The sequence below is a fragment of the Mesorhizobium tianshanense genome, from assembly GCF_007830515.1.
Lineage (GTDB): Bacteria > Pseudomonadota > Alphaproteobacteria > Rhizobiales > Rhizobiaceae > Mesorhizobium > Mesorhizobium tianshanense.
Genome location: NZ_VLKT01000054.1, coordinates 1 through 45,568, shown reverse-complemented (window position 1 = coordinate 45,568; position 45,568 = coordinate 1). Strand labels below are relative to the sequence as shown.

Annotated in this window: 40 protein-coding genes, 1 tRNA gene and 3 pseudogenes; 32 read left to right on the top strand and 12 right to left on the bottom strand. The window is 62.1% G+C overall.

Annotated features, from left to right (window positions below; genetic code table 11):
- The 10 genes and pseudogenes from IQ26_RS31155 to IQ26_RS31115 all read left to right on the top strand — a co-directional run.
- Nucleotides 1–329, top strand: a 329-nt coding sequence (locus IQ26_RS31155) for a transposase (protein WP_145722228.1), incomplete at its 5' end; no start/stop codon positions are given.
- 218 nt (nucleotides 330–547) lie between these two features.
- Nucleotides 548–3,634 carry a formate dehydrogenase-N subunit alpha gene (gene fdnG / locus IQ26_RS31150; RefSeq protein ID WP_145722227.1) on the top strand — a complete coding sequence of 1,029 codons (3,087 nt, stop codon included), beginning with the start codon at nucleotides 548–550 and terminating at the stop codon, nucleotides 3,632–3,634.
- A gap of 11 nt (nucleotides 3,635–3,645) precedes the next feature.
- Nucleotides 3,646–4,596, top strand: coding sequence for a formate dehydrogenase subunit beta (fdxH, locus tag IQ26_RS31145; protein WP_145722226.1), 951 nt, complete (start codon nucleotides 3,646–3,648; stop codon nucleotides 4,594–4,596).
- Nucleotides 4,583–5,278, top strand: a complete 696-nt coding sequence (locus IQ26_RS31140; RefSeq protein ID WP_145722225.1) for a formate dehydrogenase subunit gamma — start codon at nucleotides 4,583–4,585, stop codon at nucleotides 5,276–5,278. Before fdxH ends, IQ26_RS31140 begins: the two co-directional genes overlap by 14 nt.
- 154 nt (nucleotides 5,279–5,432) lie before the next feature.
- Nucleotides 5,433–6,350 (top strand): formate dehydrogenase accessory protein FdhE, encoded by a 918-nt coding sequence (gene fdhE, locus IQ26_RS31135; RefSeq protein ID WP_145722224.1) that lies wholly within the window; start codon nucleotides 5,433–5,435, stop codon nucleotides 6,348–6,350.
- A 7-nt stretch (nucleotides 6,351–6,357) separates the two neighbouring features.
- On the top strand, nucleotides 6,358–7,776 hold the full coding sequence (selA, locus tag IQ26_RS31130; RefSeq protein ID WP_145722223.1) for an L-seryl-tRNA(Sec) selenium transferase: 1,419 nt from the start codon (nucleotides 6,358–6,360) through the stop codon (nucleotides 7,774–7,776).
- Complete coding sequence (locus IQ26_RS31125) at nucleotides 7,763–8,569, top strand: tetratricopeptide repeat protein (protein ID WP_145722222.1); 807 nt, start codon at nucleotides 7,763–7,765, stop codon at nucleotides 8,567–8,569. The genes selA and IQ26_RS31125 overlap by 14 nt, the downstream gene beginning before the upstream one ends.
- A pseudogene (gene selB, locus IQ26_RS31120) lies at nucleotides 8,566–10,398 on the top strand (selenocysteine-specific translation elongation factor); the annotation flags it as partial. The gene IQ26_RS31125 and the pseudogene selB, both read left to right, overlap by 4 nt.
- Nucleotides 10,399–10,524: 126 nt before the next feature.
- A tRNA-Sec gene (locus IQ26_RS39275) sits at nucleotides 10,525–10,620 on the top strand.
- 16 nt (nucleotides 10,621–10,636) lie between these two features.
- The gene (locus IQ26_RS31115; RefSeq protein ID WP_145722220.1) at nucleotides 10,637–11,086 is read left to right on the top strand and encodes a hypothetical protein; all 450 of its coding nucleotides are present in this window, start codon (nucleotides 10,637–10,639) and stop codon (nucleotides 11,084–11,086) included.
- A gap of 43 nt (nucleotides 11,087–11,129) precedes the next feature.
- On the opposite strand, the gene IQ26_RS31110 is transcribed toward IQ26_RS31115, so the two are convergent.
- The 6 genes from IQ26_RS31110 to IQ26_RS31085 all read right to left on the bottom strand — a co-directional run bounded on the left by IQ26_RS31110 (nucleotide 11,130) and on the right by IQ26_RS31085 (nucleotide 16,810).
- Entirely contained in the window at nucleotides 11,130–12,272 is a 1,143-nt protein-coding gene (locus tag IQ26_RS31110) for a hypothetical protein (protein WP_145722219.1), read from the bottom strand.
- 77 nt (nucleotides 12,273–12,349) lie between these two features.
- Nucleotides 12,350–12,874 carry a prepilin peptidase gene (locus tag IQ26_RS31105; protein ID WP_145722218.1) on the bottom strand — a complete coding sequence of 175 codons (525 nt, stop codon included), beginning with the start codon at nucleotides 12,872–12,874 and terminating at the stop codon, nucleotides 12,350–12,352.
- A 9-nt stretch (nucleotides 12,875–12,883) separates the two neighbouring features.
- On the bottom strand, nucleotides 12,884–13,429 hold the full coding sequence (locus IQ26_RS31100; protein WP_162458123.1) for a tetratricopeptide repeat protein: 546 nt from the start codon (nucleotides 13,427–13,429) through the stop codon (nucleotides 12,884–12,886).
- Nucleotides 13,430–13,482: 53 nt separating this feature from the next.
- Nucleotides 13,483–14,433 carry a type II secretion system F family protein gene (locus IQ26_RS31095; RefSeq protein WP_145722216.1) on the bottom strand — a complete coding sequence of 317 codons (951 nt, stop codon included), beginning with the start codon at nucleotides 14,431–14,433 and terminating at the stop codon, nucleotides 13,483–13,485.
- A gap of 17 nt (nucleotides 14,434–14,450) precedes the next feature.
- Nucleotides 14,451–15,386 carry a type II secretion system F family protein gene (locus tag IQ26_RS31090; RefSeq protein ID WP_240547316.1) on the bottom strand — a complete coding sequence of 312 codons (936 nt, stop codon included), beginning with the start codon at nucleotides 15,384–15,386 and terminating at the stop codon, nucleotides 14,451–14,453.
- Nucleotides 15,387–15,421: 35 nt separating this feature from the next.
- Nucleotides 15,422–16,810 carry a TadA family conjugal transfer-associated ATPase gene (locus IQ26_RS31085; protein ID WP_145722214.1) on the bottom strand — a complete coding sequence of 463 codons (1,389 nt, stop codon included), beginning with the start codon at nucleotides 16,808–16,810 and terminating at the stop codon, nucleotides 15,422–15,424.
- Nucleotides 16,811–17,336: 526 nt separating this feature from the next.
- On the opposite strand from IQ26_RS31085, the gene IQ26_RS31080 reads away from it, so the two are divergent.
- The 10 genes from IQ26_RS31080 to IQ26_RS31035 all read left to right on the top strand — a co-directional run bounded on the left by IQ26_RS31080 (nucleotide 17,337) and on the right by IQ26_RS31035 (nucleotide 25,561).
- Nucleotides 17,337–17,555, top strand: coding sequence for a Flp family type IVb pilin (locus IQ26_RS31080; RefSeq protein WP_145722213.1), 219 nt, complete (start codon nucleotides 17,337–17,339; stop codon nucleotides 17,553–17,555).
- A 95-nt stretch (nucleotides 17,556–17,650) separates the two neighbouring features.
- Nucleotides 17,651–18,691 (top strand): Flp pilus assembly protein CpaB, encoded by a 1,041-nt coding sequence (gene cpaB / locus IQ26_RS31075; RefSeq protein WP_145722212.1) that lies wholly within the window; start codon nucleotides 17,651–17,653, stop codon nucleotides 18,689–18,691.
- A gap of 65 nt (nucleotides 18,692–18,756) precedes the next feature.
- Nucleotides 18,757–20,202 (top strand): type II and III secretion system protein family protein, encoded by a 1,446-nt coding sequence (locus tag IQ26_RS31070; protein WP_145722211.1) that lies wholly within the window; start codon nucleotides 18,757–18,759, stop codon nucleotides 20,200–20,202.
- Nucleotides 20,189–20,473 carry a hypothetical protein gene (locus IQ26_RS31065; protein WP_145722210.1) on the top strand — a complete coding sequence of 95 codons (285 nt, stop codon included), beginning with the start codon at nucleotides 20,189–20,191 and terminating at the stop codon, nucleotides 20,471–20,473. The genes IQ26_RS31070 and IQ26_RS31065 overlap by 14 nt, the downstream gene beginning before the upstream one ends.
- Nucleotides 20,474–20,542: 69 nt before the next feature.
- Complete coding sequence (locus IQ26_RS31060; RefSeq protein WP_145722209.1) at nucleotides 20,543–22,075, top strand: TadE/TadG family type IV pilus assembly protein; 1,533 nt, start codon at nucleotides 20,543–20,545, stop codon at nucleotides 22,073–22,075.
- A 5-nt stretch (nucleotides 22,076–22,080) separates the two neighbouring features.
- A complete protein-coding gene (locus IQ26_RS31055) occupies nucleotides 22,081–22,608 on the top strand; it encodes a TadE/TadG family type IV pilus assembly protein (RefSeq protein WP_240547315.1) in 528 nt (175 codons plus the stop codon).
- Between the two features lie 2 nt (nucleotides 22,609–22,610).
- A complete protein-coding gene (locus tag IQ26_RS31050; RefSeq protein ID WP_145722207.1) occupies nucleotides 22,611–23,246 on the top strand; it encodes a TadE/TadG family type IV pilus assembly protein in 636 nt (211 codons plus the stop codon).
- Nucleotides 23,243–24,406 (top strand): CpaE/TadZ family protein, encoded by a 1,164-nt coding sequence (locus tag IQ26_RS31045; RefSeq protein ID WP_145722206.1) that lies wholly within the window; start codon nucleotides 23,243–23,245, stop codon nucleotides 24,404–24,406. The genes IQ26_RS31050 and IQ26_RS31045 overlap by 4 nt, the downstream gene beginning before the upstream one ends.
- Nucleotides 24,390–24,980, top strand: a complete 591-nt coding sequence (locus tag IQ26_RS31040) for a L,D-transpeptidase (protein ID WP_145722205.1) — start codon at nucleotides 24,390–24,392, stop codon at nucleotides 24,978–24,980. Before IQ26_RS31045 ends, IQ26_RS31040 begins: the two co-directional genes overlap by 17 nt.
- Nucleotides 24,977–25,561, top strand: coding sequence for a hypothetical protein (locus IQ26_RS31035; protein WP_145722204.1), 585 nt, complete (start codon nucleotides 24,977–24,979; stop codon nucleotides 25,559–25,561). The genes IQ26_RS31040 and IQ26_RS31035 overlap by 4 nt, the downstream gene beginning before the upstream one ends.
- Before the next feature lie 346 nt (nucleotides 25,562–25,907).
- Here the strand turns inward: IQ26_RS31035 and IQ26_RS31030 are convergent, their stop codons facing one another.
- The 4 genes and pseudogenes from IQ26_RS31030 to IQ26_RS31010 form a co-directional block, all read right to left on the bottom strand.
- Nucleotides 25,908–26,444, bottom strand: a complete 537-nt coding sequence (locus IQ26_RS31030) for a hypothetical protein (RefSeq protein ID WP_145722203.1) — start codon at nucleotides 26,442–26,444, stop codon at nucleotides 25,908–25,910.
- A 623-nt stretch (nucleotides 26,445–27,067) separates the two neighbouring features.
- Nucleotides 27,068–27,256, bottom strand: a pseudogene (locus tag IQ26_RS31020) (cytochrome P460 family protein); the annotation flags it as partial.
- Between the two features lie 29 nt (nucleotides 27,257–27,285).
- On the bottom strand, nucleotides 27,286–28,347 hold the full coding sequence (locus tag IQ26_RS31015) for an alpha/beta fold hydrolase (RefSeq protein WP_145722202.1): 1,062 nt from the start codon (nucleotides 28,345–28,347) through the stop codon (nucleotides 27,286–27,288).
- 72 nt (nucleotides 28,348–28,419) lie between these two features.
- Entirely contained in the window at nucleotides 28,420–28,836 is a 417-nt protein-coding gene (locus tag IQ26_RS31010) for an organic hydroperoxide resistance protein (RefSeq protein ID WP_145722201.1), read from the bottom strand.
- 401 nt (nucleotides 28,837–29,237) lie between these two features.
- Here IQ26_RS31010 and IQ26_RS31005 point away from each other — a divergent pair, with 401 nt between their 5' ends.
- Nucleotides 29,238–32,099: an ATP-binding protein gene (locus tag IQ26_RS31005; protein ID WP_145722200.1), complete on the top strand. Its 2,862-nt coding sequence runs from the start codon at nucleotides 29,238–29,240 to the stop codon at nucleotides 32,097–32,099.
- A 495-nt stretch (nucleotides 32,100–32,594) separates the two neighbouring features.
- Here IQ26_RS31005 and IQ26_RS31000 read toward each other — a convergent pair whose 3' ends face one another.
- Nucleotides 32,595–33,488 carry a GntR family transcriptional regulator gene (locus IQ26_RS31000; RefSeq protein ID WP_145722199.1) on the bottom strand — a complete coding sequence of 298 codons (894 nt, stop codon included), beginning with the start codon at nucleotides 33,486–33,488 and terminating at the stop codon, nucleotides 32,595–32,597.
- Between the two features lie 108 nt (nucleotides 33,489–33,596).
- Between IQ26_RS31000 and IQ26_RS30995 the strand changes: the two genes are divergently transcribed.
- Both IQ26_RS30995 and IQ26_RS30990 read left to right on the top strand, forming a co-directional pair.
- Nucleotides 33,597–34,742 (top strand): C45 family autoproteolytic acyltransferase/hydrolase, encoded by a 1,146-nt coding sequence (locus IQ26_RS30995; protein WP_145722198.1) that lies wholly within the window; start codon nucleotides 33,597–33,599, stop codon nucleotides 34,740–34,742.
- 49 nt (nucleotides 34,743–34,791) lie between these two features.
- On the top strand, nucleotides 34,792–36,339 hold the full coding sequence (locus IQ26_RS30990; RefSeq protein ID WP_145722197.1) for an ABC transporter substrate-binding protein: 1,548 nt from the start codon (nucleotides 34,792–34,794) through the stop codon (nucleotides 36,337–36,339).
- 17 nt (nucleotides 36,340–36,356) lie between these two features.
- Here the strand turns inward: IQ26_RS30990 and IQ26_RS30985 are convergent, their stop codons facing one another.
- The gene (locus IQ26_RS30985; RefSeq protein ID WP_145722196.1) at nucleotides 36,357–37,013 is read right to left on the bottom strand and encodes a GntR family transcriptional regulator; all 657 of its coding nucleotides are present in this window, start codon (nucleotides 37,011–37,013) and stop codon (nucleotides 36,357–36,359) included.
- A gap of 200 nt (nucleotides 37,014–37,213) precedes the next feature.
- Here IQ26_RS30985 and IQ26_RS30980 point away from each other — a divergent pair, with 200 nt between their 5' ends.
- From IQ26_RS30980 to IQ26_RS40050, 9 genes and pseudogenes are all read left to right on the top strand, one after another.
- Complete coding sequence (locus tag IQ26_RS30980) at nucleotides 37,214–38,083, top strand: alpha/beta hydrolase family protein (RefSeq protein ID WP_145722195.1); 870 nt, start codon at nucleotides 37,214–37,216, stop codon at nucleotides 38,081–38,083.
- A gap of 70 nt (nucleotides 38,084–38,153) precedes the next feature.
- A complete protein-coding gene (locus IQ26_RS30975; RefSeq protein ID WP_145722194.1) occupies nucleotides 38,154–39,707 on the top strand; it encodes an ABC transporter substrate-binding protein in 1,554 nt (517 codons plus the stop codon).
- Nucleotides 39,708–39,741: 34 nt separating this feature from the next.
- The gene (locus IQ26_RS30970; protein ID WP_145722193.1) at nucleotides 39,742–40,686 is read left to right on the top strand and encodes an ABC transporter permease; all 945 of its coding nucleotides are present in this window, start codon (nucleotides 39,742–39,744) and stop codon (nucleotides 40,684–40,686) included.
- Nucleotides 40,683–41,498, top strand: coding sequence for an ABC transporter permease (locus IQ26_RS30965; protein WP_145722192.1), 816 nt, complete (start codon nucleotides 40,683–40,685; stop codon nucleotides 41,496–41,498). Before IQ26_RS30970 ends, IQ26_RS30965 begins: the two co-directional genes overlap by 4 nt.
- The gene (locus IQ26_RS30960) at nucleotides 41,498–43,225 is read left to right on the top strand and encodes an ABC transporter ATP-binding protein (RefSeq protein WP_145722191.1); all 1,728 of its coding nucleotides are present in this window, start codon (nucleotides 41,498–41,500) and stop codon (nucleotides 43,223–43,225) included. The genes IQ26_RS30965 and IQ26_RS30960 overlap by 1 nt, the downstream gene beginning before the upstream one ends.
- Nucleotides 43,222–43,464, top strand: a pseudogene (locus tag IQ26_RS41665) (polysaccharide deacetylase family protein); the annotation flags it as partial. The gene IQ26_RS30960 and the pseudogene IQ26_RS41665, both read left to right, overlap by 4 nt.
- Before the next feature lie 43 nt (nucleotides 43,465–43,507).
- Complete coding sequence (locus IQ26_RS40055) at nucleotides 43,508–44,053, top strand: polysaccharide deacetylase family protein (RefSeq protein ID WP_240547314.1); 546 nt, start codon at nucleotides 43,508–43,510, stop codon at nucleotides 44,051–44,053.
- Nucleotides 44,050–44,841 (top strand): polysaccharide deacetylase family protein, encoded by a 792-nt coding sequence (locus IQ26_RS30950; RefSeq protein WP_145722190.1) that lies wholly within the window; start codon nucleotides 44,050–44,052, stop codon nucleotides 44,839–44,841. The genes IQ26_RS40055 and IQ26_RS30950 overlap by 4 nt, the downstream gene beginning before the upstream one ends.
- A gap of 526 nt (nucleotides 44,842–45,367) precedes the next feature.
- On the top strand, nucleotides 45,368–45,568 hold a 201-nt coding region (locus IQ26_RS40050; protein ID WP_240547313.1), incomplete at its 3' end, for a septum formation initiator family protein.

Below are 45,568 nucleotides of genomic sequence, written 5' to 3'. Positions count from 1 at the left end.
CGCCGGGCAACATCGCCGACATCACCATGGCCATTCCCTTGATCGGCATGGTGGCCAAGCCCAAAAGGCTACTGGCCGACAAAGCCTATGATGCCGACAGTCTGCGCAATTGGCTGAAGCGGGCCAAGATCAAGGCGGTCATTCCATCAACTGCCGCACGGCGCACGCCCTATCCGCTCGATCACAAGGCATATCGCCGACGAAACCTCATCGAGCGCATGTTCTGCAAGCTCAAGAACTGGCGCCGCATCGCAACACGATACGATCGCCATGCACAGAACTACCTCTCAGCCCTCGCTCTCGCCGCAATCATTTCAGCCTGGATCTGAATGAGTCCTCAACCTAGGCAAGCGTCAATCGCACCCTCTCATCCTAAAACATGAGTAAATATATCAACTATAATTCAGCATGAAATGCAGGGCAGTCGGACGACCCCGGGGGAACGCACACTTTACTTTGTTTGACATTGTCCTGTTTTGGATCAAAATGCATTCGTACCCTTGGTTCGGGATGCCCTTCGGAGCATCCGCTTCGGGAGGACGTTCAAATGAACATCGAACTGTCACGGCGCGCGTTCCTGCAGACGGCAGGCGCGGGTCTCGCCGGTACTACGCTTGGAGCCCTCGGCTTCGGCGATATAGAAGCCGCACATGCTGCGGCGATACGATCCTTCAAGCTCGCCAACACCACCGAGACACGCAACACCTGCCCATATTGCTCGGTGGCGTGCGGTGTTATCCTCTATTCAAAGGGCGATCTCAGGAAGGGCGAACAGGCCGAAATCACTCATATCGAGGGCGATACCGACCATCCGACCAACCGCGGCACCTTGTGCCCCAAGGGCTCGGCCCTGCTCGGCTTCGTCAAGGCCCCGACCCGCTTGCAGCAGCCGATGATCCGCAAGCCCGGGGCGGACAAGTTCGAGCCGACAACGTGGGAAGACGCGTTCGACCGCATCGCCCGCCTGATGAAGGACGATCGCGACCAGAACTTCGTCGCGACGAACAATGACGGCGTGACGGTCAACCGATGGATAACCACCGGCTTCCTCGCCGCTTCGGCGACGACCAATGAAACCGCGTTCGAGACCTACAAGGTGGTCCGCAGCACGGGCATGCTGGTGTTCGATAATCAGGCGCGTGTCTGACACGGCCCGACGGTGGCGAGTCTCGCCCCAACATTCGGCCGCGGAGCAATGACGAATTCCTGGACCGACATCAGGAACACCGATCTTGTCGTGATCATGGGCGGCAATGCCGCCGAAGCCCACCCTTGCGGCTTCAAATGGGTCACCGAGGCGAAGGCCAACCGTGGCGCCAAGCTCATCGTGGTCGACCCGCGCTACACGCGCTCGGCTTCGGTGTCGGATCTCTATGCACCGATCCGTCAAGGCACGGACATCGCGTTCCTGCTCGGTCTGATCAACTATTGCATCGAAAACGACAACGTGCAGCGGGAGTATGTGAAGGCGTTCACCAACGCCGCCTATGTCGTCAAGGCGGGCTTCACCTACCAGGATGGCCTGTTTTCCGGCTACGACGAGGCGAAGCGCGACTACGAAAAGTCAAGCTGGGACTACGAGATCGGCGAGGACGGTTTCGCCGTCGTCGACGATACGCTGGCAAATCCTCGCTGCGTCTGGAACCTGCTGAAGAACCATGTCGCGGTCTACACGCCGGAAATGGTCGAGCGCATCTGCGGCACGCCGAAGGACAAGTTCCTGAAGGTGGCCGAGATGGTGGCGGAGTGCTCGTCGCCGACCAAGGCGATGACCTCGATGTACGCGCTCGGCTGGACGCAGCACTCCAAGGGCTCGCAAAACATCCGCGCCATGGCGATGCTGCAGCTCATTCTCGGCAATATCGGCATTCGCGGCGGCGGCATGAACGCGCTGCGCGGCCATTCCAACATCCAGGGGCTGACCGATATCGGGCTGATGTCGAACCTGATCCCGGGCTATCTGACGCTGCCCAACGAGAAGGAACCGGACCTCACCGCCTATATGTCGACGCGCGGCTTCAAGCCGCTCAGGCCGAACCAGATGAGCTACTGGCAGAACTACAGGAAGTTCTTCGTCAGTTTCCAGAAGGCCATGTACGGCTCGGCGGCAACGGCGGAAAACGACTTCGCCTACGACTACCTGCCGAAGCTCGACGTGCCGGGTTACGACGTGCTGCGCGCCTTCGAGATGATGCACCAGGGCAAGATGAACCTGTATCTCTGCCAAGGCTTCAACCCGTTGCAGTCGTTCCCCAACAAACAGAAGATCACGGCCGCGCTCTCCAAGCTCAAGCTCCTGGTCGTCATGGATCCATTGGCTACCGAGACGGCGCGATTCTGGGAGAACCACGGCGCGCACAATGACGTCGATCCGTCGACGATTCAGACCGAAGTGATCGAACTGCCGTCGACGTGCTTTGCCGAAGACGATGGCTCGCTCACCAATTCGGGGCGCTGGCTGCAGTGGCACTGGGCCGGCGGCACACCGCCGGGCGAGGCCAAGCGCGACACCTGGATCATGGCGCAGATACATCTTCGCCTGAAGGAACTCTATCGCAAGGAAGGCGGCGCCTTCCCCGATCCGATCGTCAATCTCCATTGGCCTTATGCCGATCCGGGCGATCCGAAGGCCGAGGAGATTGCCCAGGAGATCAACGGCCGGGCGCTCGCGACGGTGACGGACACGGCCGATCCGACCAAGGTGCTTGCCGAGGCCGGGAAACTCTTGCCGGGCTTCGCCGCGCTGCGCGACGACGGCTCCACATCCTGCGGCTGCTGGATCTATTCCGGCTGCTTCAACGAGAAGGGCAACAACATGGCCCGCCGGGACACTGACGATCCCGACGAGACGGGCGCCTACCTGAAATGGGCTTTCTCATGGCCTGCCAATCGCCGCATCCTCTACAATAGGGCTTCGGCCGACCTGAACGGAAAAGCCTGGGATCCCGACCGCAAGCTGATCGAATGGGACGGTGCGAAATGGTCGGGTTATGACGTCCCGGACATCGCGCCGACAGCGAAGCCCGGCGAAGTCGGCCCCTTCATCATGAATCCGGAAGGCGTGTCGCGCCTCTTCACCCGGGGCATGATGCGGGACGGACCGTTCCCGGCGCATTACGAGCCGTTCGAATCGCCCATCGTCAATCCGGTCGCGCCCAACGTTCGGGGCAACCCGGCAGCGCGGGTATTCGAAGGAGATTTCAGGCAGTTCGCCGAGCCGGCCTCGGCGGAGTTCCCCTATGCGGCGACCTCCTACCGCCTGACCGAGCATTTCCACTTCTGGACCAAGCACGTCGTCGTCAACGCCGTGATGCAGCCGGAGTTCTTCGTGGAGATATCGGAACAGCTCGCGGCCGAAAAGGGTATCGCCAAGGGCGGTTGGGTGCGCGTTTGGTCCAAGCGCGGCTCGGTCACGGCGAAGGCGGTGGTAACCAAGCGGATCAAGCCGCTGACCTGTGACGGCAAGACCGTCCACATCGTCGGCATTCCGCTGCACTGGGGCTTCACCGGAGCGGCAAAGAAGGGCTTCGGCCCGAACATGCTGACGCCCTATGTCGGCGACGCCAACATCGAGACGCCCGAATACAAGGCGTTTCTGGTCAATATCGAGCCCGTTTCCGGGCCGGTGGCATAGGGAGGCGGCAGATGTTTCCTCCAATTGCCAATCCTTCGGTAACGGACGTGACGCCCCGCTTCTCGGAGAAGGACCTCGTCCGCCGTTCCGCCTCGACGGTGCCCGCGCCGGCCGAGCGCCTGACGGAGGTCGCCAAGCTCATAGACGTCTCGAAATGCATCGGCTGCAAGGCCTGCCAGACAGCCTGCATCGAGTGGAACGACACCCATCCGGCGGTCGGCGTCAACGCCGGCGTCTACGAGAATCCCCCCGACCTGACGCCGGACATGTTCACGCTTATGCGCTTCAGCGAGTGGGACAACCCGGAGACGAACAACCTCGAGTGGCTGATCCGCAAGGATGGCTGCATGCACTGCGAAGATCCGGGCTGCCTCAAGGCCTGTCCGGCACCCGGCGCTATCGTTCAATATTCCAACGGCATCGTCGATTTCGTCCATGAGAACTGCATCGGCTGCGGCTACTGTATCAAGGGGTGCCCCTTCGACATCCCGCGCATTTCCCGCGTCGACCATACGGCTTACAAATGCACGCTCTGCTCGGACCGCGTCGCCGTCGGCCAGGGCCCAGCCTGCGCCAAGGCCTGTCCGACCCAGGCGATCGTCTTCGGGACCAAGGAAGAGATGAAGCAGCATACCGAGGGCCGCATCACCGACCTGAAGGCGCGCGGCTATGCCAATGCCGGCCTCTACGATCCGCCAGGCGTCGGTGGAACGCACGTGATGTACGTGCTGCATCACGCCGATCAGCCCGAGCTCTATTCCGGCCTGCCGAAGGAGCCGAGGATCAGTCCTCTCGTGGAAGCGTGGAAGGGCATCACCAAATATGCCGGCCTGACCGTGCTTGGCGTCGCGGCCGGCGTCGGCCTGCTCCACCATCTGGTCATGGGGCCGAACCGGGTTTCGGACACGGATGAGGAGAATGCCGAACGGCTAGTGCGGAATGACGGCCATGACAGCGCATGATGTCGAACCCGATAGAGTAGTTCATCCGGGCAAGCCCGTCACGGTGGACCGGTACACTGTGGGCGCGCGGATCAACCACTGGATCACGGCGGCGAGCTTGATCCTGCTTGCCCTGTCCGGCCTCGCGCTGTTTCACCCGAGCCTGTTCTTTCTGTCAGGACTGTTCGGTGGTGGCCAGTTCACGCGCTTCATACATCCGTGGATCGGCGTCGTTCTCTTCTTCAGCTTCTTCGGGCTTTTCATCCGGTTCTGGAAGGCGAACCTGTGGAAGCGCGAAGACGGGGCCTGGCTCACGCGCTTTCGCGACGTGCTGGCCAATCACGAGGAGAACGCGCCGGAAGTCGGCAAGTACAACGCTGGCCAGAAGTTCGTATTCTGGGCAATGTCGATCCTGATCGTTATCCTGATATCGAGTGGTCTGGTCGTCTGGGATCAGTATTTCTCCGCCTACACGACGGTCGGTCAACAGCGGGTGGCGCTCCTCATTCATGCCATCGCGGCCGTTGCGATAATCGGCGTCTGGATCATCCACTTCTATTCGGCCTTCTGGGTGCGAGGTACGATTCCCGCCATGACACGCGGTTCGGTGACGGGCGGCTGGGCCTGGCGGCATCATCGCAAATGGTTGCGGGAACTTGTTACGAAACCGGGCGGAAGATCGGGATCGAAGCCCGCCGAATGAGCGGGCGCTAATGCATGTCGCCCAAAAGTGCGCAGCGGTTTTGGGACAACGACATACATGAAAATACGAATTTAAAGCGCGTCGCATGAGCCCCTTCAGACACGACGCGCTTTAGTCAGCCAACCACGTGGCCCGTGTGGTTCGTGAGGTGAATATGCCAAGGCAGATCGCTCCGTCGGATATCGACCCCACCGCCATCGGTGAAGTCTCGGCGCCGCCTTTCGTCCGTCTGCCCGATCCGACGCGTCTGTTCGTTCGGCGCGCCCAGAGACTGAACGCACTGGCCGAAATCCATGAACTCGGTCCTTATCTCCGCTTCCTCGCTGCTCTCGCCGATGTCCAGCACGGCATACAGGACGGCCTGCCCGATCCGGACCTGCCGGAAACGGAGGCGCGCGAACGGGCGCACGCCTTCGCGATGCCTCCGCTCGCTCGTGACAGGTTCGCCTCCGAGGCGCTCGTCGAGACGCTTGACCGCCTGATATTGGCGGCTTCGGCCATCGAGAAGCCTCGGGCCGCGGCGGATGCGCTCGACCGGCTGAAGCTGGCCGCGCCTCCGGTGCGCGATGCCATGGTGCACAACGTGCTCGCCGATGCGGTCGCGGCTGACGCATTGGCCGAGCATGTTTATGTCGCGGCGGCGCTGCAGCTTCATTTCGCGCGCCTTGCCGCTTGCCTCGACGCCTCGACGCTGGTCCCGGTAGGTGACGGCGCATGCCCCGTCTGCGGTGGGCCGCCAGTGTCCTCGATGATCGTCGGCTGGCATGGCTCCCACGGGGCAAGGTTCTGCGCATGCTCGCTCTGCGGGACATTCTGGAACTATGTGCGCATCAAATGCACCCTGTGCGGCTCGACCAAGGGGATAGGCTATCTGGAAGTCGAAGGGGGACCCGGCACTGTAAAGGCCGAGACCTGCGATTCATGCGGCTGCTATGTGAAGATCCTGCATCAGCACAAGGACCCTGCCCTCGATCCGGTTGCCGACGACGTGGCGACGCTCGGCTTGGACCTGCTCGTGCGCGAGAGCGGCTACCGCCGCGGATCATTCAACCCATTCCTTGTCGGCTACTGAGGACGCGATGACCGCTTTGCCCGCACGTCGCCTGCGTGATCTTCCATCGGTCGATCAGGTATTGAAGACGCCGCTTGGATCCACGGCGATCCAGCGCTTTGGCCGGCAAGTCGCGACGGCGGCTGTCCGCGCGGCACTTGCCGCAGCGCGGGAGGCCTGCCGCAGCGGAGCTGCGGTGCCGCAGCCCAGCGATGTCGCCGCCGACGCGGTTGAACAACTCAAGATGGAAGAGCGCCCTTCCCTGCGCACCGTCTTCAACCTGACCGGCACTGTGCTGCACACCAATCTCGGCCGGGCGCCACTCGCCGAGGAGGCGATCGAGGCGGTACGCGCTGCGATGCGCGAAGCGGTCGCCCTCGAATTCGATCTCGACACGGGCAAGCGCGGCGAGCGGGACGATCATCTGCGTTCGCTCGTTTGCGAACTGACGGGTGCGGAAGACGCAACTGTGGTCAACAACAATGCGGCGGCTGTCCTTCTTGTCCTCAACACGCTGGCGCTCGGCCGCGAGGCGATCGTCTCGCGCGGCGAGTTGATCGAGATCGGCGGCTCGTTCAGGATGCCCGAGATCATGGCCCGCGCCGGCGCCAATGTGGTCGAGGTCGGAACCACCAACCGCACGCATCCGAAGGACTATGTCGCGGCGATCGGCCAGGAGACCGGGCTGGTCCTCAAGGTGCACACCTCGAACTACCGCGTCGAGGGGTTCACGGCTGAGGTGGGCGCGCGCGAGCTGGCGTCCATTGCCAAGGCACAGAGCGTGCCCCTTGTCCACGACCTCGGCTCCGGCACACTTTTCGATCTTGCCGCCTACGGCCTCAAGCATGAGCCAACCGTTCGCGAGGCGATCGCCGACGGTGCGGATCTGGTCACCTTCTCCGGCGACAAGCTGCTCGGCGGCCCCCAGGCCGGCTTCATCGTCGGCAGCAAAGCTCTGCTCGCCGCGATCGGCCGCAATCCAATGAAGCGGGCGCTCCGGGTCGACAAGCTTCGGCTCGCCGCGCTCGAAGCGACGTTGAGGCTCTACCGCGACCCCGATCGCCTGGCTGCGCGGCTGCCGACGCTGAGGCTGCTGGCGCGCCCCTCGGCCGAGATCGCAGCCCAGGCGGAGCGCCTAGCGCCCGTGGCTGCCGATGCTCTGGGTGAGGCTTTCGTGGTGGAGACGGTGGAATGCCGCAGTCAGGTCGGGTCGGGCGCCCTGCCGCTTGAGACGATATCCAGCGCAGGCCTTGTCGTGCGGGTAAAGTCCGGCGGCGGGAAGGCGCTGGAAGCGCTTGCGGCGGCACTGCGCGGGCTGCGCGTTCCGGTGATCGGGCGCATCGAGAACCGGGCGCTTGTGCTTGACCTGCGCTGTCTCGAAGACGAAGCGGGCTTCCGTGCAAACCTCGCCGGCTTCGATCCGGGAGGGACCGATGCGCTGGTTTGAGAGCCTCGCGCGCCGGCCGGCCGAAGTGCCCCGGCCGGCCGACGTGCCGATCGCCGAACGCCTGGCAGAGGCCTTGGAAGCGGCCAGGCGCGGTGACTATGCGGCGGCCTTGGGCATATGGGAGCCGCTGGCTCATGCTGGGGTCGCGCGTGCGCAGAACAATATCGGCGCCTGCTTCGCAGAAGGGCTTGGCGTCGAGCGGGACCGCGACCTCGCATTCCGCTGGCTGGCGCTCTCCGCCGAAGCCGGCGACGCGGTGGGGCAGCGGAACCTGGCGTCGCTCTATTTCCGCGGCGAGGGCGTCGCGCAGGACTACGACCGCGCAGCCGAGCTCTATCGGGCGGCTGCGGAGCAGGGCGACGGACCGGCGCAGGACATGCTGAGCTGGATGCTGCTCGAAGGCGATATGGTCGAGCCCGACCCCGCCGAAGCGCGGCGCTGGGCGACTGCCGCCGCCGAGCAGGGAATAGCGTCGGCCATGACGCGGATCGGCATGCTTCATCACAATGCGCTCGGCGTGCCGCGCGATCCCACTGAGGCGGTTCGCTGGTGGCGCAGCGCCGCCTTGCGTGGGGATGCGGACGGGCAGGCCATGCTCGGCGCCGCCTGCCATCTGGGTGCGGGTGTGGCGACCGACGCGGTCGAGGCATATGCCTGGCTCCTGCGCGCGAACGCAGCAGGCAGCGCGCTCGCCGAACGGTATCTGCCGGCCGCGCGTGCCCGCCTCACCCCTGACGAGACCGTCGAGGCCGAACGTCGTACCGCGGCATCATTGACAGGGGGCGGATCATGATCGTCGGCACGGCGGGTCATGTCGACCACGGCAAGACCGCGCTGGTGCGCGCGCTGACCGGCGTCGACACCGACCGCCTGCAGGAGGAAAAGACGCGGGGCATGACCATCGACCTCGGCTTTGCCTACCTGCCGGCACCGAGCGGGGACGTCATCGGCTTCATCGATGTCCCGGGGCACGAACGCTTCGTGCATACGATGCTCGCCGGCGCCAGCGGCATCGATTTCGTGCTGTTGGTCATTGCCGCCGACGACGGCGTCATGCCGCAGACGCGGGAGCATCTCGCAATCATCGATCTACTCGGCATCAAGCACGGCGCCGTCGTGCTCACCAAATCCGACTTGATGGCCCCCGCACGATCCGCCGCCGTTCAGGCGGATATCCGCGCCGCGTTCGCCGATACGGCACTTGCCGAAGCAGACATAATCCCCACCTCGGTCGTCAGCGGTGACGGTATCGACGATCTGCGGCATTTCTTGTTCGAGGAGGCGTCGCGCTTTGCCGGCCGCGCGTCCTCTGGACGATTCAGATTGGCGGTCGACCGATGCTTCACGCTGCACGGTACCGGCACTGTCGTGACCGGCACGGTTCTTTCAGGTTCGGTCGGTATCGGCGACCAAATTGTCGTCAGCCCGTCGGGCCTGCCGGCGCGCGTCCGCTCCGTCCACGCCCAGAACCGGCCGGCTGAGCGTGGACGGGCGGGAGACCGCTGCGCGCTCAACCTGGCCGGTGAAGGCGTCGGCAAGGAGGCAATCCGGCGCGGCGACGTCATAATCGACCCGGAACTTCACGCGCCGACGGACCGGGTCGACGCAAGGCTGCGCGTCTTGCCAGGAGAGCCCAAGCCGATCGGCCAGTGGTTCCCGGTACGCCTCCACCACGCCGCGGCCGAGGTTGGGGCAAGGGTCGTGCTTCTCAGTGACGAGCCGGTCAGGCCCGGCGGTGTCGCCAACGTTCAATTGGTGCTGGACAGTCCTATCGCGGCTGCCGCGGGCGACGCCTATGTGGTGCGCGATACCTCGGCCCAGCGGACCATCGGCGGCGGACGTCTAATCGATCTGAGGGCGCCGAGCCGGAGGCGCCGCACGCCGGAACGGCTTGTCCAGCTCGAAGCATCTGCCGTCCTGGACCCCGAGGCGGCTGTCACTGCACTGCTCGACGCGCCGCCCCATTTCCTTGACCTTGGCGCTTTCGCGCGCGACCGGGCGCTCGGCAGCGACGAAACGCAGAGACTGGTCGACAGCCTCGGACTGGTCTGCATTCCCGTCAGGAAAACGCTGTTCGTTCTCTCGCAGGCGCGCTGGATGCAATTCAGACTCGGCCTGGCCGCGAACTTGAAGACCTTTCACGCGGACAATCCGGATCTGCCGGGCATCGGCATGGAGAGATTGCGCCTTCAGCTCGACCCGCGACTTCCGGCGCCGATGTTTGCGGCCGCTCTGCGAACCCTGGCGCGCGCCGGCAAGCTCGCCCTTGACGGCGCCTGGGTGCGGCTGCCCGGCCATGAGGTCCATCTGACACCGCAGGACGAGGCGCTATGGCTGCAAATCGAGCGACTCATCGGCGGCTCGACGCGATATCATCCGCCGAGAGTCCGCGATATCGCCGGTACGTTGGCGAAGCCGGAAACGGAAATCCGCCGGATCCTGAAACTGACCGGCCGCATCGGGAAAGTGTACGAAGTCGCCCATGATCGTTTCTTCCTGCACGCGGCACTGGCCGAGATTGTCGAAATCGTCGATGATCTGACGGCGGCCGAGCCGGGCGGGCGGTTTAACGCCGCCCAGTTTCGCGATCGTGCAGGCAGCGGACGCAAGGTTGCCATCCAGATCCTTGAATTTCTCGATAGGCATGGCGTCACGCTGCGGCGCGGCGACCTGCGGCTCGTCAACAGGCATAGACGGGATCTGTTTCGCTCACCGGCCGATAGTGAGCCGGCGATAGCGGAAGCTTCTGGAGGAGCATCGTCCCCGGTGGGGCGTCCGGACTTCAAATCCGGGAGGGGCCGCGAGCCGGTCCTTGGTGGGTTCGACTCCCACTCTCTTCCGCCACTCTCGCAAAGGCGCGATGACGGTGACAACCCGCTTTCTCGTTGAGCTCAAGACGGCGGCCGAGGCCGCCAAGGTCGCCGAAGGCAGCTTCCGGCGCGACGCTGCGGTCCGCATCGCGGCGCTCGAACAAGAGCGCGCCTTCGCCTTCAGGCGGCTCAATCTCATGCAGGCGATCGCCGGGGCCATGGCATCGGCCGAAATCGAGGAGATAGCCGTCGCCAGCGCTTTCGCCACGCTGCGTACGCGGCTCGGCTGGAATTCCGACAGCGAGGCGCGTTCGGAGGTGATTGCGCGTTTCGGTCAGGTTGTGCTGGCGATGTTCCGGGCTCCGGACGAGGAGGAATCCGCCAGCAACGTCCCCGAGGCTCTGGCGGGTTTCGAGCGCTGGTATGCCGAAACCCGGGGATCGCCCTTCTGGCTGCTGTTCGAGCACCAGATACCGGACACGCCCCGCGTCGATTTTTAATGCCTGTCGCGTAAAAGTGTGCAGCGGTTTTGCGCGACATGCATTAGCGGAACAGATATTTCGACACCTCTGGATTGCCTCGTCGCCACATGACGTTATCCAGAAAGTAGTGGTGCACGTTGATGAATATCCACGCGATGAAGAGGAACAGCGACGAGCCGAGCACCTCTTTGTTATAGGGAACCAAAGCAGACAGCGCGATCGGGACCAGCCAGAAACCGAGAATTCCAAGAATTCCGCCAATGATGATGAATCCCAGCACCCGCAGCCTATACATCGGGCCGACAATGGACAGGATCTTGAATTCGGGGGCTCTAACAGCATCTGAACGGTCGCGCTCGACATTGGTCTGGTAACGCCAGACCACCGCGAGGTACTGCAACGAATGGAGCGCCGGCACCACAAGCAGCCAGAGCGGGTTTATTTTCACAAATAGAATCCAGGCATATAGGGTCACGACATACGCGACGACCCCGTTGTACGGTAGCGCGCCGCCATGCTTGCGCCAGCGATTGACCAACATCACAACCGTGGCCGCGGTGGAAGCAGCGGCAGCCAATGCGGCAATGTTGGTGAGCCATGAGGGGGCGGCAAATGTGTAGTAGTCCAAGCCCCAGAATCGCCTTTCGGTGATCACCGCGTTTGTCTGAAGCCATGCGAACAGCCATACGGCATAGCCGTTGAACAGCAGCACCTTCTTGTCTTGTTCATTGAAGAACTTGCGCTTCAGCACGGCATCCACCATCAGCATGCCGTAGCCTTGCTTGACATAGTGCCAGCCCACAAAAAAGGCCATCGCATTGCCTGCATATCCCAGCAGGCGGGCATTCCCCGCTATTGAACCGTAAGCAAAAAAACCGCCCATGATCAGCGGGACGACAATGCCCGCGAAGATGTAACGGACCTGGAGATTCTTGTCATATCCGTCCCCGCGCACCTTCCGCCCAAAATTGCGATAGAAAATCTGATACGAGTGGGCAAAGTGCGGATGGTTTATCAGATGGGCCAGCAAGAGCATTGCTGCCGCCACAAGACCTTCGTACTCGAGAGGCACCAAAAACAGGATTGGCAAGATCAGAAACGCGCTCCCGCCAAGCAGGAAAAAGTCGGCGATCGGGCCAAAAAGATACTTTTGTGGCGCCGTCGCTACCGAAGCCGGAGCATCCGCTGAAAGATGAAGTGCCATGCTTATGCCCTCTCTGGGAAGGCTCATTTAACAAGATCGTCATTTCCGAACGATTAACGTGAAGCCGTGTCTGGGCGTCAGATTGCCGGGCCGGGCTGGGACATCAAGGCGACGTAAATCTGAAACGCTATCGTGCAGATCGCTGCGAGCGAGATCGGCACGCCAAACGGCACAACGCCTTTTCGGTCCAGGTGCTGGACATAGAGGCGGAAGGCGCCCGCTGGCAGCATGAACGGATTTTTCACGATCAATGCGGTGGTGAGAGCGAAAAGAAAAAGCAGCACGGAAAACACCAGGAGGCCGCTGCCGCCGATCAGAAACGGCACCACCGCCATCAGCTTGACATCGCCGGCCCCGACCTTGCGCATGGCCCAGAACGGGAAGAGCGCAACAAACAACAAAAGACCGGCAAGCGCGCTCAGGCCCATGTCCCACCACGACCCGGATTGGACCGACAGGAGCTGCAGCGAGCCCAAACCCAGGCAAAGCAGCAGCAGCACATTCTGGTTGGATATCTTCTGGGTGGTGAAGTCGAGCCAGGCGATCCTCGCAAGCAGAGGAATGGCAAGCGCCTTCAGCAGCAGCGACGCGGCGAGCAGCATGCTATCGCCTTACCGCTCGAGATTCTTCACGCTGGACGACAGGAGCTTCAGATTGTTGGCCACGGTCGGATCGTTGGGCGCCAGTTCGTAAGCCTTGAGGAAATTGCTGCGCGCGTCCTGCAGCTTGCCGCGCAGCAGATAGGAATAGCCGACATTGTTGTAATATTCGGGCGTCCCGCCGACCAGCTTGAAGGCTCGGGCGTAGGCCCGGTCGGAGAGGTCGAAGCGGCGGATGCGGTCGCTGCAGGCGGCCAGACCCAACCAGGCCACACCATCATTGGGCGCCAGTTGCGTCGCCTTGTAGAACAGGGCGCCGGCATTGCCGTAGTTTTCCGCTCGGAACTGGTTCTTGGCTTCGGCAACAGCCTGGTCCGAGGCATAGTATTCGACGTCGCTGACCGTCTTCAGCCCGTCGAAGGCATCGCCAAAGGCTGTCACGTCGCCTTTCGATGGCTCATTGGTACGGACGACGCCGTTGCTATCAGCCGTCTGGCAACCGGAAAGCATGACAACCAGCAGACTGGCTATGGCTGCAAGGCGCATTGGCCGCATCATTTTGTCCCCCAAGAGCCCTCCGACTCTGTATTTCGACCAAAGCATATACCTGCCTAGAAGAAAACGCCCCTCATTCGAATAATCACCGGCAGCATGATGATCATCATCACCACTGGGAAGATGCACAGCCCCAACGGAATCATCATTTTGACCGGCAGGGAATTGGCACGCTCTTCGGCACTCAGAATTCTCTGGCTGCGCATCTCGTCACTATAGACGCGCAAAGCGTCGGTCAGGCTAGTACCGAGTTCTTCCGATTGCCGAAACAGCACTGCCAATGCCCGCGCCTCGTCAAGGCCGACGCGGTCAGCGAGTTCGCGCAGTGCTTCGCGCAACGGCTTGCCGGCCCGCAATTGCAGCGTCATGATCGACAGTTGAATGCCTAGCCATTTGTGGGTGCCGGCCAGTTCCTGGCTCACGCGCTCGACCGCAGCCTCCAGGCTCATACCGGCGTCGGCACAGGTTATCATCATGTCCATGAAATCGGGAAAACCGCGGCGATAGACCTGCTTTTGTCCTTTCTCGAAGCGATCGAGCATGACGCTTGGAACCACGAGGCAGGCGAGCCCGAACAAGCCAGCTCCGGCAAAGCCTATGAAACCGGGCAAGGAAGGCGGGAGCACACGGACCAGGAGCGCATAGGCGGCGAGAAAGCCGACACAGACCGCGCCAAGCCGCGACAAGGTATAGATGAGCGGAGCGCTTGGCTGATAGAAGCCGGCGCGGAACAGCTTCGCGTCCAAGGCGCTGGGCTGGTCCCGCTCCTTTTCGATCGATCGAAAATATGCGTCCACTGGCCGCTGCGCCGAGATCCTGGCAAGCTGTTCCTGTCCAACGAGCGAACGGCGATCGGCAATACCTTCGGCCATCAGGCTTTGCGCGACCAGCTTTCGCGTCTGCAGCGCCGGCAAAAAGACGAGGGAACCGAACAGAAAAAGCGCCACCGCCGCCACGAAGACGGCAATGGAGACCAGAACGCTGAGATCCTGAATAGTCGAAAACAAGATTATGTCTCGCCCTGTCAGAAGTCGAAATTGACCATTCGATACATGATGAAATCACCTAACAGCGCCCATGTCCCGAAAATCAGGAACACCGGAAGGATGATCGGATCGCCCCAGACGGTGCCGTAGTAAGCCGGGGCAACAAGCTGGAGTATCAGGAACATCACGATCGGGAACAGGGAGATGATCCATGCCGATACACGGCCCTCGGCCGAAAGCGCCCTGATCTTCATCCTGAGTTTCTGCCTTTCGCGCAGCACCGATGAAAGATTGGACAGGATCCCGGTCAAATTGCCGCCGGTCTTTGCTTGAATCGACAACGACACCGAAAGCAGATGAAGGCCCTCGAAGCCTACACGCTGCGACAATTTTTTCACGGCTTGTTCCATGCTGAGACCAAAAGTAATTTCGTCGGAAACAATGCCGAATTCGGTGCCGAGCGGATCGGGCATTTCGCGGGCGACCAGACCAACCGCTACCGAAGCCGGATGTCCGGCGCGCAGCGAACGAACGATCATGTCGAGTGCGTCCGGGAGTTGTTTCGCGAATTTCTGAATTCGCCTGCTCCGTGCGCGCCGGAGAACGAGAAGTGGCAGCACAAATCCAATCACCAGAAAAACAACGATCGACACCAGGGTCGAAAAGCCCAAAAAGAACGACAGCAGCAACGCCAGCGCCAACCCCGTCAGGAGGAACTTCGCGGCAAAAGTCAGCGGGTTTCCCGTAATGCCGGACTGGGTATAGAGCCTGTTCAGTCCGATCAGGCCAAAGAGAAAGTCGCCCGAGTCGGTCAGCCCGCGTTCGCGCAGCAACCCTTGCAGGGTCTGTTCGGCCGGAACGTCGTCAGACAGCCGTTTCAGCCGGCGGTTGACGGCGCCAATCCGTGCCCGGCTTTTGGCAAAGGAAAGATACATGGCCTCGCCGGCGAGAATAACCGATGCCGCCGCGAGCACATAAATGAAGTAGAGCAAAGTCTGACCGGTGGGCATCAGAGCGCAGCCTGCGGGTTGAAGGCATCCTTGGCAAAATGATGGCCAAGCGTCGCCGCCTCCGGGGCAAAGCGCGGGCGGATGCCGGTGGCGCGAAAATCACCGATGATCTTGCCTTCCGGCGTCACCTCGCGACGGACGAAGTTGTAGATCTCCTGGAGCTGGACGACATTTCCCTCCATGCCGGTCAGTTCCGATATGGAGACGACCCGCCTGCCTCCGTCCGCAAGACGCTGCGTCTGCACGATGATGTCGATGGCCGACGCGATCTGCGCCCGGATTGACTCGTGGGTCATCGGCATGCCGGCCATGCCGACCATTTGTTCGAGCCGTGATATCGCATCGCGCGGCGTGTTGGCATGGATGGTGGTCATCGAACCTTCATGGCCGGTGTTCATCGCCTGCAGCATGTCGAAGGCCTCCTCGCCGCGCACCTCGCCGACGATGATGCGGTCGGGCCGCATGCGAAGCGCGTTCTTGAGCAGTTCGCGCTGACGAACCTCGCCCTTACCCTCGACATTGGGCGGCCGCGTCTCCAGCCGGCCGACATGCGGCTGCTGCAACTGCAGTTCCGCCGCGTCCTCGATGGTGATCAGACGCTCCTTGGCCGGGATGTAGCTCGACAGCGCGTTGAGCAAGGTCGTCTTGCCGCTGCCTGTGCCGCCCGAAACCAGGATCGACTTGCGCGCCTGCACGGCGATGCGCAGCAGGTCGATCATCGGCTGGCGGATCGAATTAAACGCCATCAGGCGTTCGAGCGAATAGGGATTCTTGGAGAATTTGCGGATCGACACCAGCGGCCCATCCACCGAGATCGGCCGCACCGCGATGTTGACGCGCGAACCGTCATCCAGCCGTGCATCCACCATCGGCGCCGATTCGTCGACGCGCCTGCCGATGGCCGAGACGATCTTGTTGATGACGCGCAGAAGATGCGCCTCGTCGCGGAAGCGGATCGCCGTCTCCTCGATCATGCCGCGCCGCTCGATGAAGACGCGCTTGTGTGTGTTGATCAATATGTCGGTGATCGAGTCATCCTTGAGCAGTGGCTCGATCGGCCCCAGCCCCAGCATCTCATCGGCGGTTTCACTGGTCAGCCGGTCAAGCTCGCGGGCGTTCAGCGGCACGTTGCGGCCGCGCACGAACTCGCGAACGATTGGCCGGATCTCATTCAGGATCTCATCCTTCGACGCGGTTTCAAGCGCGGCAAGATTGAACCGGTCGATCAGATGGCGGTGGAGCTCGACCTTGAGCGTCAGGAAATCGTCGCCATGCGCTTCGATGTCGGCAGCGGGGGAAAGCGCCGGCGCAACAGGTAATACCGCAATCGGCTCAAGCTTTGGCTCGATCCGCGGTTCGCCTGGCCCCTTGGTGAATCGGCCCAACATGACGCTTCGTCCCCGTTTAATCCCCGCGCTGAAACTAATCGTTAACCACGGAAGGCACAAGCGCCGACCGCGCACCCATGCGATTAATACTTCAGACATAGTTAAGATCAAGTGTCGGAAAACGTGACGTTTATTTGGTCAGCGGCACTGTCCTAAATGGAACACGGTGACTCGCTTTTCGGTGAAAGTGCCTTTTTTGCCACAAAGGCGTCATGGAACGCATCTAATCCCTTAGATATTAAACCATATGCCTTATTGCTAATGCGGCCCCACTTTCGCCATATCGCGGCCAAATTGTGAACGAATGGTTAAGAGGCGCACAAAAATCAACCGAATCAATGTCTTGGGTTAGTGAAGGAACGGGAATATTCTTGCCGAATCAGGTATAAGAGAGTTAAAGAACCATTAATCCCATTTGACTTCAGTTTTCGTCGGGACTTAGATCAAGTCGACGGGGGATGCTTGGGTATGGATTTCATCCTTGGCTCGTCTCGTCGGGTTCAAACCTCCAAAGGGAGAAATTGGCATGAAGAAGCTCATGACGATGACCCGGCAGTTCCGCGACGACGAAAACGGCGCTGCCATGGTCGAATATTCCATCCTTCTCGGCATCATCGCGGTCGCCGTCGTCCTGACGGTCATCGCGATCGGTGGCTGGGTCTCGGGTCGATTTACGGGTCTGTGCACCGCGCTCGAAGCCACTAACGTTGGTGGCTGCAATGCCACGACCGGCGTCGGCAGTTGATCGCCTGATCACGCTCAGGCCCGGATCATCAGGTCCGGGCCTGAATCCGATCGCAGCGGACGAATTTCCGCATTCTGGGCATGGGGCTTGGGGCTATGCGCGTAAATACTGTCATCATGATCGTGCTCGCCGGCGTGTTCGGCGTTGTGGCGGTGGTGCTCGCCAATATCTGGCTGGCCAGCCAGCGCAGCGCCATGGCGAAGGGGGATAATGTCCAGCGCGATACGGTCGTTGTGGCTGCCGTCGCGTTGAAATTCGGCGACACGCTGACATCAGACAAGCTGCGCGAAATTGCGTGGCCGGCGGGCGCGGTTCCGGCCGGTGCCTTCAGGACAACAAAAGAGGCTTTGGCCGGCGACGGCACGAAGCAGGCACTGCAGACGATCGGGATCAACGAGCCGGTTCTCGCAACCAAGATCACAGGCCCCGGCCAGCGTGCCACGCTTTCGGCGGTGCTCGGCGAAGGCATGAAGGCCGTTTCCATTCGCGTCAACGATGTGCTTGGCGTCGCCGGGTTCGTCTTTCCGGGCGACCGCGTCGACGTGCTTTTGACGCGCACGGCGCGTGGCGAAGGCGGCGCGGACAAGAGTTTTGTCGACGTGCTGCTGCAGAGCATGAAAGTGCTCGCCGTCGACCAGGTCGCCGACGAGAGCAACGAGAGCCCGACGGTGGTGAAATCCGTTACGCTCGAGGCCAGCACCAGAGATGCCCAGAAGCTTACCTTGGCCGCCGGTGCCGGCCAGTTGTCGCTGGCGCTTCGCCAGGCAGCCGCCAGCCAGGGCGAGACCACTGAACGCATCACGCTTTCCGACCTGACCGGCGACACGCCGGCCGACGTCGCCGCCAGGCAGGCCGAACTCGCCAGGCAGGCTGCGGCCGAGGCTGAGGCCTCGGCCGAGCGCAAGCGCGCCGACGACAAGATCAATGGACTGACCCAGGCCGTGGAACGGGTGGGAAGCAGGCTCGATCTGTTGAGCGCCGCAAAACTTGCTCCGGCAGTAGCCTCGGCACCCCAAGTGCAAGAGGTAGTTAAGGAAGTAATCAAATATGTGCAGCCGGAACCGCCGGCGCGTGCGACAGTCGGCGTCTTTCGGGGTGTGAAGTTCGAATCCTACGACGTGCCGCGACAAAAATAACACCGGCGCACTCGAAAGGGGTTCCGGGTCGGCATCCGGATCGGCAAAAAAGGGGGGTAGTCCAGATGCGTATGTTCCGGGGACCACTGGCGGCGGTCGCGCTGGCCTGTTCGGTCATGTTACCGCCGATTGACCTTGCTGCTCATGCAGCCGACCGCAAGATCGATGTATCGAACCCCAGCGTCCACCGTATTTTCCTGCCCATGTCGCAGTCGGTGACGGTCCAGGTGAACGCCAATCTCGGCGACATCGTCGTCGGCGACGAGAAGATCGCCGACGCCCAGCCAATGACCGACCGGACGCTCTATGTCATCGGCAAGAGCGCCGGCACCACCACCGTCAACCTCTTTTCAGAAGACAAGCGCTCGCTTGGCGTGATCCAGATCGAGGTCGGTGTCGATGTCGGCGACATGGCGCAGGCGATCCGCCAGGTGGCGCCCAGGGCGCGCATCGATATCGGTTCGATCAACGGCAAAATCAGGCTTGGCGGCCATGTCAAGGACGGCGCCACGCTGGCGGCGATTATGCAGGTTGCCCAGCAATACGGGCCCGACGCGATCATAAACGCCGTGACCGTCGACGACAGCCAGCAGGTAAACCTGGAAGTGCGCGTGCTCGAGGCCAAGCGCAATGCCGGCCGCGATCTTGGCGTCTCAATCAGGAGCACCAACGGCAGCGGCACGACCCGAACCGCAACCGGTATTGCCACCGTTGATGAGGACAATCTGGTTCTTGGGCCTGGAGATCTGGTTACCGGTCTTCTTTCGAACAGCAATCCATTCGCGGCGCTGATCACCCGCGTCATCAACAGCGATGTCAAGGTCGACCTGATCATCGAGGCGCTGGAGGCCAAAGGCGTGGTGCGCATGCTGGCCGAGCCCAATCTCACCACTCTATCCGGCGAACTGGCCAGCTTCAACGCCGGCGGCGAAGTGCCTATCCGTAGCGTCGACAGTGATGGCGAGGTCCAGGTCGAGTTCAAACAATTCGGCGTCAATCTGCTGTTCACCCCGGTCGTTCTTGCCGACGACAAGATCAACATCAGGCTGGCGCCTGAAGTCAGCGACCTCACCGGCTTCACCACCGCCGGCGACCCAATCTTCACCAACCGCAAGCTGTCGACCGTCGTCGAATTGCGCGACGGCCAGAGCTTCGCGGTCGGCGGGCTTCTATCGAGCAAGAACACCAAGATCCAGAGGCAGGTGCCATGGCTCGGCCAGGTGCCGATCGTCGGAACGCTGTTCCGGAATTCGAGCAACCAGAAGGAAGAGACCGAACTGATCGTGATCGTGACGCCGCATATCGTGCGGCCGGTGAAACCAGGCGAACAGCTGGCGACGCCGTTCGACAAGACACGGCCCGCCAACGACCCCGAGTTTTTCGTGCTCGGTCAACTGGAAGTGACCAAGGACATGGTTCGCAAATATGAGCTCGGCGAAGGCGTGGTCGGCCCCTATGGCCACATGCTAGACCTGAAATCAAAGGACAAGATGCTCTATGTCAAGAAATAGAACCTTGCTCCTGCTCTTGTGCGCCGGCGCGCTGACGGGATGCGCTACCGACTACCTGAACAATTACGAGACGATGACGTTGGCGGCGGGCGACACGCAGAAATACAATTCGCTGCTGCAGACGGTCGATCCGCTCAATCCGGCGTCGAGGAACACGGTGATCGAAGGCGACGGCGCGCGCGCCGCCGCTGTTGCCCAGAGTTACAAATTTCCACCGCCACCGCCGCCACCGCCGGCCATCACGGTCAATGTCGGCAACACCGGAGATTGAACAGAGGAATGCGGTTCAGCGTCAGGGAAAATGAGGGATCCTGGCGTCAGGGGAGCTAAGAGTAAGGCCATGCTGCGGATCATTCGCGCGTTCTGGCACGATCAGAGGGGAATGGCGCTGATACTGGTCAGCATCACGCTGCCGGCAATCATCGGGTTTTCTTTGCTGGCGATCGATATGAGCCGGGTCAACAATTTGCACAATGATTTGCAGAAGGCTGCAGATAGCTTTGCGCTTGCGGCGGCGGCGGAACTCGACGGAAGCAGCGGTTCCTGGGCACGAGCCGAACGCGCTATGGCGATGCTCGTAGACAACGAAAGCAATTTCTCCACGGCAGGCAGGTTCACTCTGACCTCCGGTCAGCCGGGAGGCACGCAGCACTGCAACAATGCCGGCGCCATTTCCTGGTGCTTTCTCAAAGCGATCCCTGCCAACGACGGAACCAAAATTACAACCGCCAATCAGGCCACCTATCATGCAAATGCCAACCAGGCTGTCGGAGAGGCGGAAACGCGGTTCATCCAGGTGACAGTCGCTCCCCAAGGGTTTGCCGCGATCTTCCCGGTCTCCATTCTATCATCCGGCACCAGCAACTCTTGGACCATAGGTGCCGTCGCTGTCGCGGGCTTCACCTCCGGCGTCTGCGATTTCACACCGGTGTTCATGTGCAATCCTTATGAGATGGTGAACGGGACGAACAATGCCGGGGGTTATACGCTTGAGCAGGCCGTTTCCGATCCGGCCGTGCGTCGCCGGCTGATCGAACTGAGGAAGGTCGGAAATGGGGCTGCGGCCGGTCCCGGCAACTTCGGCTTCCTCGAGCCTCCGCCAGATGTGGGAAATGGTGCTCAAGCACTGGCCCAGACGATCGCAACGTCGACGCCAATTGGCTGCTACAATTCCGCGAACGTAACGACGAAGACCGGTCAGAATGCCGGCCCGGTGCAAGATGCCTTCAATGTTCGTTTCGGGATTGGAGCCAACGGCAACCACTTCGACAGCCCCGAGTACGGTCCGGCTGCCAACGTCCGAAAAGGGGCGATACAGACCACCGGCAGCGCCAATCAATGCGCGTCCATGAACCAACTTTCATTCACTGAAGCTGGAACAATGGGCCTTCCGCACGATGCAACAACGCCGTATCTGGGCGGCAGGATGGGCGATGGGGATTGGGATTTCTCAGGCTATTGGAGCACCAACTTCGGCTCCGCTTCCTATCCAGCTTCATGGGACACGACCAAACCGACGCGCTATGAGGTCTATCGTTACGAGATATCGGCCGGGTTAGTGGGCACCGCGTCTACGGGTGGAGAGGTCGGGACACCGTCGGCATCTTGCCAACCGCCTGTCACGACAGTTGATCGTCGGCTGATTTATGGCGCTATCCTGAACTGCAATGCGCTCGAAGCCGCGGGCAACGAACTGTCCGGCCATAGCACCAATCTGCCTGTCGAAGCATTCGGCAGCTTCTTCCTCACCGAACCTGTTCCCTCGACGTCGGAGGACGCATCGGTGATGGTCGAACTGGTCGACGTAACCGGTGGTGCCGGCCAGGGTACGCTCGACAATTTCCTTCGCGACGAAGCTCAGCTCTACCGGTGATGGCGATGATCGGAGCGCTGTACCATCATCTCCACAGATTTCGAGGCGAGCAGCGCGGCACGGCTCTCGTCGAAATGGCGCTGATCGCGCCGCTGATGCTGATCCTGTCGGCGGGCGTGTTCGAGTTCGGCAATCTGATCCACCAAAAACTGCTGATGGAGGCCGGACTTTCGGACGGCGCCCGCTTTGCCGCGCGCTGCAACAGCCAGCTGTACACCAAGGCAGGGCTAGCGGCGATAAACTGCGCCGATATCGCCAGCAACATCGCGGTGTTCGGCAACGCCGCGGGGACAGGGAGTGCGCGCATCGCCGGCTGGCAGAAGGCGAATGTGACGGTGACCATTGCCGCCTCAGGCTCGTGCCATGACGCCGTGGTCGCAGGTGTCACCCAATATCGAGCTACCACTGCACAGGTCTGCATCGTCAGGGCGGCGGGGACGTTGGCCTATAGTGGCATCGGAATGCTGTCACTGATCGGCATCGGACCCATGACGCTAAATGGCTTTCACGAGGAGCGGTTGATCCGGTTCTGATCATGATCAGGCGTTTCGCAAAATCGGAAGACGGCGCAACGATGGTGGATATGGCCATCGTATCTACACTGCTGTTTACCCTTGTTCTCGGCTTCGTCGATTTCGGTTACGCTCTCTATCAGTGGAACGCCGCCACCAAGGCCGTCCAATTAGGCGCACGTCTGGCCTCGATTTCCGATCCGGTTGCCACCGCGCTAAGTACAGCAGCACCGACGACGACGCCGGGCGCTCCGGTTGTTGCCGCCGCATATGGACCCTTCGCCTGCACTTATACAGTTGGCACAGGGGCCTGCACCAACGGCGGTGCGTTCAACGCCACCAACTTCAGCCGTATCTTTCGCGGCGATACCACAAACACTGACGACAATACCTGTCCCACGTTGGCCACGGACCAGCGGCCGGGTATGTGTCATTTCTTTCCTGGCCTCAGGCGCGACAACGTTGTCATCACCTATTCCGCCACCGGCCTGGGCTACCAGACCCGGCTGGGCGGACCGGTGCCGACAATCACCGTCAGTCTTCAGAACCGGACCTTCCAGTTCTTCTTCCTCGGTGGCCTGCTCGGATTCGGAAACCTCACCATGCCCTCCATGCTCAGCACGGTCACGGGCGAAGACCTGAAGAGTACCTCCCCATGAACGCCATCAACACCAAAGTCCTCCCAACCAAACGAAAGCAGGTGGCCCTGTTCTCGTCGGATCCGCAGTTCAAGCGCGAGGTGGCGACGCGGCTCGACGCGCTGGCCATCTACGATGTCAGGATCTCCGAGACGGGCGACTTTCTCAAAGGCCCGCCCGCCGACACGCGGCCGGGCATCGTCATCCTCGACCTCGCCAATGGCGAGTTGCTCGGCGAGCCTGGAATAGTCGCGGCCCGCGCCTTGTGGGCGGCGGTGCCGTTGATCGCGGTTTCCGGCGAATTGACCTCCGAACAGACGCGCATCCTGGTTCGCATGAACGCTTCGGACTGGCTGCACAAGCCGCTCGACGCCAAGGAACTGCTGAACGCGGTCACCTTCCACGACACCGGCAACCAGGGCACCAAGAGCCGCATCATCACCTTCATCAGCGCCAGCGGCGGCGCGGGCGCCACGACGCTCGCTCTGTCGGCGGCGGAGTTCCTGGCGTCGAAATCCACCGAACGTGCGGCTTCGACCTGCCTCGTCGACCTCGATTTCCAGAGCGCCAATTGCGGCGCCTATCTCAACCTGTTCAACCAGTTCGACCTGGCCGGCATCATCGGCCAGCCGGAAAGACTCGACGTCGAGCTGATGGACGTCATCAAGCTTTCGCGCCCCTCCGGCCTGACCATCTATTCATTCGAGAGGCCGCAACTGCCGTTTGAGCCGCAGGGCGGCGATTTCGTGTTCCGGCTGCTGGACCTCGTCGCCTACCGGTTCGACGACATCGTCATCGACCTGCCGAATATCGAAACCCCGTGGCAGAATTCCGTGCTTTCGACGAGCGACGAGATATTCATCGTCTTCGAGCTCAACGTCGCCTCGCTGCGGCAGGGCAAGCGGCTCTACAAGAAGATCCGCGAGTTGCGCGGCAATTCGGTGAGCATCACGCTGGTCGCCAACAAGCACAAGCGCAAATGGTTCGGCAACCATTTCTCGCGCGGCGAGCTCGAGAAGATATTCAAGGCGCCGCATATCAAGTCGGTCGCCCTGGACAATGCGCTGCTGACCGATGCCTTGAACCGCGCCATCCTGCCTTTGGAAGTGGACGGGCGCGCACGATTCAACAAGGATTTGAAGCGGATGTTCAAAGAGCGGATCGATGACGCTGCCCGGTAGATACCGCATCGTCCCGACGCTGGCCGGCGCCTGCATCATGGGTCTGGCCTTGGGAATGCCGGCCTGGAACTTGGCCCATGCCCGATCCGCGCTATCGGACCGGCCGCCGCTGCCGGCGATGGGTCCCAGCCTGCGCAAGACGGTTGCTCTCCAAACCGCGGAACAGCCCGGCACGATCATCATCCGCAAGGACGAGAAGGCGCTCTATCTGGTGACCCGGCAGGGCGAGGCGCTGCGCTACCAGATCAGCGTCGGACGCGACGGCTTTGGCTGGACTGGCATCGTCAAGGTGGGGGCGAAAACGGCATGGCCGGAATGGCGCCCGCCCAGGGAAATGCGCGCCCGCCAGCCGGAGCTGCCGGAAATGGTGCCTGCCGGTCCCTACAATCCACTCGGCGCCAGGGCGCTCTATCTGCTGCGGGACGGGCGCGACACGCTCTATCGCATCCACGGCACCAACGATCCCAAGGGCATCGGCTTCGACGGAACATCGGGATGTTTCCGTCTTACCAACACCGATGTGATCGATCTCTTCAAGCGCGTCTCTATTGGCGCAAAGGTGGTGGTCCAATGACGATGATCAGCGATCCGGACATGCCTGCAATCGACGTTGGGCCGGCGACCCACGCCGGAGAGCAAGCTGTCGCAGGCAAACCGAGCAATGCAAGGATGATCGGCGTTGTTGCCGCCGGCGCCTTGCTGATCACGGCGGTGAACATAACAGCCGCGGTCTATCTCTACCGCGGCATCAACGATCTGCGCTTTGTGGAAGGGCGGCTGGAACAACTCGGATCGTTCGAGCAACGGATCGCGGCTCGGCTCGATACGGTCAACAACGGCTTTCAAAACCGGTTTGAAAGGCTCGACAGTCAACTGCAGGGCAGCTTCAACGACGTCAAAGACAGCATTGCCCGGCTTGAACAGAACCTGCCCCTGGACAGCGACGACGACATGTCGAGCGTGGTGGAGCCGTCCGTGGTCACGACCACCATGGCGGAAGCATCCACCGATCTCGAAGCAGCGACCGAACCCGGTGTCGTCGATGTGCCACCTCAGCCGAAAAGGAGGGTCGCGGCAGCGCCCCCTGCCCCAAACTCCTCCTACCAGCGCATAGTGCGGCCTGACGGCAAGGTTCATTACAAGAAGATCAACTAAAGGCGACAGGCATCGAGAGAACGGTTTTGCGTTCAGCTGCATTCGGAGCTGCCGTCGTCTTGTTGGCGCCGATCGGGAGCGCGACGGCCGCGACCTGCTACCATGTCGTCAATGTCGATTTTTGGGATGTGCTCTATATCAGATCGCAGCCAAGCCACCTTTCCAGGGCAGCGGGCGCGATCGCTCCCGATCACAACGGTATCATCGTGGCGACGGGCTCATGCCGTCCGACCGGGGCCGACCGAAAGCGGCAATGGTGTCCGGTCACCTACCATCCGTTGCCGTCAGTCCGGCTGGACGGATACGTGAAGGCCTATTTCGTGGAAACCACGGCGTGCCCCGGGTCCTAAAGATCCCGCTGCAGAGCAATAAGCTGTACGGCGAGCGCTTCGGAACGCTGTCGCGCTTCGCCGAGAAACGCAACATGGCAGTAGGCGCAGGCTGCTGTGCCCAGAAGCAGCACGAGGCTGTTCTGCCATGTGAAATCGAGCATCAGCGAGAACGGAAGGCCGTTGGGCGCGGTGAACGCCGCAATCGTGCTCGCTGTTTCAGAATGGCTGCTGGACGCGATCATCAGCGCGGCGAAAAGCAGTGCGACGTGGTTGGCAAGGAAGAATGCGGCCGACTTTCTCGTCCGGCAAGCCATCCAGCAGACGATCGATGCGGCGGTCAGGATGGCGGCATCGAGGACCATTGAGCCGCCTAGATAGAGATCGACCTGCTGCCAGAACATGGTCGACAAAGGGCGCAGTTCAAGCCAGATCCACCACATGGCGGGGCTGGCCGGATAGGTTCCCAGCAGGAATGTCGCTGCTCGCTCCCCTGCGAGAATCAGAAGGATGAGAGCCGGAAAGGCAAAAAGCAGAATTGGCTTGCGCGTCATGTTCCCCCCGACAATCGACAAGCAGAATAGGCCGCAAAGATTGCGCGAGGCTTAATGGAAGGCGCGCCCCACGAAGGGGTGGAAAAGCAGGATGAAAAGGGAAAAATCTAATTAAATCAAAAGTCTCGCTTGCCCTGACCCGCAAGGATACCGGCTGGCTTCGCCAACATCCGAACCTCGCAGTGCGGCTTCGTCCCAATGCCGGTCTCGTCTCCAGATGGAATATCGATCGGGCTCAGGCAGATTGGGACGACACTTGCGACGTTTACTTCAAGCATGCGTCATCCCGCGTGAAAGAAATCCAGCGCGCCGCCCGGGTCAGGCGAAGCGCGCGTGCGAACATACCAAAGCTCTTCTCGGAGGTTTCGGTCCGTCGCGCGAAGCGTGGCGTTATGGCTCCTAGCTTGACATTCATGTTTTCCTTCCAAGACCGTGGCGCTTCGCCCACTGGTTCTCGGCTTCATTGTCCGCAACGGTGTTCTTGACCGGTCCGTTGCCACATGATCGTATGATCAAAGCAATGGGAGGTATGTGCCTGAAGCCGCTTTCACAGCGCTGAGTGTGAAGCGGCCGCAAGCCGAGAAAACGGTCCCGTCAGGGAACGGGAGCGTTCCCTCGCGTTATGCCTTGATCGCCACGGCGTTGCCGAGGACCGCTCTGAGCTCGTTCAGGGGCTCTGCTTCCTCAGCCGGCGCGATCAGTTCCCATTGCCGATATCCCTCGGGGATGGTGACGCCATAGATCGGCGATGCAGCCTGCGGCTTCGCATCGGCGTTCGCGCCCGCCACCACCACGGCTGGATGTAAACAGATCTCATCGGAAAGCTCCGCTTGACGGGTTGTCAGAACTTGTCGACGTCGATGACCGCCTGCGCAAAAGCCTGCGGCGCTTCCTGCGGCAGGTTGTGGCCAATGCCGCCAGAGATCAGTCGATGTTCGTATTTGCCGGAGAACTTCTTGGCGTAGGCCGCCGGATCGGGATGCGGCGCGCCATTTGCGTCACCTTCCATCGTGATCGTCGGCACACCGATCGTTGGAAGCGCCGCCAGCTTTTTTTCCAAAGCGCCATATGCTGGCTCGCCCGGGGCCAGACCGAGTCGCCAGCGATAGTTGTGGATCGAGATGGCGACGTGGTCGGGATTGTCGAAGGCCGCAGCGGAGCGTTCGAAGGCGGCGGCGTCGAAAGCCCATTTGGGTGAGGCAAGCTCCCAGATAAGGCGGGCGAAATCCCGGGTGTACTTCTCATAACCCGCCCGTCCCCGCTCGGTGGCGAAGTAATATTGATACCACCATTGCAACTCGGCCTTCGGCGGCAGCGGCATTCGGTTCACCTCCTGACTGCCGATGAGATAGCCGCTGACGGACACCATGGCCTTGCAGCGCTCAGGCCAGAGCGCGGCGATGATGTTGGTCGTCCGCGCGCCCCAGTCATAGCCGGCGACGACCGCTTTCTGGATGTTCAGCGCATTCATCAAGGCAACGATGTCGGACGCAAGCGCCGCCTGCTGACCGTTCCTGGGCGTTGCGTCCGACAGGAACCGCGTCGTGCCGTAGCCGCGCAGATATGGCACGATGACCCGGTACCCTGCGTCTGCAAGCAGCGGCGCAACATCGACATAGCTGTAGATGTCATAGGGCCATCCGTGCAGAAGGATAACCGGGGGACCGTCCGCAGGACCGTCTTCGGCATATCCGACGCTCAGCAGACCCGCGTCGATCTGCTTCAGCGAGGAGAACGAGGTCCGAGGCTTTACGGTGCGGGAAGCGGTCGTTTCCGTCCCGCCGCCCTGCGCTCCCGCGATCCCGATCGCGCCGAGCTGCGCTGCGGCGACCGTCGCGGCAGCAACGCCGAAGAGGTGGCGACGATGATGGTCGATTTTTTCCGGGGTTCTGACTGCGTTCATTTGTGCACCGCCTTGTCGTGATGACATTTTGTCGAGAATGGGCCCGCCTGATCGATCAATATGATCGGTGGGTTAGACCAGGTTGATTGCGACTTTGATGTCGCCGCGCGTGGCCTTCGAGTAGGGGCAAGTCTGATGCGCAGCATCCATAACTGCCTGGGCAAGGTCGCGATCGAGCCCGGGCAGGTTTACATTGAGCCGTGCGCTAAGAAAGAAGGCGCCGTCGGCGACGTTCAGATCCACTTCCGCATCGATTGCGAGGCCAGCCGGCAGTATGATGTTCATCTTGCGGGCGGCGATTGCCATCGCGCCCTCGAAGCAGGCCGACCAGCCGGCCGCTAGCAACTGCTCCGGATTGGTGCCGCTGCCTGGACCGCCGGGCGTGGAAAGCCTGATGTCCAGTCGACCGTCGGAACTGCGCGACGCACCATCCCTGCCGCCAGTGGTGCGGACTTTGGCGGTATACAACAGCTTTTCAGATTGGCTCATGATGTGTTCCTCGCAAAAGGGCACTTGGAAAATCGATGGGAAATTGCGCGTGGCTTCGCTATCCACGAGCGCGCAAGCACACTGGAAGGGCTTGCGTCCGAAGCAAGTCTCGCGGCATGAGCGATAACGACAGTGCAGTCATGATCATTCTCCCTGGGCCGGTAAGCAGAAGTTCCTGCCGCTTCGACACATAGAGAAGGATCGCCTGGAGCGCCCGTTATGCACTATGATGCGGTGTTAGCGCTCGCCAGTGAATGCGTGTCTTGGAACTGGGGCTGGGCTGCTATCATGCCCTGCCTCGCTCGGGGGCGACGAAATCGGACTTTCTGCGACATAGGTCTTGGACTTGGACCGGGATCGGGATCGGCCCCAGCCATCAGGATGCAACGAAGAATGATGCCATGATATCGCCAGCCGCGCAGACGAGCGACAGGATATCGTTTGGTCCCTTTACGTTGGCGGCGGGCGAAAGGCTCCTGCTGCTGCAAGGCGAGCCTGTCAATCTCGGCACGCGCTCTTTCGATATACTGGCAGCCTTGGCTGCCCGCCCCAACGAGATCGTCAGCAAGAAAGACCTGCTGGCCCACGTCTGGCCCGACGTCACCGTTGAAGAAGGCAGTTTGCGATTTCACATCGCCAATCTCAGAAAGGCGTTAGGCGACGGCAAGGACGGCGCACGCTACATCGCCACTCTGACGGGACGGGGCTACTGCTTTGTGGCCCCCGTCTCGCGATTGGATAGTCAAGACGGCGGGCAAAGCGAGGTCGCCGTCAGCTATCCGCAGGCCAATCTGCCAAGTCGCCTGACCCGGATGGTCGGCCGGACCGATGATACCGTCGCACTTTCAACTCAACTGGCCGGCATGCGTTTCGTTACCGTCGTTGGCACTGGTGGTGTCGGCAAGACCACTGTTGCCGTGGCGGTAGGCCATGATCTGGTCGAAGCATTCGCGGGTGCCGTACATTTCGTCGACCTTGGGGCGCTGAGCGATCCCGGGCTGGTTGCGACGACCGTAGCCTCGATGTTGGGCCTGTCTCTTCAGTCCGACGACCCGACATCCAGTCTGATCGCCTATCTGGCGGACAAGCGAATCCTTCTGATCCTCGACACTTGCGAGCATGTCATCGACGCCGCAGCAAGCTTGGCGGCCCGCATCTTCGCCGCTGCACCGCAAGCCCACCTGCTGGCAACGAGCCGGGAGCCTCTTCAAGTCGAAGGCGAGTACGTTTACAAGCTGGATCCGCTTGCCTGCGCGCCGGGCGATCTGGAACTCACCGCGTCGGTGGCGCACAGCTTCCCTGCAACCCAGCTGTTCCTGGAACGTGCCGCGGCGAGCGGTGTCCGGCTTGACCTTCCGGATGCGGATGCCGCCATCGTGGCCGGCATCTGTCGCAAGCTCGACGGCGTGCCGCTCGCGATCGAGCTAGCGGCCGGGCGGGTTGCGAGTTACGGCCTGCAAAAAACTGCCGAACTTCTCGACGAGCGGCTGACGCTGTTGTGGCCGGGACAACGTACCGCGACCCCGCGGCAGAAGACCCTCCAGGCCACGTTGGACTGGAGCTACGGGCTGCTATCCGAGCTCGAGCGCCATTTGCTTCGTCGGCTCGCCGTCTTCGTTGGCCATTTTTCGATTGATGCCGTCCTGGACGTCGTGACGAGCGCAACTGTCGATGACGCTCTCGTGTTTGGCGCCATCGACAGTCTCGTAGCCAAGTCGATGGTAGCGGCGAGGCCGGCCGGAGCAACGATGCGTTACCGCCTGCTCGACACGACGCGGGCTTACGCCCTTCAGCTCGACGTCGACGATGCGGAACTTGAGAGCCTGGCCGCACGTCACGCGACCCACTACCTGCGCTGGCTGGAGGAGACGGGAGCCGGATGGCCGACTTTGTCTAGCGCCGTGCAACGGTCGCTTCACCTTGCGGGCTTGGCCAATGTGCGAGTGGCTCTGGACTGGTGCTTCGGGCCTGAGGGGAACACTGAAGTCGGCGTCCGCCTGGCCGCTGCGGCGGCTCCGGTTTTTCTGTCGATGTCTTTGCTCACCGAATGCCATCGCTGGACGGCGCAGGCGGTCCTTGCCCTCGACGACACTACCGGCGGCGGATTGGAGGAGATGCATCTTCAGGCCGCCCTGGGGGTGTCCCTGATGTTCACGCGTGGCGGAAAAGATGCGGCGCGCGTGGCTTTGAACAGAAGCCTTGCCATTGCCGACCGGCGTGGCGACGCGCTCGATCAGCTTCAGATTCTTGGCCCGCTGCAAATGTTCCACCTGCGTAGGGGAGAGTTCAGGTCTGCGCTGCACTACGCGGAGCGCTGTTCCGTTATCGCCGGAAGCCTTCAGGACTCTGTCTCCACCACATTGGCGCACTCCCTGATGGGGATTTCACTACACCTCAGCGGAGAGCTCGATCGTGCCCAAACGGCGCTTGAAGCGGCGTTACGATACGGGCCGCGCTCCGACCGGACCACGACGAACTATCTTGGTTTCGACGGCAGGATTCTAGCCGGCGCGATTCTGGCAAGGACACTCTGGCTGCAAGGCCATCCGGATCGGGCCGTCGAGCGCGCGCGGCTGACGATCAAGGATGCGGACGTCCTGAACCATCCCCTGACGCTCTCCATCGCACTTGTCTGGGCGGTTTCCGTGTTCCTCTGGGTCGGAGACCCAAAGAGCGCGGAGGAATACATCGAGCGTCTTTTCTCGCGCGCCGAATTTCATTCCCTCGATCCCTATCTTGCGCTAGGGCGCGGCTTCAAGGGGGAACTCGCCATTCGTCGAGGCAACGCAAGCAGCGGTGTCGAAAGCCTTCGAAGCTGTCTTGCCGAGCTTCACGCCGCGCCATACGAGTTGCTCACCACGCCGCTCAACATCTCGTTCGTTCAGGGCCTCGCCGGGACAGGCCGGCCCGCGGAAGCGCTGTCACTGCTCGATGAGACGATCCGGCAGGTCGAGGCAAGCGGAGATCTTTGCTACATGCCGGAACTGCTGCGCGTGAAGGGCAGCCTTGTTCTCGCGGCTCCGCGACCTGGCGCCGACGAAGAAGCAGAACTGTGTTTGCGGCGATCGTTGGAGCTCAGCAATCGTCAGGGCGCGCAGGCATGGAAGTTGCGGACCGCTATCGACCTTGCTTCCCTGTTGGCCGCTCGCGGACGACACGAGACCGCCCGAGCACTTCTCCATCCAATTTTTGCGCGATTTGGCGAGGGCTTGGAGACAGCAGACCTGCAATCAGCCGCACGCCTGCTGGCGACGCTGAACTAGCATGGCTTTTGCTGCGGAGCCGGTCGGCGGGAGAGCGGCAATCTTGCCGCTGTTCCCGCTCTGATGCTGAACGGCAATCTGAGTCAATTGCTGTATGAGGGACACCCCCGCCTAGAGACCTTTGCCTTCCGGGGGAGCGCTATCTCGCGCCGTGAAGCGACTCGCTCGGCTCCACCTGCGGTTTTTATTGCATGCAAGGGGGTTCGAGTCCAAGCCGCAGAGTTGAAATGAGCAGGAAATTTCAATAAAAACAATATGTTACAGTTATGGTGGGTCTGGAGGACGTATTCAAACTATTGATTTTATTGCATCTTTCGTGGGCCAGAATCAGAAATCTTTCCGCATCGTTCCGTAGGGTTCCGCGACCGAGCAAAGTATTTGCTGGTAGATAGAGTACGCAGTCTGCCGAAATGCTGGCCCAATTGATCGAAATCCCGATCGTTGGGACAAATCATCTCTACCACGGCCTACCGACTAAAAGGCGAGCGCAAGAAATCAATCCTCTTGCGCCGGATCGCGGCCGGCGCGCTCGATGTGCCGGCGCAGAAGCGCTTCGGCGTAGCCCAGGTCGCCCTCGGCGAGAGCGTCGAGGATGGCGATGTGCTCGCCACAGGCACGCTGGATGCGCGCCTCGCTCAGTTCGTCGAAATCGGCGTACTCGGTCATTCGCCGCAGATTGTTCTGCTGGCGGATGGCCTGGAGCATGAACCGGTTCCCAGACCAGCCCACGAGCGCCTCGTGGAGCGCCGCATTCACACGAAACCAGCGCTCGCGCCTGATCGAGGCGGCTGGGGCGTTCAGAATTTCCTTCTGTGCGGCATGCAACGCCGCCAGTGCCGCCGGGTCGACGCGGAACCCGGGTTGGCGCAGCGCCCCGCATTCGATCACGAGCCGGAAATGATAGCTCTCGGCCACAGCGTCCGGCGTATCCAGGCTCTCGGTGAATGCCCAGCCATGTCCGCGCAAGCGATGCGCCAGGCCGTCGGCTGCAAATCGCAGCAACACCTTGCGTAGCTGTCCACGGGGCGCACCATAGCGCTCAGAGAGTTCCGCCTCCGAGACCTCCGCGGGCAATGCTCCCGCAGCGCGGTCAGTCATGATGCGCCCGTAAAGCGCTTCGATCTCGGATAGCGGCGCGACACCGTCCATCTGGTCCGCGTCGGATGGCAGTCGCGCCAGCACGAAGCCTCGCCTGGGCTCGTATCGCACCAGGCCGTGGCCGGCGAGCGCATTGAGCGCCGCGCGTACCGGCGAGCGCGACACGCCGAGCTGGTTGGCCAGCGCAAGTTCCGACAGCCTCCGGCCAGGATTCCACGCCTGATCGACAGCGAGGGAAACGATCTGGCGGGCGAGTTCGGTCTGCAGGCTGCTGGCGAGGGGAACAGTCATGATTTCTCTTTGTGGTTCGTCGCTCACGAATTAGCACAAGAATCTGTTGACAGGCCACGCGTCAATCGTATTCTGTATTTTGATCCTTCAAAATACAATATGGTCTCAATGTCTTCAATCACTCCGTCTCCATTCCCCTTCGTTTCGGTTGCGGGCATCCCTTTCGAGCGTGGCCGTCAATATGGCGTCGCCGTCGCCTCGCGCGTGCGGCGCAGCGCGGCGATCTACGGGACGACCCTCGACGAACTCGGCTATGACGCAGCCGCCAAGTCGCGCCTGATCAAGGAGTTCGCCGCCGAGATAGGCTCCTTCGGCGCCGACTATCTGGAGGAAATGGAGGGCATCGCCAAGGGCGCCGGCGTCCCGTTCGAGGACGTCATCATGATCAACGCGCGCACGGAAGTGGTCGCGAAGGCGCGCCAGGACGCGGGAAAGCCGGAAGAAGAACCCGAAGACGGCTGTACGGGTGTGGTCGTGCTGCCCGAACGCAGCGCGACAGCATCGGTCCTGCATGCGCAGAACTGGGATTGGCGAGCCGAATGCGCCGAGACGGCCATTGTGCTCAGGGTCGAGCAGGAAAATGGCCCCGATTTCCTGACCTTCGTGGAGGCTGGTGGGCTTGCGCGCTGCGGTATGAATGCCGCGGGCATCTCCATCACCGCCAACTATCTCGAATGCAACCGCGATTTCCAAAAGCCTGGCGTGCCGCTGGCTCTCATCCGCCGCAAGGTGCTCGAGCAGGAGCATTTCGCGCTGGCAATGAAGGCGGTGGCCGCGACGCCAAAGGCCTGTTCCAACAACATGATGCTGGGTACGGTCGACGGCTTCGCCATCGACTTCGAATGCGCTCCCGACGAGGCCTTTCCGCTTTATCCGGAGAACGGGCTTATCGTCCACGCCAACCACTGGGTGAGCGCGACGGCGCTTTCGAAGCTTGTCAACACCGGCGTGCCGAGCGTGCCGGAAAGCTTCTACCGTGACTGGCGGGTGCGCCGGCTTCTCGATGCTGCGGGCGAACGCCTCAACACGGTCGACCTCAAAACCGCGCTCTTCGATGAGTTCGGGACGCCCTATTCCGTCTGTAGGCCGCCGCGGCCCGGCGGTCGCGGCAATCTCTCGGCGACCGTGTCGATGGTCGTCATGGAGCCGGCCGCCGGCATCATGGACGTGGCGCCATTGCCAGCCCTTTGCCGCATCTTCACTCGCTACAGCCTGAAGGGCGACCCGGCGACACTTCCCGTCGCGGCGGAATGAACACAGCCGTCGCAGGGTTCCGAACGAAGAAGAACAGGGGAACGAACGAATGTCACGCTTGCTATTCGCCATGATCACCGCAGCCTCGGTGCTGGCGGCCATGCCCGCATCCGCTTCAACCATCCGCGTCCAGCTCAACGCCGACATCCGCAGCACGACGCCCGGCATCAATCGCGACGACAACACCGACGCCGTCGTCCTGCACACCGTCGAGGGGCTTGTTGCCTACAGCGAGGACGCCACCGTCAAGCCGCTTCTGGCCAAAAGCGTCGATGTCTCGGAGGACGGCAAGACCTACACCTTTACGCTGCGCCACGGCGTTACCTTCCACAATGGCGCGCCGCTGACGTCAGCCGACGTCGCCTGGTCGTGGCAGTTCTATATGGATCCGGCGCGAAAATGGCGTTGCCTGCCCGAGTTCGACGGCAGCGGCCGCCTCAAGGTCGAGGCGGTCGAGACGCCCGACGAGAAGACCGTCGTGTTCCGCCTCAATGGGCCGAACGCACTTTTTCTCGCTAGCCTCGCACGCACCGATTGCGGAATGACGGGCATCATCAACAAGGCTTCGCTGAAGGCTGACGGAAGCTGGGACAAGCCGATCGGCACAGGACCATTCAAGTTCGCCGAATGGAAACCGGGCGAATTCATCGGTCTCGAACGTTTCGAAGAGTACCAGAGCCTTCCCGGCGAGCGCGACGGCTACACCGGCGGCAAACGGCCGCTGGTCGACGATGTCCGCTTCATGATCATACCCGACAGCGCGGCTGCCAAGGCGGCGCTGCAGGCCGGCAATATCGATGTCGTGCCTGATCTCGCCAATACGGACGTTAAGGAGATCCAGGGCAATCCCGATCTCAACCTTTCCGTCTCGTCCAACATGGGCACCAGCACCATCCTGTTCCAGACGCGCGACGCGCTCCTTTCCAATGTGAAGCTGCGGCAGGCGATCGCCGCTGCGGTCGATACGGAGCAGCTCACCGAAGCGGTGACCCAGGGTCTGACCAAGCGCAACAACTCGCTGGTGCCCTCCCTGTCGGCCTATCACACCGCCGCGCAGGATGTCGGCTACACTTACAATCCCGAAGCGGCGAAGGCGCTGCTCGCGGAGGCCGGCTACAAGGGCGAGCCGATCACGCTTTTGACCAACCAGCGCTATCCGCAAACCTATGCGTCCTCGGTCATCGCGCAGGCTATGATGCAGGCGGCGGGCCTCAACGTCTCGCTCGAAGTGCTCGAATGGGCTGCCCAGCTCGACCGCTACTCAGCGGGCAACTACCAGATGATGGCGTTTCCCTATTCGGCGCGTCTCGATCCGGCGCTGAGCTATGACTCGGTGATGGGCTCGAAGGACAAGCAGCCGCGCAAGGCCTGGGACAGCCCCGAGGCACAGGAACTGCTAAACAAGGCGATGGTCGTCTCCGACAAGGTCGAGCGGCAGGCGATCTTCGACGACCTGCACAAACGTTTCCTCGCGGAGGTGCCCTTTCTGATGCTCTACAACGGCATCGATGCCTCAGCTTTTTCCAAGCGCGTGAGCAATTACAAGGCCTCCATTTTCTCAAAGCCGCGGCTGTGGGAGGTCACGCTCGCGAAATAGCGTTCAGGCGGTGAAATCTAACGAGCTGATGATGGAGCGTCGATTTCGCCCGCTTCCGCCTGGCGAATATGCGCCGCGACCACCCGCTTCAGCCGTGACAAATCGCGCGCGGCAAGCGCCTCCACCATCTCCATGTGCTCGCGCGCCGACTGCTCTATGCGCGCCCGCGTCGTCCATTGGGTGAGCGCCGCCGATGCTCCGCGTCCGCGATATTCCAGAACGAGATCCGCGAGTTCGCGATTGGGACAAAGCTGCGCCATGCGGTGGTGGAAGGCGAGGTTGGCCTCATACTGCTGGAGAAGCGTCCCCGTCATGAGAAGATCGGCAAATGCCAAGGCAAGAGTCCGCAGATCCTCTATGGCCACCGCGTCGACTGTTTCCAGGACGCGCTCGGCAGCCGCGGTCTCCAGGACCACGCGCACATCGCGGATCTGGTCTGTATGGTTCTCGTCCGGTGCATAGACCCGGTAGCCGCGATTGGGCTCATGCTGCGCGAGACGGCGCAGCACCAGGCGATCGAGCGCACGGCGGACCTCGATGCGGGTGGCGCCGTAGTGCGTCTGGAGATCGATCTGCTTCAGCCAGGCGCCACGGCTGTGGACGCCAGCCTGGATATCTCGGGCGATGAGATCGGCAACGTCGTTGCGCTTCTCTCTCCTGGGCCCCTTGTGCATGATTCCCTCGTCCTCCCCTGTCTCGGCTCGCCCGTCTTACCGCATTTCCGGGCAAAACGACGAGCTGTCGGGCGCTCGCCGACTCGAAGTTGAAAAACTGCTTTTTATATCACTGAACAACATTTTCAGCTTGCCAGTGTTGTTTCGCCATGTAAAGATTGGCGCCAATTTTGGTAACAAACAATGACGGAACGGCCCACATGAACGTTCGCGCAGCGGATCCTATCGATGGCGACACCGCCCGTGGTCGCCAGATGTACGATCTTGGCGAGACGACCATCTTCGCAAGCCGCACCGACCCGCGCTTCAGCTACGCCCTCTATGTTCCACCGAAATTCGACGAGGCCCAGCGCCCGGCGGAACTGGTCGTGGCGATGCATGGCACCGGCCGCAGCTTCATCGCCTATCGCGACGCCTTCGCGGAATTCGGCCGCTGGAACAACTGCATCGTCTTGTGCCCGTTGTTTCCCGCCGGCATTCGCGGCGACGGCAACCGCGACGGATTCAAATACATGCTCGAAGCAGACATCCGTTATGATCTCGCCCTCATCGACATGGTCGAGGAGGTTGCCGCTCGGTATGGTCTCGCCCTCGAACGCTTCGCATTGTTCGGCTATTCCGGTGGCGGCCATTTCGCGCATCGTTTCCTCATCCTCCATCCACGCCGGCTGTGGGCGGCCTCGATTGGCGCGCCAGGTTCGGTGACGCTTCTCGACCCCACCCGCGACTGGTGGGTTGGCGTGCGCGGCCTCAAGGAGCTCTTCGGCGTTTCGCTGGATCTCGAAGGCATGCGCGGGGTTCCCGTCCACATGGTTGTCGGCGGCGCCGACCTCGAGACCTGGGAGATCACTCACCGCGAAGGCGGTCGCTATTTCATGCCGCACGCCAACGACGCCGGACGCACCCGTCCGGAGCGCCTTGAAAGCCTGCGCCGCTCCTTTGCCGCCGCCGGGATCGGCGTTCGCTTCGATCTCGTGCCGGGAATGGCGCATGACGGGCTGCGCTGCCTCGAGCCGGTCAAGACGTTCTTCGCCGACTGCATAGCCGCGCAGCGCGCCGGAAGAGGCTGAGCCCGACGTTTTCGTTATCCAGAACAGAGCCCAAGGCCGGCCGGATTTGTTCATTCATAAGGGGAACTCCATGACCAGACGTCTTCTTTTTGCCTTGCCGTGCGCCCTCGCAGTCCTGATTGCCGTCTCGCCGGCCATTGCCAAGCCTTTGACGGTCGCGCTTAACGCCGACATCCGCAGCTCCAATCCCGGCGTCAATCGCGACGACAACACCGACGGTGTCATCCTCAATGTCGTCGAAGGCCTTGTTGCCTATGGCGAGGATGCACGCGTCAAGCCGCTGCTCGCCAAGTCGTATGAAGTCTCCGACGATGGTCTCACCTACACCTTTTCGCTGCGGGAAGGGGTCAAGTTCCACAATGGCGCGGAGATGACAGCCGCCGACGTACTGTGGAGCTGGAACCGCTACATGGATCCGAAGACGGAGTGGCGATGTCTTCCGGAGTTCGATGGCCGAAACAGGCTCAAGGTGGTCTCCGCCGAGGCGCCCGATGCCCATACCTTCGTCATGAAACTCAATGAGCCCAGCGCACTCTTCCTCGCCACTATGGCTCGTACCGACTGTGCCATGACCGCGATCCTTCACAAGGACTCGGTGAAGGCGGATGGCAGTTGGGACAAGCCGATCGGAACGGGGCCGTTCATATTCGGCGAATGGAAGCGAGGCGAGTATGTGACGCTGAACCCTTTCCACGACTACCAATCTCCTCCCGGTGAGAAACCGGACGGTTACGTCGGCTCCAAGCGACCGCTGATCGACGAGGCGAAGTTCCTGATCGTTCCGGACGCCGCAACAGTAAAGGCCGCCGTCGTTGGCGGCAGCCTCGACGTCGCGCAGGTGGCTGATTCCGACGTGGCGGAACTCAGGCAGAGCCCTGCGCTCGATATATCCACCCCACAGGTCGCCACGAAGCATACCTTCCTTTTCCAGACTCGCGATCCGCTACTCTCCAATGTCAAGCTGCGACAGGCGATTGCCGCCGCCCTCGATATGAAGCAGATCGTCGCTGCCGCCTCCAATGGCCTCGGCACTGTCAACAACTCCGCAGTGCCGCCGACTTCCGCCTACTTCGACGAAGTCCAGAGGCAGGGTTACAGCCACGATCTCCAGCGAGCGAAGGCCCTGCTTGCCGAGGCCGGCTACAAAGGCGAGGAGATCACAATCCTGGCCAATCAGCGGGTCGCAATGCCCAGCTATCCGGCTGCGGTGATGGCGCAGGCGATGATGCAGGCGGCGGGCATCAACGCTCGCATAGAGGTCCTCGAATGGGCGACCCAGCTCGATCGCTACCAGACCGGCAGGTACCAGATGCAGTCCTTTTCCTACTCCTCGCGCCTCGATCCGGCTCTGAGCTACGAGCAGTTCTCGGGTCCGAAGGACGAGCAGCCGCGCAAGGTGTGGGAGAATCCCAAGGCCCTCGACCTGATCGACCAAGCATATGTCATCTCGAACGAGGAGAAACGCGGCAAGATCTTCGACGCACTGCATCGCATGATGATCGAGGATACGCCGCTGATCATACTCTATAATGGCGTCGACTCCGTGGCCTATTCGAAACGCGTGCAAGGCTACTCCACCTGGGAGGGCAAGCCGCGCCTCTGGGAAGTCAGCGTCGCCGACTGACGGTCCCCTCGCCTCTTTCGTTTGGAGGATTTGCATGCTTCGCTTCGCGGTCACGCGAATATTGATGGCAGTGCCGACACTGCTGATCGTCGCCATTGCTGTCTTCGCGCTGATCCGGCTGGTGCCGGGCGATCCGGCGTCGCTCATGCTCGGCGATCTCGCCGACGCGACAAGCCTCGCCAGTCTGAGGCACAATCTGGGACTCGACCGGCCGTTGCCAGTGCAGTTCGCCATCTGGTTCCAGAACGCGCTTTCAGGCGATCTCGGCCGCTCCATAACATCCGATCAGGCGGTACTGCCTCTCGTGATCGAGCGCTTCTGGGTGAGCGCCAAGGTGGTCATGGCCGCGGTCATTTTCGCGAGTCTCGTCGCGGTACCCGCCGGCATGATCGCTGCGTGGCGGCAGAACAGCGCGCTTGACGTGGCCCTCGTCGCGGTATCGACCCTGCTTCTCTCCGTGCCTACATTCTGGCTTGGTTTGCTCCTGCTTCTCTTCTTCGGCCTCAAACTCGGCTGGCTGCCAGTCGTCGGCTACGTTTCCTTCTCCGACGATCCGTGGCGCGCGTTGCTTTATCTGATCATGCCCGTCATGACCCTGTTCCTGCACGAGATCGGCGTGCTGATGCGCATGGCACGGGCCAGCGCACTGGAAGTGCTACGCCTCGACTACATCACGCATGCCCGTGCCAAGGGGCTCTCGGAAAGCGTCGTGCTCTGGCGGCATGCCTTCAAGAACGCCTTCGCCCCGACCTGGACGCTGATCGGGCTGATGCTCGGCAACCTTCTCGGCGGCATAGCCGTGGTCGAGACCGTATTCACGATCCCCGGCCTCGGTCGGCTCCTGGTCGATTCCATCTTCGCGCGCGACTATCCAGTCATCCAAGGATGCATGCTGTTCATCGCGGTCATCTACGTGCTGGTCAACCTCGTCGTCGACCTCCTCTATCCCATGTTCGATCCTCGGGTGACGGCAGAATGAGCTATTCAGCGCCCAACGCCCTCATCGGCGGCACGACCATCGGCGTGGTTGCTGTCGCCGCCCTCATCGGCGCGGTCTGGACGCCCTACGATCCGCTCGCCATCGACTTCATGGCCCGGCTGGCACCGCCGGGCGGGGCTCACTGGCTCGGCACCGACGAGTTCGGCCGCGACGTTCTCAGCCGGTTGATGGCCGGAGCCTCGACGAGCGCCTGGATCAGCCTGCTGACCGTCATCCTCGCCGTCGGGGCCGGCACCGCGCTCGGCGTCTTCACCGGCTTCGTCCGCGGCTGGGTCGACCGTGTCCTTATGACCTTCAACGACGCCCTCCTCGCCTTCCCCGGCATCCTTCTGGCGCTCGGCCTGCTCGCCGTGTTCGGCGCCAACAAATACGGCATCATCTTCGCGCTCGGCATCGCCTACACCCCCTCCGTGGCCCGCGTCGTGCGCGGCACCGTCCTGTCGCTGCGCGAGAGGGAGTTCGTCGAGGCTTCCCGGGTGATGGGCAATTCGGAAATCTATACCATGTGGCGGCACATCCTGCCGAACTGCATCGCGCCGCTCACCGTGCTCGCCACCTCCTTGTTCGGCTGGGTTCTGCTCGCCGAAAGCGCGCTCAGCTTCCTCGGACTTGGCGTGCCGCCGCCGGCGCCGACATGGGGCAACATGCTGGCCGCAAGCCGCGCCTTCATCGCCCAGGCGGCATGGCTCGGCATCTTCCCCGGTCTCTGCATTTCGCTGACGCTGCTCGGCATCAACCTCTTGGGTGACGCGGTGCGCGACAGGCTCGATCCGCGCATGAGGGGGGTATGATGGCAAACGATACGCTCCTTGCAGTCGAAGGGCTGACCCTGGAGGTGGCGCGCGCCGGGATGCAGGTCGTGAAAGGCATCAGCTTCACGGTGGCGCCGGGCGAACTGCTTGGCATCGTCGGCGAATCCGGCAGCGGCAAGACGATGGCCGCACGCGCCGCCATGCGGCTCGAGCCACCGGCAGTGCGCCGCGTCGGCGGCAGCATCCGCTTTGAAGCCCATGAGATTACCAGCATGCCGCCTGCCGAACTGCGCCGCCTGCGCGGCGCCCGCATCGGCATGGTCTTCCAAGAGCCGATGACCTCGCTCAACCCGTCGATGACGGTCGGGCGGCAACTCGAGGAAGGCCTTGTCCTGCATCGCCGCGATCTCTCGGCCGATGCCCGGCGCAGGCTCGTGCTCGACATGCTGGACCGCGTCGGCATCGCAGAGCCGGTCGCGGCGCTCTCCGCCTATCCGCACCAGTTCTCGGGCGGCATGCGTCAGCGTATCATGCTCGCTTCGGTGATGCTCCTGCGCCCGGCGCTCCTCATCGCCGACGAGCCAACCACGGCGCTGGACGCAGTCATCCAGCGCGAGGTGCTGGAGCTCATGGTCGATCTCACCCGCGACAACGGCACGGCGGTGCTGATGATCAGCCATGACTTGTCGATGGTCGCCCGCTACACAGACCGCGTCATCGTCATGCAGGAAGGCGCGATCGTCGAAGAGGGGCCGACACGCGACCTGCTGCAACATCCGCGCCACCCCTACACCCGCAAGCTGCTGGCCGCGATGCCACGGCGCGGGCCGGCGCGCGACGTGAACCGAGCGAGCGTTCCGATCGTGGAAGTCCGCGATCTCGTTGTCCAATATTCCGGCCGCCAGGGTTTTCTTCGGAGGTCGGCGCCGAAGCGAGCGCTCCACGGGATCCGCCTGCACATCGATCCCGGCGAGGTGGTGGCCCTGGTCGGCGGCTCGGGCTCGGGCAAGACGACACTGGGACGTGCCATCGCTGGCATGATCCAGCCGAGCGGCGGCGACATCCTCTTTTCCGGCCGCCCCATCGACGGCCCGCGCAGAGGCCACTGGGCTGACTATCGGCTCAACTGCCAGATGGTCTTCCAGGACCCCTACTCCTCGCTCGATCCGCGCATGAAGACCGGCGCGCTGGTGCGTGAGGCCCTGCGGCTGGTACCCGGCATGAGTGGACCCGAAAGGCGGGCGCGTGTCGCGGAAGTCCTCGACGAGGTCGGGCTCGGCGGCGACTTCGCGGAACGCTATCCGCACGAACTCTCCGGCGGGCAGCGCCAGCGCGTGGCGATTGCCCGGGCGATCGTGCGCCGACCGGCGTTCGTCATTGCCGACGAACCGGTCTCGGCTCTCGACACCACCGTGCGCGCGCAAGTGCTAGACCTCTTCGCCAAGCTGCAGCAGCGCCACGGCTTTGCCTGTCTCTTCATCAGCCACGACCTCGGAGTGGTCGAGCAGGTTGCCGACCGCGTGGTGGTGATGCAGCACGGCAGCATTGTGGAGGAAGGCGACCGCGACGCGGTTTTCGACGCGCCGCGTCACGCCTACACCCGCCAACTCCTTTCTGCAGTCCCGGCGCTGGAAGCGACGCCCGACGGCGGCGTGCGGCTCAAATGGCGTTTCGCCGACGAGCCGCTCACCATCAGAGAGACCGACAGGGCGGAAGCTGAAAGAAGTGCTCGGCCGCGCAGCGAATTGGAAGCCGGCCTCGGATGAATTCGGATCGGCAACCAACGCGGCGATGGCCAGGCGGTGCCGAGGCCATCGTCTGCGTCACCGTCCATGTCGATGGCCCGTGCGTGCAGATCGGGCGGGGAATCGAGCCCCTCGGCATCCACAGTGTCGGCCGCTACGCCATGCGGCGTGGCGTCCCTCGTTACCTGGACATTCTTGAGCGTCATGGTGTATCCGCCACGTTTTTTGTCTGCGGCCATGATGCCGAGCATTATCCCGAACAAATTTCCGCCATCCATGGCGCGGGCCACGAGATTGCCGCCCATGGTTACCAGCACGAGCTGGGATCTTGGCGAGCGGGAACCGGAGCTGCTCGAGAAGACCCACTGCATCCTAACCGATCTTACAGGCGTCGCTCCGGTCGGCTGGTGCTCGCCATCGGGGCGCAAGAGCCGGCTGACGATCCCCACTTTGCGCCGCCTCGGTTATCGCTACGACGCCAGCGAGAAGGATGACGACCTGCCCTATGTCCTCGACGACAGGGCAGGTGGGCTGGCCGATTTCGTCATCCTGCCTAACAACACCGTCTCGCTCGACGACTACCCTTTCTATCACACCGGCCAGGCGCTCGCCTCCGAGGTCTTGGAAAACTGGATCGAGGAATTCGAGGCGCTGCGGACGAGCGACGGCTATGTCCACCTGACCGTCCATCCTATGGCCGGCTCCGGCTCCGGAACGCCCGCCAGGGCCGCCGCAGTCGATGCTTTCCTGTCCCATGTCAGCAACACCTCCGGCGTGCAGATTGTCACGCTCGCGGAACTCGCGGAGCATTGCCTCGACCGACCACAAGAGTGGAGGGCGCGTCCGTGATCCGCGCGGCTCTCCTTACGGTCAACGTCCACGGTCTCGGCCCCGAAGCGGCAACCGTGCCGGAAGAAGAGCTGTTCGGCCGGCTGGCCCATGGCCGCTACGCCTACCGGATCGGCCTCTCCCGCTTGCTCGACATGCTGCGCCGTACTGGTGTTCCTGCCACCTTCTTCTGGCCTGTCTTCGAAGCCGAACGCTGCCGACCGCTCATCGAGCGCTGCCTCGCCGAGGGGCACGAGATCGCATCGCACGGCAATGCCTTTGAGGACAATGCTACACTTGGCGCCCGCGAAGCCGAGATCCTCGAGGCGGCTCATGAGCGGCTCACCGCGATCACCGGAACCCCACCAATCGGCTTCCGCTCTCCGACCGGTACACTGTCGCCGGCAACGATCGGCATTCTCGCCCGGCTCGGCTACCGTTACGACTCCAGTTTCGTCGATGACGATGTCCCCTATTTGCTCCAATCCAATGCTCCGTCCGGTCTCGTCGAGCTGCCGTGGTGTGAGGGCCTGTGCGACGCGACGCACTTTCGGCGGCGTCTGACGCAGCGCCGCGCGGAGGCCTTTTTCATCGAGGAACTTGACGCAATGATCGGCGCCGCCGGTCTTCCCTGCCTCATATTTCACCCACGTGCCGATATTGGCGTCGGCCGCACTGCCCGCCTCGCTATGATCGAGCGGCTCATCGAGCGCACGCGCGTCCGCCACGGCGTCATTTTCCGATTGTGTCGTGAAGTTGCAGAACGCGCACGGGTCACTGGGAAGTTAGGCGGCGCGATACCTCCGTAGACAGACCCTACGTCCGGCGGCGTCTAGCCGTGCCCCGGACTAAGATCGGCGCACCGCCCGTTTCGATTTGCATCCCGGCTCGGTACAGCCCGTCTTATTGGGGGGCGTTGAGTACCCCTTCTCAATCGGCCAGATACAAGGCTTAGAGCGACCCGCTTTGGCGAGCTCTGGCATAGGCCGCATTCGGTAAGCGTAGGCGTCCGGCCCAGCCTGAAGAATTGAATTTTGAAGAATTTCCAGCTCTGTCTGTCCCATCCATCGTTGGCCGGACAGTCAGATTCGAATGCTGTTGCTTGGTGGACACAGGGAGTTCGAGTCCACGTTATAGGCCCTCTGGAAAGAGTTGAAATGAAATCAATTGCTTAACTACATGTTTTGTAACCGGGCAAAACCGGTGGCGGACGCGGCGTTATGACTCGGGTGTATCGGGTTAGAGAGGGTGGCGGTTTGGCGGGCGGCGTGATTCTGTCAGGCCATGGCGGATCCACCAGATTCTCGAACGCCGACCCCTACGGACCTGCTCGACATGATCCTGCAGTTGCGGGCAGAGGTGGCCGGGCTTCGCGCCGAGAATGCGGCTCTGAAGGATGAGATCCGGCGTCTGAAAGGTCTACCGCCGCGCCCGACGCTGAAGCCGAGCGGGATGGAGCAGTCGTCCAAGCGGAGTTCACCTGCGGCAACGGGTCCGAAGCGGCGTGGCTCGAGCCGGGCGATCATCACCGAAGAG

What these genes read in the sequence shown, in the direction of transcription:
- IQ26_RS30970 (WP_145722193.1), top strand. Translation starts at nt 39,742, where the DNA reads ATGCTTCGCTTCGCGGTCACGCGAATATTGATGGCAGTGCCGACACTG.
- IQ26_RS31085 (WP_145722214.1), bottom strand. Translation starts at nt 16,810, where the DNA reads ATGTTGGGCCGATTCACCAAGGGGCCAGGCGAACCGCGGATCGAGCCA.
- IQ26_RS30995 (WP_145722198.1), top strand. Translation starts at nt 33,597, where the DNA reads ATGTCTTCAATCACTCCGTCTCCATTCCCCTTCGTTTCGGTTGCGGGC.
- IQ26_RS31110 (WP_145722219.1), bottom strand. Translation starts at nt 12,272, where the DNA reads ATGGCACTTCATCTTTCAGCGGATGCTCCGGCTTCGGTAGCGACGGCG.
- selA (WP_145722223.1), top strand. Translation starts at nt 6,358, where the DNA reads ATGACCGCTTTGCCCGCACGTCGCCTGCGTGATCTTCCATCGGTCGAT.
- IQ26_RS31140 (WP_145722225.1), top strand. Translation starts at nt 4,583, where the DNA reads ATGACAGCGCATGATGTCGAACCCGATAGAGTAGTTCATCCGGGCAAG.
- IQ26_RS31030 (WP_145722203.1), bottom strand. Translation starts at nt 26,444, where the DNA reads ATGACGCGCAAGCCAATTCTGCTTTTTGCCTTTCCGGCTCTCATCCTT.
- IQ26_RS31005 (WP_145722200.1), top strand. Translation starts at nt 29,238, where the DNA reads ATGATATCGCCAGCCGCGCAGACGAGCGACAGGATATCGTTTGGTCCC.
- IQ26_RS30990 (WP_145722197.1), top strand. Translation starts at nt 34,792, where the DNA reads ATGTCACGCTTGCTATTCGCCATGATCACCGCAGCCTCGGTGCTGGCG.
- IQ26_RS31100 (WP_162458123.1), bottom strand. Translation starts at nt 13,429, where the DNA reads ATGATGCGGCCAATGCGCCTTGCAGCCATAGCCAGTCTGCTGGTTGTC.
- IQ26_RS31070 (WP_145722211.1), top strand. Translation starts at nt 18,757, where the DNA reads ATGCGTATGTTCCGGGGACCACTGGCGGCGGTCGCGCTGGCCTGTTCG.
- IQ26_RS31060 (WP_145722209.1), top strand. Translation starts at nt 20,543, where the DNA reads ATGCTGCGGATCATTCGCGCGTTCTGGCACGATCAGAGGGGAATGGCG.
- IQ26_RS31080 (WP_145722213.1), top strand. Translation starts at nt 17,337, where the DNA reads ATGAAGAAGCTCATGACGATGACCCGGCAGTTCCGCGACGACGAAAAC.
- IQ26_RS30965 (WP_145722192.1), top strand. Translation starts at nt 40,683, where the DNA reads ATGAGCTATTCAGCGCCCAACGCCCTCATCGGCGGCACGACCATCGGC.
- IQ26_RS31015 (WP_145722202.1), bottom strand. Translation starts at nt 28,347, where the DNA reads ATGAACGCAGTCAGAACCCCGGAAAAAATCGACCATCATCGTCGCCAC.
- fdhE (WP_145722224.1), top strand. Translation starts at nt 5,433, where the DNA reads ATGCCAAGGCAGATCGCTCCGTCGGATATCGACCCCACCGCCATCGGT.
- IQ26_RS31105 (WP_145722218.1), bottom strand. Translation starts at nt 12,874, where the DNA reads ATGCTGCTCGCCGCGTCGCTGCTGCTGAAGGCGCTTGCCATTCCTCTG.
- IQ26_RS31010 (WP_145722201.1), bottom strand. Translation starts at nt 28,836, where the DNA reads ATGAGCCAATCTGAAAAGCTGTTGTATACCGCCAAAGTCCGCACCACT.
- fdxH (WP_145722226.1), top strand. Translation starts at nt 3,646, where the DNA reads ATGTTTCCTCCAATTGCCAATCCTTCGGTAACGGACGTGACGCCCCGC.
- IQ26_RS30975 (WP_145722194.1), top strand. Translation starts at nt 38,154, where the DNA reads ATGACCAGACGTCTTCTTTTTGCCTTGCCGTGCGCCCTCGCAGTCCTG.
- IQ26_RS31055 (WP_240547315.1), top strand. Translation starts at nt 22,081, where the DNA reads ATGATCGGAGCGCTGTACCATCATCTCCACAGATTTCGAGGCGAGCAG.
- IQ26_RS31065 (WP_145722210.1), top strand. Translation starts at nt 20,189, where the DNA reads ATGTCAAGAAATAGAACCTTGCTCCTGCTCTTGTGCGCCGGCGCGCTG.
- cpaB (WP_145722212.1), top strand. Translation starts at nt 17,651, where the DNA reads ATGCGCGTAAATACTGTCATCATGATCGTGCTCGCCGGCGTGTTCGGC.
- IQ26_RS31115 (WP_145722220.1), top strand. Translation starts at nt 10,637, where the DNA reads ATGACGGTGACAACCCGCTTTCTCGTTGAGCTCAAGACGGCGGCCGAG.
- IQ26_RS31040 (WP_145722205.1), top strand. Translation starts at nt 24,390, where the DNA reads ATGACGCTGCCCGGTAGATACCGCATCGTCCCGACGCTGGCCGGCGCC.
- IQ26_RS31125 (WP_145722222.1), top strand. Translation starts at nt 7,763, where the DNA reads ATGCGCTGGTTTGAGAGCCTCGCGCGCCGGCCGGCCGAAGTGCCCCGG.
- IQ26_RS31045 (WP_145722206.1), top strand. Translation starts at nt 23,243, where the DNA reads ATGAACGCCATCAACACCAAAGTCCTCCCAACCAAACGAAAGCAGGTG.
- IQ26_RS40055 (WP_240547314.1), top strand. Translation starts at nt 43,508, where the DNA reads ATGGTTACCAGCACGAGCTGGGATCTTGGCGAGCGGGAACCGGAGCTG.
- IQ26_RS31050 (WP_145722207.1), top strand. Translation starts at nt 22,611, where the DNA reads ATGATCAGGCGTTTCGCAAAATCGGAAGACGGCGCAACGATGGTGGAT.
- IQ26_RS30980 (WP_145722195.1), top strand. Translation starts at nt 37,214, where the DNA reads ATGAACGTTCGCGCAGCGGATCCTATCGATGGCGACACCGCCCGTGGT.
- IQ26_RS30960 (WP_145722191.1), top strand. Translation starts at nt 41,498, where the DNA reads ATGGCAAACGATACGCTCCTTGCAGTCGAAGGGCTGACCCTGGAGGTG.
- IQ26_RS31035 (WP_145722204.1), top strand. Translation starts at nt 24,977, where the DNA reads ATGACGATGATCAGCGATCCGGACATGCCTGCAATCGACGTTGGGCCG.
- IQ26_RS31000 (WP_145722199.1), bottom strand. Translation starts at nt 33,488, where the DNA reads ATGACTGTTCCCCTCGCCAGCAGCCTGCAGACCGAACTCGCCCGCCAG.
- IQ26_RS30985 (WP_145722196.1), bottom strand. Translation starts at nt 37,013, where the DNA reads ATGCACAAGGGGCCCAGGAGAGAGAAGCGCAACGACGTTGCCGATCTC.